Source organism: Pricia antarctica (genome assembly GCF_900101815.1).
GTDB lineage: Bacteria > Bacteroidota > Bacteroidia > Flavobacteriales > Flavobacteriaceae > Pricia > Pricia antarctica.
The window spans coordinates 288,357-346,027 of record NZ_FNAO01000004.1; the positions used below are offsets into that span (position 1 = coordinate 288,357).

59 protein-coding genes (2 of these 59 cut by a window edge) are annotated in these 57,671 nt (G+C 41.5%); 31 read left to right on the forward strand and 28 right to left on the reverse strand.

The genetic code is table 11. The annotated features are described in order from the left end of the window. Positions 1-133, forward strand: partial view of a YaiO family outer membrane beta-barrel protein gene (locus tag BLT07_RS08865; RefSeq protein ID WP_091867841.1) — the 3' portion only. It extends 1,103 nt beyond the left edge of the window; only the last 133 of its 1,236 coding nucleotides appear in the window; its start codon lies off the left edge, out of view; the stop codon is at positions 131-133. Positions 134-666: 533 nt separating this feature from the next. Here BLT07_RS08865 and tssD read toward each other — a convergent pair. Both tssD and BLT07_RS08875 read right to left on the reverse strand, forming a co-directional pair. After that, positions 667-1,056, reverse strand: coding sequence for a type VI secretion system tube protein TssD (tssD, locus tag BLT07_RS08870; protein ID WP_091867843.1), 390 nt, complete (start codon positions 1,054-1,056; stop codon positions 667-669). 269 nt (positions 1,057-1,325) lie between these two features. Beyond that, positions 1,326-2,189, reverse strand: coding sequence for a sigma-70 family RNA polymerase sigma factor (locus tag BLT07_RS08875; RefSeq protein ID WP_091867845.1), 864 nt, complete (start codon positions 2,187-2,189; stop codon positions 1,326-1,328). A 163-nt stretch (positions 2,190-2,352) separates the two neighbouring features. Between BLT07_RS08875 and BLT07_RS08880 the strand changes: the two genes are divergently transcribed. Beyond that, positions 2,353-2,862 (forward strand): DUF6155 family protein, encoded by a 510-nt coding sequence (locus BLT07_RS08880; RefSeq protein ID WP_091867847.1) that lies wholly within the window; start codon positions 2,353-2,355, stop codon positions 2,860-2,862. 52 nt (positions 2,863-2,914) lie between these two features. Next, the gene (locus BLT07_RS08885) at positions 2,915-3,844 is read left to right on the forward strand and encodes a 2-hydroxyacid dehydrogenase (RefSeq protein ID WP_091867849.1); all 930 of its coding nucleotides are present in this window, start codon (positions 2,915-2,917) and stop codon (positions 3,842-3,844) included. Positions 3,845-3,851: 7 nt separating this feature from the next. On the opposite strand, the gene BLT07_RS08890 is transcribed toward BLT07_RS08885, so the two are convergent. After that, complete coding sequence (locus tag BLT07_RS08890; protein WP_091867851.1) at positions 3,852-4,703, reverse strand: bifunctional helix-turn-helix domain-containing protein/methylated-DNA--[protein]-cysteine S-methyltransferase; 852 nt, start codon at positions 4,701-4,703, stop codon at positions 3,852-3,854. A 286-nt stretch (positions 4,704-4,989) separates the two neighbouring features. On the opposite strand from BLT07_RS08890, the gene BLT07_RS08895 reads away from it, so the two are divergent. The 3 genes from BLT07_RS08895 to BLT07_RS08905 all read left to right on the forward strand — a co-directional run bounded on the left by BLT07_RS08895 (position 4,990) and on the right by BLT07_RS08905 (position 9,166). After that, positions 4,990-6,498, forward strand: a complete 1,509-nt coding sequence (locus tag BLT07_RS08895) for a DEAD/DEAH box helicase (RefSeq protein WP_091867853.1) — start codon at positions 4,990-4,992, stop codon at positions 6,496-6,498. A gap of 215 nt (positions 6,499-6,713) precedes the next feature. Continuing rightward, positions 6,714-7,781 carry a chorismate synthase gene (gene aroC / locus BLT07_RS08900; protein ID WP_091867855.1) on the forward strand — a complete coding sequence of 356 codons (1,068 nt, stop codon included), beginning with the start codon at positions 6,714-6,716 and terminating at the stop codon, positions 7,779-7,781. Positions 7,782-7,840: 59 nt separating this feature from the next. Further along, the gene (locus BLT07_RS08905; protein WP_091867857.1) at positions 7,841-9,166 is read left to right on the forward strand and encodes a dicarboxylate/amino acid:cation symporter; all 1,326 of its coding nucleotides are present in this window, start codon (positions 7,841-7,843) and stop codon (positions 9,164-9,166) included. A 54-nt stretch (positions 9,167-9,220) separates the two neighbouring features. On the opposite strand, the gene BLT07_RS08910 is transcribed toward BLT07_RS08905, so the two are convergent. Further along, entirely contained in the window at positions 9,221-9,658 is a 438-nt protein-coding gene (locus BLT07_RS08910; RefSeq protein ID WP_091867859.1) for a thiol-disulfide oxidoreductase DCC family protein, read from the reverse strand. A 5-nt stretch (positions 9,659-9,663) separates the two neighbouring features. Next, entirely contained in the window at positions 9,664-11,844 is a 2,181-nt protein-coding gene (locus BLT07_RS08915; protein ID WP_091867861.1) for an endonuclease MutS2, read from the reverse strand. A 322-nt stretch (positions 11,845-12,166) separates the two neighbouring features. On the opposite strand from BLT07_RS08915, the gene BLT07_RS08920 reads away from it, so the two are divergent. After that, positions 12,167-12,832: a uracil-DNA glycosylase gene (locus tag BLT07_RS08920; protein ID WP_091867863.1), complete on the forward strand. Its 666-nt coding sequence runs from the start codon at positions 12,167-12,169 to the stop codon at positions 12,830-12,832. Between the two features lie 3 nt (positions 12,833-12,835). Here the strand turns inward: BLT07_RS08920 and BLT07_RS08925 are convergent, their stop codons facing one another. The 5 genes from BLT07_RS08925 to BLT07_RS08945 form a co-directional block, all read right to left on the reverse strand. Further along, positions 12,836-13,681, reverse strand: a complete 846-nt coding sequence (locus BLT07_RS08925) for a substrate-binding domain-containing protein (RefSeq protein WP_091867865.1) — start codon at positions 13,679-13,681, stop codon at positions 12,836-12,838. A gap of 55 nt (positions 13,682-13,736) precedes the next feature. Beyond that, complete coding sequence (locus BLT07_RS08930; protein ID WP_091867867.1) at positions 13,737-14,606, reverse strand: nucleoside phosphorylase; 870 nt, start codon at positions 14,604-14,606, stop codon at positions 13,737-13,739. Position 14,607: 1 nt separating this feature from the next. Beyond that, complete coding sequence (locus tag BLT07_RS08935) at positions 14,608-15,540, reverse strand: DUF1835 domain-containing protein (protein WP_091867868.1); 933 nt, start codon at positions 15,538-15,540, stop codon at positions 14,608-14,610. Between the two features lie 117 nt (positions 15,541-15,657). Next, positions 15,658-15,987 carry a translation initiation factor gene (locus tag BLT07_RS08940; protein ID WP_091867870.1) on the reverse strand — a complete coding sequence of 110 codons (330 nt, stop codon included), beginning with the start codon at positions 15,985-15,987 and terminating at the stop codon, positions 15,658-15,660. A 104-nt stretch (positions 15,988-16,091) separates the two neighbouring features. Continuing rightward, positions 16,092-17,042: an isopenicillin N synthase family dioxygenase gene (locus tag BLT07_RS08945; RefSeq protein ID WP_091867872.1), complete on the reverse strand. Its 951-nt coding sequence runs from the start codon at positions 17,040-17,042 to the stop codon at positions 16,092-16,094. 281 nt (positions 17,043-17,323) lie between these two features. On the opposite strand from BLT07_RS08945, the gene BLT07_RS08950 reads away from it, so the two are divergent. The 11 genes from BLT07_RS08950 (at position 17,324) to BLT07_RS09000 (ending at position 28,792) form a co-directional block, all read left to right on the forward strand. Continuing rightward, entirely contained in the window at positions 17,324-19,315 is a 1,992-nt protein-coding gene (locus BLT07_RS08950; RefSeq protein ID WP_245726482.1) for an alpha-ketoacid dehydrogenase subunit alpha/beta, read from the forward strand. Positions 19,316-19,483: 168 nt separating this feature from the next. Next, positions 19,484-19,960 (forward strand): lipocalin-like domain-containing protein, encoded by a 477-nt coding sequence (locus tag BLT07_RS08955; RefSeq protein ID WP_091867874.1) that lies wholly within the window; start codon positions 19,484-19,486, stop codon positions 19,958-19,960. Positions 19,961-19,993: 33 nt separating this feature from the next. Next, complete coding sequence (locus BLT07_RS08960) at positions 19,994-20,689, forward strand: YiaD family glycine zipper/OmpA-like lipoprotein (protein ID WP_091867876.1); 696 nt, start codon at positions 19,994-19,996, stop codon at positions 20,687-20,689. A gap of 106 nt (positions 20,690-20,795) precedes the next feature. After that, positions 20,796-21,920, forward strand: coding sequence for an NAD(P)/FAD-dependent oxidoreductase (locus BLT07_RS08965; RefSeq protein ID WP_091867877.1), 1,125 nt, complete (start codon positions 20,796-20,798; stop codon positions 21,918-21,920). Then, a complete protein-coding gene (locus tag BLT07_RS08970) occupies positions 21,920-22,648 on the forward strand; it encodes a methyltransferase domain-containing protein (RefSeq protein WP_091867879.1) in 729 nt (242 codons plus the stop codon). Before BLT07_RS08965 ends, BLT07_RS08970 begins: the two co-directional genes overlap by 1 nt. Next, the gene (locus BLT07_RS08975) at positions 22,641-23,696 is read left to right on the forward strand and encodes a type III polyketide synthase (protein ID WP_091867881.1); all 1,056 of its coding nucleotides are present in this window, start codon (positions 22,641-22,643) and stop codon (positions 23,694-23,696) included. Before BLT07_RS08970 ends, BLT07_RS08975 begins: the two co-directional genes overlap by 8 nt. 47 nt (positions 23,697-23,743) lie before the next feature. Further along, entirely contained in the window at positions 23,744-24,535 is a 792-nt protein-coding gene (locus BLT07_RS08980; RefSeq protein WP_091867883.1) for an enoyl-ACP reductase FabI, read from the forward strand. 92 nt (positions 24,536-24,627) lie between these two features. Next, on the forward strand, positions 24,628-25,080 hold the full coding sequence (locus tag BLT07_RS08985) for a 3-hydroxyacyl-ACP dehydratase FabZ family protein (protein ID WP_091867885.1): 453 nt from the start codon (positions 24,628-24,630) through the stop codon (positions 25,078-25,080). After that, positions 25,073-26,347: a beta-ketoacyl-[acyl-carrier-protein] synthase family protein gene (locus BLT07_RS08990; RefSeq protein ID WP_091867887.1), complete on the forward strand. Its 1,275-nt coding sequence runs from the start codon at positions 25,073-25,075 to the stop codon at positions 26,345-26,347. Before BLT07_RS08985 ends, BLT07_RS08990 begins: the two co-directional genes overlap by 8 nt. 110 nt (positions 26,348-26,457) lie before the next feature. Beyond that, positions 26,458-26,706 (forward strand): acyl carrier protein, encoded by a 249-nt coding sequence (locus tag BLT07_RS08995; protein ID WP_091867889.1) that lies wholly within the window; start codon positions 26,458-26,460, stop codon positions 26,704-26,706. 118 nt (positions 26,707-26,824) lie between these two features. Continuing rightward, positions 26,825-28,792: an aconitate hydratase gene (locus BLT07_RS09000; RefSeq protein WP_091867891.1), complete on the forward strand. Its 1,968-nt coding sequence runs from the start codon at positions 26,825-26,827 to the stop codon at positions 28,790-28,792. A 79-nt stretch (positions 28,793-28,871) separates the two neighbouring features. On the opposite strand, the gene BLT07_RS09005 is transcribed toward BLT07_RS09000, so the two are convergent. Together BLT07_RS09005 and BLT07_RS09010 are read right to left on the reverse strand one after the other, a co-directional pair. Then, entirely contained in the window at positions 28,872-29,768 is an 897-nt protein-coding gene (locus BLT07_RS09005) for a mechanosensitive ion channel family protein (RefSeq protein WP_091867893.1), read from the reverse strand. A gap of 103 nt (positions 29,769-29,871) precedes the next feature. Further along, a complete protein-coding gene (locus BLT07_RS09010) occupies positions 29,872-30,828 on the reverse strand; it encodes a TerC family protein (RefSeq protein WP_091867895.1) in 957 nt (318 codons plus the stop codon). A gap of 256 nt (positions 30,829-31,084) precedes the next feature. Here BLT07_RS09010 and BLT07_RS09015 point away from each other — a divergent pair, with 256 nt between their 5' ends. The 3 genes from BLT07_RS09015 (at position 31,085) to BLT07_RS09025 (ending at position 32,885) form a co-directional block, all read left to right on the forward strand. After that, positions 31,085-31,723, forward strand: coding sequence for a nitroreductase family protein (locus tag BLT07_RS09015; RefSeq protein WP_245726483.1), 639 nt, complete (start codon positions 31,085-31,087; stop codon positions 31,721-31,723). 71 nt (positions 31,724-31,794) lie between these two features. Then, complete coding sequence (locus BLT07_RS09020; protein WP_091867897.1) at positions 31,795-32,427, forward strand: NADPH-dependent F420 reductase; 633 nt, start codon at positions 31,795-31,797, stop codon at positions 32,425-32,427. Between the two features lie 116 nt (positions 32,428-32,543). Continuing rightward, positions 32,544-32,885, forward strand: coding sequence for a hypothetical protein (locus tag BLT07_RS09025; protein WP_139205125.1), 342 nt, complete (start codon positions 32,544-32,546; stop codon positions 32,883-32,885). A gap of 105 nt (positions 32,886-32,990) precedes the next feature. Here BLT07_RS09025 and hpf read toward each other — a convergent pair whose 3' ends face one another. Continuing rightward, the gene (hpf, locus tag BLT07_RS09030; RefSeq protein WP_091867900.1) at positions 32,991-33,293 is read right to left on the reverse strand and encodes a ribosome hibernation-promoting factor, HPF/YfiA family; all 303 of its coding nucleotides are present in this window, start codon (positions 33,291-33,293) and stop codon (positions 32,991-32,993) included. Between the two features lie 275 nt (positions 33,294-33,568). Between hpf and BLT07_RS09035 the strand changes: the two genes are divergently transcribed. Together BLT07_RS09035 and BLT07_RS09040 are read left to right on the forward strand one after the other, a co-directional pair. Next, complete coding sequence (locus BLT07_RS09035) at positions 33,569-33,934, forward strand: hypothetical protein (protein ID WP_091867901.1); 366 nt, start codon at positions 33,569-33,571, stop codon at positions 33,932-33,934. Between the two features lie 421 nt (positions 33,935-34,355). Continuing rightward, positions 34,356-34,667, forward strand: coding sequence for a hypothetical protein (locus tag BLT07_RS09040; protein ID WP_139205126.1), 312 nt, complete (start codon positions 34,356-34,358; stop codon positions 34,665-34,667). Positions 34,668-34,856: 189 nt separating this feature from the next. Here BLT07_RS09040 and BLT07_RS09045 read toward each other — a convergent pair whose 3' ends face one another. The 5 genes from BLT07_RS09045 to BLT07_RS09065 all read right to left on the reverse strand — a co-directional run bounded on the left by BLT07_RS09045 (position 34,857) and on the right by BLT07_RS09065 (position 41,740). Further along, positions 34,857-36,404, reverse strand: coding sequence for a response regulator receiver domain (locus BLT07_RS09045; protein ID WP_091867904.1), 1,548 nt, complete (start codon positions 36,402-36,404; stop codon positions 34,857-34,859). A 1-nt stretch (position 36,405) separates the two neighbouring features. Then, a complete protein-coding gene (locus tag BLT07_RS09050; protein WP_091867906.1) occupies positions 36,406-39,306 on the reverse strand; it encodes an ATP-binding protein in 2,901 nt (966 codons plus the stop codon). Further along, a complete protein-coding gene (locus BLT07_RS09055; protein WP_091867908.1) occupies positions 39,296-40,354 on the reverse strand; it encodes a DNA cytosine methyltransferase in 1,059 nt (352 codons plus the stop codon). Before BLT07_RS09055 ends, BLT07_RS09050 begins: the two co-directional genes overlap by 11 nt. An 842-nt stretch (positions 40,355-41,196) precedes the next feature. Further along, complete coding sequence (locus BLT07_RS09060) at positions 41,197-41,496, reverse strand: type II toxin-antitoxin system RelE/ParE family toxin (protein WP_091867910.1); 300 nt, start codon at positions 41,494-41,496, stop codon at positions 41,197-41,199. Further along, the gene (locus BLT07_RS09065; RefSeq protein WP_091867912.1) at positions 41,483-41,740 is read right to left on the reverse strand and encodes a type II toxin-antitoxin system ParD family antitoxin; all 258 of its coding nucleotides are present in this window, start codon (positions 41,738-41,740) and stop codon (positions 41,483-41,485) included. The genes BLT07_RS09060 and BLT07_RS09065 overlap by 14 nt, the downstream gene beginning before the upstream one ends. A 599-nt stretch (positions 41,741-42,339) precedes the next feature. On the opposite strand from BLT07_RS09065, the gene BLT07_RS20720 reads away from it, so the two are divergent. The 6 genes from BLT07_RS20720 (at position 42,340) to BLT07_RS09090 (ending at position 45,301) form a co-directional block, all read left to right on the forward strand. Continuing rightward, positions 42,340-42,504, forward strand: a complete 165-nt coding sequence (locus BLT07_RS20720; RefSeq protein ID WP_139205127.1) for a Lacal_2735 family protein — start codon at positions 42,340-42,342, stop codon at positions 42,502-42,504. A gap of 1 nt (position 42,505) precedes the next feature. Continuing rightward, a complete protein-coding gene (locus tag BLT07_RS09070; RefSeq protein ID WP_091867914.1) occupies positions 42,506-42,910 on the forward strand; it encodes a DUF2452 domain-containing protein in 405 nt (134 codons plus the stop codon). A gap of 140 nt (positions 42,911-43,050) precedes the next feature. Next, entirely contained in the window at positions 43,051-43,644 is a 594-nt protein-coding gene (locus BLT07_RS09075) for a TetR/AcrR family transcriptional regulator (RefSeq protein ID WP_091867916.1), read from the forward strand. 1 nt (position 43,645) lies between these two features. Then, entirely contained in the window at positions 43,646-44,311 is a 666-nt protein-coding gene (locus tag BLT07_RS09080) for an NAD(P)H-binding protein (protein WP_091867918.1), read from the forward strand. A gap of 44 nt (positions 44,312-44,355) precedes the next feature. After that, positions 44,356-44,535, forward strand: coding sequence for a nitroreductase family protein (locus tag BLT07_RS09085; RefSeq protein ID WP_175455288.1), 180 nt, complete (start codon positions 44,356-44,358; stop codon positions 44,533-44,535). A 91-nt stretch (positions 44,536-44,626) separates the two neighbouring features. Then, a complete protein-coding gene (locus tag BLT07_RS09090) occupies positions 44,627-45,301 on the forward strand; it encodes a type 1 glutamine amidotransferase domain-containing protein (RefSeq protein ID WP_091867920.1) in 675 nt (224 codons plus the stop codon). Positions 45,302-45,414: 113 nt separating this feature from the next. Here BLT07_RS09090 and BLT07_RS09095 read toward each other — a convergent pair whose 3' ends face one another. The 9 genes from BLT07_RS09095 to BLT07_RS09135 form a co-directional block, all read right to left on the reverse strand. Further along, complete coding sequence (locus BLT07_RS09095) at positions 45,415-46,656, reverse strand: porin (RefSeq protein WP_091867922.1); 1,242 nt, start codon at positions 46,654-46,656, stop codon at positions 45,415-45,417. A gap of 170 nt (positions 46,657-46,826) precedes the next feature. Continuing rightward, positions 46,827-47,786 (reverse strand): NAD-dependent epimerase/dehydratase family protein, encoded by a 960-nt coding sequence (locus BLT07_RS09100; protein WP_091867924.1) that lies wholly within the window; start codon positions 47,784-47,786, stop codon positions 46,827-46,829. A 45-nt stretch (positions 47,787-47,831) separates the two neighbouring features. Beyond that, on the reverse strand, positions 47,832-49,388 hold the full coding sequence (locus BLT07_RS09105) for an SDR family NAD(P)-dependent oxidoreductase (RefSeq protein ID WP_091867925.1): 1,557 nt from the start codon (positions 49,386-49,388) through the stop codon (positions 47,832-47,834). Between the two features lie 33 nt (positions 49,389-49,421). Beyond that, positions 49,422-50,753, reverse strand: coding sequence for a DEAD/DEAH box helicase (locus BLT07_RS09110; protein ID WP_091867927.1), 1,332 nt, complete (start codon positions 50,751-50,753; stop codon positions 49,422-49,424). A gap of 74 nt (positions 50,754-50,827) precedes the next feature. Continuing rightward, positions 50,828-51,280 carry a KTSC domain-containing protein gene (locus BLT07_RS09115; protein WP_091867929.1) on the reverse strand — a complete coding sequence of 151 codons (453 nt, stop codon included), beginning with the start codon at positions 51,278-51,280 and terminating at the stop codon, positions 50,828-50,830. Between the two features lie 150 nt (positions 51,281-51,430). Further along, the gene (locus BLT07_RS09120) at positions 51,431-51,622 is read right to left on the reverse strand and encodes a cold-shock protein (RefSeq protein ID WP_091868252.1); all 192 of its coding nucleotides are present in this window, start codon (positions 51,620-51,622) and stop codon (positions 51,431-51,433) included. Positions 51,623-51,786: 164 nt separating this feature from the next. Next, on the reverse strand, positions 51,787-53,175 hold the full coding sequence (locus BLT07_RS09125; RefSeq protein ID WP_091867931.1) for an FAD-binding oxidoreductase: 1,389 nt from the start codon (positions 53,173-53,175) through the stop codon (positions 51,787-51,789). A 5-nt stretch (positions 53,176-53,180) separates the two neighbouring features. Further along, on the reverse strand, positions 53,181-53,948 hold the full coding sequence (mddA, locus tag BLT07_RS09130; protein WP_091867933.1) for a methanethiol S-methyltransferase: 768 nt from the start codon (positions 53,946-53,948) through the stop codon (positions 53,181-53,183). Positions 53,949-54,059: 111 nt separating this feature from the next. Next, a complete protein-coding gene (locus BLT07_RS09135) occupies positions 54,060-55,148 on the reverse strand; it encodes a nickel-binding protein (protein WP_091867935.1) in 1,089 nt (362 codons plus the stop codon). A gap of 236 nt (positions 55,149-55,384) precedes the next feature. On the opposite strand from BLT07_RS09135, the gene BLT07_RS09140 reads away from it, so the two are divergent. Beyond that, complete coding sequence (locus BLT07_RS09140) at positions 55,385-55,624, forward strand: hypothetical protein (RefSeq protein ID WP_091867937.1); 240 nt, start codon at positions 55,385-55,387, stop codon at positions 55,622-55,624. A 19-nt stretch (positions 55,625-55,643) separates the two neighbouring features. Here BLT07_RS09140 and BLT07_RS09145 read toward each other — a convergent pair whose 3' ends face one another. Next, the gene (locus tag BLT07_RS09145; RefSeq protein WP_175455289.1) at positions 55,644-57,044 is read right to left on the reverse strand and encodes a transglutaminase-like domain-containing protein; all 1,401 of its coding nucleotides are present in this window, start codon (positions 57,042-57,044) and stop codon (positions 55,644-55,646) included. A gap of 193 nt (positions 57,045-57,237) precedes the next feature. On the opposite strand from BLT07_RS09145, the gene BLT07_RS09150 reads away from it, so the two are divergent. Then, positions 57,238-57,671, forward strand: the 5' portion of a protein-coding gene (locus BLT07_RS09150; protein WP_091867939.1) for a sigma-70 family RNA polymerase sigma factor. Its footprint extends 427 nt past the window's final position; 434 of the gene's 861 nt are visible here — the first part of the coding sequence; the start codon lies at positions 57,238-57,240; its stop codon lies off the right edge, out of view.

The window sequence follows — 57,671 nt, forward strand, 5'->3', positions numbered from 1 at the left end:
CCAGTTTACCGGCAAGGTAAGTCCCAATACTTACAACGTGAACCTAGGGGTCACTCGCCAAGAACTGGTCTTCGATTCCGGAAGCTTTGCCTGGTCCGTTTCCGCAGGGCTTACGTATCAAGTGAAGTTCTGATACTATAAATTTCTTCATTAAAATTTCCTGACAATTCAACACCTTACAGGATTAACAACGTTTACAACAAAATTTTAAGGTTACACCACAATTAATTGTAATCATTGGGAGTATTGAATAAGTTTACTTCATCAAATAAATACAGCGACCCAAATCGCTCCCAAAATCGAAAATTAATCCAACAACTTAACCTACGTATTTATGCTTTACGACACTTACGGAGAAGAGTACCTAGCCTTCTTACAAGACCTCAACGAAATCTTAAGTCTCAACGAATTGGTGGAGTTGGATTACATGTAGTACTGGAAACGGTGCAGAGTCCCAAACCCAAATCCCCAATTTTTAAAACCTACTGTTATGGCAAATCAAAATCCTGATAATGCAGATTATCTACACTTTATCGCAACCCTGAACGATATACTTTCTAGGGAAGAAATCGGAAAATTAAATTATTCTTAGTGTTTTAGTGTTTTAGTGTTTACTTGTTTTCAGTGAATCAGTTGTTTAAAAGGAGGCCTTGATGGCCTCCTTTTTTATGCCCCCCAATGATTATCAAAAGTCATATCCCCAATCTTTAAGCTCTTGGCGGAAATTACGATACGTTGCTGTAGCGGCGAATCATCTATGGCGTCAAATTCCACTTCAAGGTTTACACAATACGCCTTTTCAAAGATGACCTCTTGCAATCTCGACATGGCGTCACGTTTGTAGAAGACGATACTACCGTTCTTGGTCTGGTCGGGAGAGGACATCCAGTGGAGCAGGTCATAGCTGCCATCGGCTTCTATGGTGACCCTAATCCGGCCGCCGATAGGTCTGGCGGATGGTTTGCCAGTGCCGTCCATGGGCTGTTCGAAATTGTACAGGCAATGTAATATATTATATTGTTTTCCGTCTAGGAGAAGTTTGGCTAAAAATGACATAATAAAAGGGAGTTAAGGGGTTAAAAATGGTAAGGGTTTATGGGACAACTATTAAAATAATTTTTTAACTTTTGGATAGCTTCGACGTGTAGCATTTCAGTAGGAAACGCTTATCCAGACATATAACGTTTTAGGATAGCATTTCATATAAAAAGGGAGACCATTTTCATGGACTCCCTTTTTAAATTTCCAATTATATGAAGCATAATCCGCCGATATTCGCAACGGTTGGCCATCAAAAGTGATTAGCGTGCTGTTAACTCGGCGTGTTATCCAAGATAGGTCTTCAGTAGTTTACTTCTTGAATTATGACGTAGTTTCCTGATGGCCTTTTCACGAATCTGTCGTACCCTCTCGCGTGTCAGGTCAAAAGTTTGTCCGATTTCCGCAAGGGTCATTGACTGTTGGTCGCCAATACCATAATAAAGCTTTACTACATCGGCTTCCCTTGGGGATAAGGTCTCCAGAGCACGGTTGATTTCCGTGTTAAGGGACTGCTGCATCAACAATTTATCAGGCCTTGGTGATTCTCCCGAACGCAAAACGTCGTAAAGGTTGGAATCTTCTCCTTCGCGCAGCGGCGCATCCATCGATACGTGGCGTCCGGAGTTTTTGATGGACTGCTTCACCTCGCTCACGGTCATTTCCAATTCCTTGGCAATTTCCTCTGCGGATGGCGGACGTTCGTGTGCCTGCTCCAAATAGGAAAAGGTTTTTTTGATTTTATTGATCGAACCGATTTTGTTCAACGGAAGCCTAACGACACGGGATTGTTCCGCAAGTGCCTGAAGAATGGACTGACGGATCCACCAGACCGCATACGAGATAAACTTAAATCCGCGCGTTTCGTCGAAGCGCTTGGCTGCTTTTACCAATCCCAAATTGCCCTCGTTGATCAAATCGGGAAGTTTCAGACCTTGGTTTTGGTACTGTTTGGCCACAGAAACCACAAAACGTAAGTTTGCAGTAGTCAATTTTTCAAGGGCGAGCTGATCCCCTGCACGAATTCGCTGTGCCAATTCTACCTCCTCGGAGGCATTAATCAGATCGATTTTACTGATATCCTGCAAGTACTTGTCCAACGATTTTGATTCCCGGTTTGTTACCTGCTTGATAATCTTTAGTTGCCTCATATGTACATTTTGGATTTAGGAGTTCTACAAGAGAGTAGTATACAGCTTAATTCTGTCTTTTCCAAAAAGATGTAGGTATTGTTATACAATATTTATGAGAAGTTTAAGGACTTTTGGATAAAACACCCCAAATTTCGATACATTGCAATCCCCAAACCAATACATGAGCAAGCGCGAACTTAAGAAGTACCTCTCTGAATTAAAGAAGGATGCCGTTGAAGAGCAGCTGCTCGATCTCTACAGTCGGTTTCCCGTGGTAAAGGAGTATTATGATTTTATCTTTAATCCCAAAGAGGATAAGCTGTTACAAGAGGCAAAAACCAAAATATCGAACGAATATTTTCCCGTAAAACGTAGAAAGCCAAAAGCGCGGCGTTCCGTGGCTCAGAAGTATATCAAATATTTTATCAAGTTGGGCGTCGAACCCCATATTATTGCCGATGTCATGGTATTCAATCTTGAGATCGCCCAGGCCTTCGCCAAGGATAGAAATGTGCCGGATGCCTTTTTTAAAAGTATGTTGAATTCCTTTGAACAAGCGGTACAGTATGTTGCCCTTAACGGACTTTTGTTCGATTTCAAAGAAAGGATTTTAAGCATTTATCAAGAAACGCAGGACCAGGATTGGTTGTTCGGGGAAGGTTTTTCGAGGGTGTTGGATAGTATTGATTGAGATTCAACTAATTTTAACCGATGAATAATAGTTTCGGACTTTAACAGAAAAAATGGCATTAGTAGTTATAAGACAGGATGGTAAAATAGATTTTTGGAAAGAAGCCCTAATGGCGGAATCTCCCGAATTGCAGGTGTATGGCTATTTGGAAGACCATCCAAAGGATAACATAGAGATGGCCTTGGTCTGGAAACATCCCCAAGGAAGCTTGGCCAACTATCCCAATTTAAAATTGATCGCTTCGAACGGGGCAGGGGTGGACTTCATCTTCAAAGATCCCGATGTGCCCGAAGGCATTCCCATTACGCGTATTGTTGATACGAAGTTGGCCGAAGATATGTCCGAACACGTGTTGGCGGTCATTTTAAGCCATCTCAAAAATTTGGATACCTACAAACTACAGCAGACGCAAGGCATCTGGAAGCCAAGAAATTACTATCGCATCTCCGATTTTACCGTGGGTATCATGGGCCTGGGAGAGCTGGGCCGGGTTTTAGCCAAAGATTTGGTTCGGTTCGGGTTTAAGGTGCAGGGCTGGGCGAACTCCCATAAATCCATCGAAAATGTAAAAACCTTTGCCGGAGATAAAGAACTATCCGGATTTTTGTCATCCTCCGAAATACTGGTCTGTCTTTTGCCCTTGACGAATAAAACGACCGGTATTTTAAACATATCCCTTTTTGAACAATTACCAAAAAATGCGTTTGTCATCAACGTAGCCCGTGGAGGTCATCTTGTGGATGATGATCTGATTTCAATGCTGGATAGCGGACATCTTTCCGGTGCAGGACTCGATGTTTATCATCAAGAACCCCTGCCGGCAACGCATCCATTTTGGCAGCACGAAAAAATACACATGACACCGCACTACGCAAGTGTTTCGGACCCGAAATTCGTAGTGCCACAAATTTTGGAAAATTATAGGCGCATGAAGGCCGGTAAACCTTTAATTAACAAGATTTCTAGGGACAAGGGATACTAAAATATGGCTAACCATTTGGAGCGCTAACTTTTGCGGCTTCCCAACCAATTATCGCCGTTTTTCGGGTCGATCCCCACATATAGCCACCAAAAACTCCAGTGGATTGTATAACCCTGTGACATGGAATCAGAAAGGCGATGGGATTACTTCCGATAGCGGTTCCGACGGCCCTTGCGGCTTTTGGTTTTTGAATGGCTTTCGCGATATTCCCGTACGTTGCTAAGTTCCCGGTGGGAACTTTTAAAAGGGCTTCCCAAACTTTTAACTGAAATTCCGTTCCCTTTAGGTGCAATTTTATCGTATTGATATTGCTCCAATCTTCAGTGTAGATTTGTAAGGCATTTTGTTGAAAACCGTCCGTTTGCTCAATGTAAACGGCTTTTGGAAAGCGTTTTTCCAATTCTTGGAAGGCAAGCTTTGCATCATCGTAAAAGCCCATATAACAGATACCTTTGTAGGTGGATGCAACTAAAATAGTGCCGAACGGACTTTGTGAAAAGCTATAGTTAATGCTTAGGGTATCTCCTTTATTTTTGAATTCCCCAGGGGTCATGCCCTCGATTTTTACGAATAGGTCATGCAATCTTCCTGTACCCGAAAGTCCTGTTTGGTACGCCGTTTCAAATAATGTGGATTGAGAGTTGCTCAAGATTTGTTTAGCATGCTGAACGCTAATGTATTGCAAGAATTTTTTAGGGCTGACGCCTGCCCAATCCGTAAAAAGCCGCTGAAAATGATACGGACTTAAATGTACTTTTTCGGCAATTTCTTCAAGGGTCGGTTGTGCTGTAAAATTTTGTTGAATGTATTCGATAGCTTCCGCTATCCGCCTGTAATTATGGTAATCATGCTCGTTCATAACCTCCAATTTTATTACAACAAAAGTAATGTTCATCCCGCTTCCCTAAAACCCGAAACTTGCGAACATGCTATATTTTTCAAAACAAAGCCATCCAAAGAAAATCGACTCGTTTTTACCGACAACACCCATCCCTACAAATCCTAAATTCCCCTAAACCTAAATTCCCCGTTCCATATTCCAACCAATAAATTTCGCCCGAACGCAAATTTGCTTTAGTTTTGCAAAATTGAACTTGTGCCAAAGCGTTTAAAATTATGCTGACGTACTAAATTTAACGACCTACTTGAAAGTACAGAAAGACACCATCGAAAAGACCCTATACGATTATCAAGAAGAGGATCTGAACACCATTTTCGACCACCTGAAAGAGACCTCGAACGGCAATCTTCTCTACCAGTTGCCTACCGGTGGTGGCAAGACAGTGGTTTTCTCGGAAATTGCCAGACGCTACATCGCAAAGACGGGTAAAAAAGTCGTGGTTCTGACACATCGTATCGAACTAAGCCAACAAACCTCGAAAATGCTCAACGGCTTCGGGGTCAAGAACAAAATCATCAACAGCGAGGTGAAAGAGTTTACGGACCAGGACAACTATATGTGTTTCGTCGCGATGGTCGAGACGCTGAACAATCGCCTACAGGAAGAAAAAATAGAAATCAATGATATCGGACTGGTCATCATCGATGAGGCACACTACAACTCTTTCCGTAAGCTGTTCAAGTTCTTTAAAGACTCCACTATTCTCGGTGTCACGGCGACCCCATTGAGCTCGAATATCAAGCTTCCGATGAAGGACAATTACCAAAAGTTAATTGTTGGGGAATCTATCGAAGCCTTGATCAACAAGAACTTCTTGGCCAAGGCCAATGTCTATAGATATGACGTTGGGCTGCAAAGTCTAAAGTTGGGTATCAGTGGGGATTATACCGTAAAATCTTCCGAAGAGCTTTATGGAAACCACAGCATGCTGGGTAAATTGCTGGCCGCCTACAGAGAGATTGCGGAAGGTACAAAGACCCTGATTTTCAATAATGGTATCAACACTTCGAGATATGTTTACGAAACGTTTAAAAAGGCCGGCTATAACATTCGCCATCTCGACAATAAAAACAACGCTACCGAACGCAAGGAAATTTTAAAGTGGTTTTCGGAAACGCCCGATGCCATTTTGACCTCGGTAAGTATTTTAACCACCGGCTTTGACGAACCCACGGTTGAGACTATCATGCTGAATCGTGCGACTCGGTCATTGACCCTTTATTTTCAGATGATTGGTCGTGGTTCACGAATTTTGCCCGAAAAGGAGGACTTTAATGTGGTTGATCTCGGTAACAACGTAGCCCGCTTCGGTATGTGGCACGCACCTATCGATTGGCAGGAAATCTTCCATTTTCCGGATTTTTATTTGGATAATATCAAAAACGACGAAGACATTGAGCGTGAATTCGTCTATGAGATGCCGGCCGAGCTTCGTAAGAAATTCAAAAAATCGAACAACATCGAATTTGACATCAAAGCGGAATACAAGAAAGTCTTTGCACAGGGCCTGAGGTCTAAACTGGTTCTGGAACGCAGTATCGAACAACACGCTGAAATCTGTGTGGAAAATTCAGAGGATGTTTTTGACGCCCGTATCCTTGCCAAAGAACTCAAGGAAGAAATCGCTTTTCGTGTGCGTCAGTACTCTTATTGCATTATGAACAATACCAAGAACTATAAGGAATGGCTCGAAGAGGATTATGAACGCAAATTGCGCTCGAGTATTTCAAGGCGCTTTGCGGCAAAGATGTAATTGACTAAGCAGGTTGCGGTAGGTGATGTTTAAAGTGTCTTCGTGTATAATGGAGCGTAAGGTTTACCCCTGCCGTGGAAAGGTTCTAGTTTCAAGGGGCTTGGAATTCAACTTTGAACAATTAAGAGCCAGTGATTAATATCTAGCTTGCCTGCAGTCTAGCATTTTCTTGTTCTATAGGGCAGTCATAAACTTTAACTTTTAACCCAAATAACATGGCGGGAAATACCTTTGGAAACCTTTTTAAACTGACCACGTTCGGCGAATCGCACGGGGTGGCCATCGGTGGTGTTTTAGATGGATGCCCCTCTGGCATTGAAATTGACCTAGCGGCCATTCAGAACGAAATGGACCGTCGAAAACCGGGACAATCCGCTATTGTGACTCAGCGGAAGGAGCCCGATACAGTGGAATTCTATTCCGGAATTTTCGAGGGAAAAACAACAGGTACGCCCATCGGTTTCGCCATTCATAACACGAATCAAAAATCCCATGATTATTCCCATATTAAGGATTCGTACCGGCCCTCGCATGCCGATTATGTGTACGACCAAAAATACGGGTTTCGGGATTATCGTGGGGGTGGCCGTAGTTCTGCTCGCGAAACGGCAAGTAGGGTAGTAGCGGGAGCAATCGCCAAGCAGTTTCTCTCCCAAATAAAAATTAATGCTTTTGTTTCCCAAGTCGGAAAATTGAAAATGGATATTCCCTATGAACAACTGGATTTCGCCTTGACCGAATCCAATCCCGTCCGCTGTCCCCATCCTGAAACAGCGGCGAAAATGGAGGAATATATTAAGGAAGTGCGCAAAGAAGGGGATACCGTAGGAGGCATAGTCACTTGTGTGGCACAGAATGTACCCATCGGTCTGGGAGAACCGGTCTTTGATAAATTGCATGCAGAACTGGGCAAGGCCATGTTATCCATCAATGCCGTCAAAGGTTTTGAGTACGGTAGCGGGTTCGAAGGGGTTCGGATGAAGGGCAGCGAACACAACGACCAGTTCAATCAAGATGGAAGTACCAAAACCAACTATAGTGGTGGTATACAGGGCGGTATCAGCAATGGTATGGATATCTACTTCAATGTAGCCTTCAAGCCGGTGGCGACGGTAATCCAACCCTATGAAACCATTGATAAAGAAGGTAAAAAAGTAACCACGAAAGGCAAAGGCCGGCATGATCCCTGCGTAGTGCCGCGGGCCGTGCCGATTGTTGAAGCGATGACAGCATTGGTTTTGGCGGATTATATGTTACTGAACCGCAGCGTAAAGTTTGAATGAACCGATCTTATCCGTTTCTTTTTAAAAAACAGTATCTTTCAATCCTAAACTAACTTTTTATGCGCAAACTTGAATTGCACTGGCAGATTCTCATCGGAATGGTCGGAGGTATCCTTTTTGGATTCGGAATGACCTATGTGGATTGGGGCAGGGATTTTGTACAGGATTGGATCAACCCGCTCGGAACGATTTTTGTCAAGCTTTTGAAACTGATTGCGATTCCCCTCATTTTAGCATCTTTGGTCAAGGGTATTTCCGATTTAAAGGATATTTCCAAATTCCGTAATATTGGCTTGCGTACTATCGTTATTTATATCTGTACGACGGTAATTGCCATAACAATCGGCTTGCTGTTGGTAAACGCGATAAAACCCGGCAGCGGAATTTCAGAAGACACCATTGCGAGACTTACCGAAACCTATTCCCAAGATAGGGGCGTGACCGATAAATTGGAGGAAGCCTCAAAACAAATAGAAAGTGGACCCCTACAATTTTTGGAGGATATGGTGCCAGACAACGCCTTTGCAGCCCTTGGCGACAACAGTTTGATGCTTCAGGTCATTTTCTTTACTATCTTTTTAGGAATTTCAATGTTGCTTATCGGTGAGGAAAAGTCCAAGCCCCTGAAGGATTTCTTTGACGCCCTGAATGAGGTTGTCCTGAAAATGGTCGATCTGATCATGCTTACGGCGCCGGTAGCCGTGTTCGCGTTATTGGCCAACGTAGTGGTTTCATCCGGAGACCCCGACCTTTTACTCGCCCTTTTAAAATATTCCGGGGTAGTCATCCTCGGGCTTGTATTGATGATTGCCTTTTATAGTTTGGTCGTGGGCACTTTTAGCCGTTATAATCCGCTGACTTTTTTAAGTAAAATGGCTCCCGCACAGCTTTTGGCCTTTTCTACAAGCTCTAGTGCCGCTACCTTGCCGGTCACCATGGAAAGAGTGGAAGAGCATATCGGTGTTGATAAACAAATTTCAAGCTTTGTTCTCCCTGTAGGTGCCACCATTAATATGGACGGGACCAGTCTCTATCAAGCCGTCGCCGCCGTTTTTATTGCCGAGGCCCTTAAATTCGATTTGACCTTTGCCGACCAGCTGACCATCGTATTGACGGCTCTTTTGGCCTCGATAGGATCCGCCGCAGTGCCCGGCGCTGGTATGGTTATGTTAGTTATTGTTTTGGAATCAATTGGATTCCCACCGGATAAACTGGCTATAGGCCTTGCATTGATTTTCGCGGTCGACCGACCTTTAGATATGCTGAGAACAGTTGTCAATGTAACTGGCGACGCTACGGTAGCGATGATGGTGGCGAAATCAACGGGGTCAGTCATCAAACCCAAAGTCAAGAACTGGGACGATAATTTGGAGGAAGTGAAATAACTTTTGTTTACACGCTAGTCCAAAACCTAACAGGCTAGTCCAAAAATTAAAAGGCTAATCCAAAAATTTTGCCTTCAACTCCGCCGTAGGTATCATACACGCTTCTCTTTTTCCATACCAGTTATAGCGATTGCGGGCAATAAAATCGTATACGATATTTCGCAATCCGCTGGGAATCAAATATAATATACTAGAAATCGTTCGATAGCCTCTTAGTTGCTTCCCGATTTGTAGTGCTGCGTCCGATTTATCGTAATACGCCACTCCCGGTTCGATCAGTAGTATGGAATCGACTTTTTCTGTATCGATGTTCCGTTCTGCAATCAGTTTTTTGCCGATATCACTTTGTAAGGCCGCGTAGAGGAATGTGTCCTCTTTATCGTGCTTGATCATAAACTGTATGGCACCATTACAAAGGTTGCAAACACCGTCGAAGAGAACTAACTTCTTATTCAATTCTATAGATGGACTATTTTCTGATTTTGAAACCATAATGCTTAACGCTTAACTTTTTTTCGTTCTACCAACTCCAACTGCTCCAGCCCCACATGGGTCGTGAACTGTCCGTAGTTGACGATGGCTTTTTTCTTTTCAAGGGAATCGATACTTCCTACGGCTTTACCGTCTTGCATACGAACCCGGTCACCGATTTTAAAAATAGGCAGTGGCTTGTTCTTTTCCTTAATAATCGCCATTTTCTGTTCTACTTTCTTTTTCTCCCGAATGTCTTTGACCTTGTTCCGAGCCTCTTGGGCCACTTCGGCCTGTTTCGCCCGTTCGGCCTTGGCTGCAACAGCGGATTTTTTCTTTCGTTTGCTATTTTCGGTCTCGACAATTTGTAAAAGTTCGGATATCAAGGGACGTTTTTTATTTCCCTGAAAATATTTTGCCGCAGCCTTTTCCACCTTGTTTCCCAAAAGAATCATCCGCTGGTCATGATCATACAGCTCTTGGTAATTCTCAAGTTTGGTTTTGATTTTGGCATTGAGTTTTTCGAGTTTTTGGGCTGCTTCCCTGGCTTTGGATTCCTCTTCCTGTAAGCGCGAACCGGTTTGTGCCATTTTGCTACGTTCCTTTTGCAATTTAGCGATTGTGGCATCGAAACGCACCTTGCCCCGCTCAATTTTCTTTTTGGCCTTGTTGATCAGGTTAAAGGGAATGCCGTTTTTCTGCGCTACTTCAAAAGTGAACGAACTACCGGCCTCGCCCAGGACCAGTTGAAAGGTCGGCTCTAAGGTCGCTCCATCGAAAAGCATGTTGGCATTCGTGGTATGGGGCAGTTCGTCGGCCAGGGCTTTGAGGTTGGCGTAATGCGTGGTTATAATGCCAAAGGCTCCCCGTTCGTAGAAAACCTCCAAGAAGGCTTCCGCAAGGGCACCACCGAGCTCGGGGTCACTGCCGGTGCCGAACTCGTCGATTAAAAATAGGGTTTCGGCATCGCACTTCCTCAAAAAACGGTTCATGTTCTTGAGCCGGTAACTGTAAGTGCTCAAGTGGTTTTCGATGGATTGGTTGTCACCTATATCCGTCAATATCCTATTAAAAAGACATGCGGAACTCCTTTCATGAACGGGAATTAGCAGTCCCGATTGAAGCATTACTTGAAGCAGGCCGATCGTCTTCAATGTGATACTTTTGCCGCCGGCATTAGGTCCGGAAATTACAATAATTCGATTTTCAGACTCCAGCTCAATGGTCTGTGGATAGGTTTTTTCGCCCTTTCGTTTATTGTTCAAATAAAGTAGGGGATGATACGCATCTCGAAGAAAAAGCCGTTTTTCGGAATTGATTTCCGGTAACAACGCATGGGTATCCGAAGCGTACTTCGCCTTTGCTGCGGTAATGTCGATATGCGCCAGAAAATCTTGATACTCGGAGAGTAGGGGGGCGAACGGACGTATGCGATGGGTCAGGGTGTTGAGAATACGCCGTACTTCTTCCTTCTCGTCAAATTCCAGGTTGTTCAGTTCCCGACTGTATCTCAAGGTGGCCTCAGGTTCTATATAGACGATGCTTCCCGTTTTTGAGGTACCCATAGTCGTACCCTTGACTTTCTTTCGATACATGGCCTTTACGGCCAGCACACGTCGGTTCTCAACCACCGATTCCCGAATATCATCCAAATAATCCGAGCCGTTATACGTGTTCAGGGCGGATGCGAAACTTTGCGCGATTTTTACCTTTATTTGGTTCATTTCGCGGCGGATCGCCAGCAGCTTTTCCGAAGCATTATCTTTTACCTCGCCGAATTTATCAATAACCGCATCGATCTCATTGGGTATATCTGTATTGGCCTCTATAGTTTCCGAGGCTTCAAAAAGTAATGGATAATATTCCTTGAATTTTTTAAAGAATTTTGTATGAATTACTACCGTGGTACAAATGTTTCCGATTCTTCGGAAACCCGGCACCTCTAAAGTAGTATTCTCAATACGCAGTAGCTTTAATTCGCTGTTTATGGGGTCAAAACCGTGATTGGGAATCCGGTTTTCGTTAGTAAACGAAGATAGATATTCCGAGGTCTGGCCCAATACCTGAAGCAGCATTTCTGGATTGGAAATCGGTTGTATATCCAAAGCTTGCGCCTTGCCCAGTTCTGTATTGCAGCGGGTGGAAACTTGTTGTAAGACCTTGGGAAATTCAAGGTCTTGGAGCGTTTTTTGCGGAATTTTAACCATAGATTTAAAATCGATCGTAAAGGTAGGTAATCTTAGCTATCGCTTGCAACTAGGCTGCAGACGGAATGAGAAAATCAAGGAATAAGATCCTATCTATTTTTTTACCAACCCGAATAAAGCTATAGTTTTGTTATAGAACTCATTTAGACTTTTTATTTTACCTGCGAATATCACATTTTGAGGCCATATTTACTCATTTTTGAAAACCGTAGCCCTGCTATGCTGTTAAAAAATGACTTCATCTGACCTCAAAAGCTGATATTCTCGGTTCCAAACAACACCTCTAAATGAGTTCTTATACCGAATATCCAAAATTGAAAAAATGCCCGTAAACATTGAAGAAAGTTGGAAACAACAGCTCAACCAGGAATTCGAGCTACCGTATTTTGCACATTTGACCGAATTCATCAAAAAGGAATACGCCGAACATACCTGCTACCCTAAAGGCGGAGCTATTTTTGCGGCTTTTGAACATAGTTCCTTCAATAAAACAAAAGTGGTCATTATCGGACAAGATCCGTATCACGGCCCCAATCAGGCAAACGGACTCTGTTTTTCTGTAAAAGAAGGCATACCCCATCCGCCTTCGCTAATGAACATTTTCAAGGAAATTGAAACGGATTTAGGGAAGCCGTACCCAAAGAGTGGGAATCTGGAGCGTTGGGCGGAGCAAGGTGTACTGCTGTTAAACGCCACTTTGACGGTGCGCGCGCAGCAGGCGGGTAGTCATCAGAATAAGGGATGGGAAACTTTCACCGATGCCGTAATCCGAAAATTATCCAATAACAGAGAGGAGGTCATTTTCTTGCTTTGGGGTGGATTTGCCAAAAAGAAAGCGGCTCTAATAGACCCTAGCAAACATCATATATTGACTTCGGGCCATCCCTCGCCCTTGAGTGCGAATAGGGGCTACTGGTTCGGAAACAAACATTTTAGCCAAACGAACGAAATGTTGCAGAAAATTGGTGAGAAATCGATAGCTTGGTAGTGTTTATTTTAAAATTTTATCCAAGGGTAAAGTGGTGTCGATCAACTTTAGATCACTCAATGTGCGCTGTACGTTTTCAATAGCGCCTGTAGGCACTTGCTCTTGACTCCACTCCGTTAGCGATAGCCATTCCCGAATATCCTCCAATTGTTGTTCGTAGCGATTGGCCAGTGTTCTATCGATACTCGGAATCTGCTTGAACTCTGCTGTATAGGTATTAATGGTTTCCAGAATATGGTTCAATGTGCCGGGGCTTTTTTGGATGAAATCATCCGTCGCCGCAACCACAAAACAGGGCCATGGAGTCGGGCAATCCCCCAATCTTCGGAATTTGCCTTTATCGACAAAAGGTTTAGTGGTAAAATGTTCCCACATAAAATAATCCGCAGTGCCATCGGTAAGGGCTTGCACTGCACCTTCTATGTTGTCGATGACCTCAAACTGTAGTCTATTGGGTTCCCATCCCTCCTTTTGGGCATTCACATAAGCCATAAGATGGCTTCCGCTGCCGAAGCGGCTGATAGCGATTTTCGTATTTTTAAGGTCGGATAGGCTTTGGTATTTGCTTTTAGCGCCCACATGAAGGCCCCAAAGTAGGGGAGAAGCAATGTATTCCTGCACAATTTTAACGGGATTTCCGTTTACGATACTCTTTATAATCCCCTCGGTCAGGATGATGGCCAAATCGGTTTCCCCATTTTCCAGCATTTGACACATTTTGCCTGTGCCCTCAGGTACTTCCGTCCATTGTAGGTCAATGCCCCTATCTTCAAAGCCACCTTCTTCGATGGCCATGTGCCAAGGGAGGTTAAAATGCTCTGGAACACCTGCTATCTTTACTTTTTTCATGAATGGAATTTTATTCTTTTAGTTTAAATTGTTTGTGATTTTCTTTTCATTGCTATCATCCACAAATTTTTTCAAGACAATGACGAATCAAGGCCTGGGTAGCCTTTTTCGGATGTTTGGAAAACTCCCCCGTCGCCCGATTGGCCAAAATACAGTTCATGGAAACGGCACGATGCCCTAGAAGTTTTGAAAGTCCGTATATACCCGAAGTTTCCATTTCAAGATTGGTAATCTGCCTCCCGTCGTATTGAAAGGAGCCCAGTTTTTCAATGAAACTATCTCCTTCGATATCCAATCGCAACCTTCGACCCTGTGGTCCATAAAACCCGGTACTGGTTACGGTTACGCCTAATCGTATACGATTTGATAAAAGTAGTTTCGCTAAGGTATCGTCATAGGCGACAACGTAAGGTGCCGCTTTTTGTTCTGACCAGCCGCAATGTTTCACAAATGCTTTGGCCATTTTAGGTTTCTGTACCCAACTACTATCATAAAAATGCAGGAGCCCGTCAAGACCTATGGCGTATTCGGTCATTAGAAAAGTGTCAACGGGAATATCGGCTTGGATGGCTCCTGAGGTTCCAATTCGGATAATATCGAGAGATTTTTTCCTAGCATGTACCCTCCGGCTTTCGAAATCAATGTTGACAAGGGCATCAAGCTCATTGAGCACGATATCGATATTGTCCGTTCCTATTCCGGTAGAAATAACGGTCAGCCGCTTTCCGTTGAGCAAGCCGGTATGTGTATGGAATTCACGTTTGCCTTTTTTGAGTTCTATGGTATCGAAAAACGAAGAGACTTCAGCGACCCGATCGGGATCGCCAACGGTAATGATATGATTCGCGATATCCTCCGGCAATAGATTCAAATGATAGATGCTACCATCGGGATTGAGAATAAGTTCGGATGGGGGCAAGGTCATTCTATAATTTCAAGATCCTACTGGATTCTGTATTGAAGAGAAAATTGTATTTAAGGGCGCCGCCCAAGTAGACGTCATTGTCTTGAAGACAAGAATAATAACTTGTTTTATTTTCTAGAATTTCTGCACCCTTTTTGGTAAGACGAACGGGTTTAAATGAGGAAAACAATGGTTTTAACCTGACAAGTGCCCTTTCATATTGGATATCCCCAAAACCTAGAATCGCCTCTTTCTTATGTATTTCGGACATAAATACTTTTCGATTGGCAGGTTTCTGCTCCGCCGCCAGCCTTAAAATGTTGTTTTCCATGTCATTGAGACCGTTCTTGATACTGGGAAAACGATGTAAATGGGCCTGAATCGCTCCGGACAAATAATCAAACTGGAATTCGGAGTAATCCGAAAGATTTTCCAAACGGATGGGGTTATCGCTGCAATAGAGTTGCCATACATAATCTGCATACTCGATATCATCTTGCGTCAGTTCTATCTTATGTGCATAATGACTCAACAATTGCTCATCGCTAAGATCGTGGAGGCTATACATTTTATCCGATTCATCTAGCTTACCCGTAGAAACCAAAGAAATGTGCGCATATTTTCGATGGGTCTTGAGCCAACTGAGTACAGCGATCATATTGATCTGACAAAACAGATCATAATCGAACCAAAGCACGATTTCATCCTGCTGTTTGTGATTGCAAAGGGAACGATACTCCTTCAAAGTTTTTTCGATAAACCAGGATTTGGAGACTTTGTAGTTTTTATTAAGAAATTCGAAGCGGGTTTTCCAAAAAGACTCGCTACCTACGCTGTTAAGTGTTTTGCCCTCGCAAAGCATCTCGCGCCACGTGATAATATCCCCTTTAAGAGATAAGGATTGTAATTTTTCCGTAAAATGGTCTCCGTTAGTAATGTGCAAAAGGGAACTCATGCGGCTTGTTCTTTAGGTTCTCGAACATTAAAAGTAACATTAAATCAAGCCAAACAAAAATAATCTATGAAAATTGTCTTTTGTTTGTGAAAATTTACTTAAGACACTCCCTATTATCTAGCCTCCAACGCGCTTCACGGAAAATCCTTTTTCTTTTAAAATTTCCATGATACGGTCCCTATAATCCCCTTGAATGATGATTTTTTCGTTTTTAAACGACCCTCCCACGCCGAGTTCGGTCTTGAGTTCCTTGGCCAATTTTTTAAAATCACTTTGGGCTCCCGTATAGCCATCTAAGATGGTGATCGGCTTTCCCTTTCGCTTTTCATATTTACAAAGAATCGGGTCGTCTTGTAGCCAGATATCTTCTTTAGTGTCGGGTTTAGTGATTTCTTCCGGAATTTTGTGGTCGGGGAAGAGGTCTTTAAGTTGGTCTTTTAAATCCATACTAAGGTATAAGCGTTTTTAGGAGAATACATTTTCAACCATCATGATATCGGTAAACAAAACATCAATGGCATTTAATGATTACCGTTTTGTCAAAGTACTCCTTACTTTTTCACTAGCCCCAATTCCACCAGACGTTCGTTCAGATAAGCCCCTGCGGTAATATCCTCAAATTGCTTGGGATGTTTATCATCCACACAATTCTCCAGGCAATCCAACGGCATCTCGCTTATGGGATGCATGAAAAAGGGAATGGAATACCGCGAAGTGCCCCACATTTCTTTAGGGGGATTGATAACTTTGTGGATGGTCGATTTCAGTTTGTTGTTCGTCAGCCGTGAAAGCATATCGCCCACATTGATCATCAATTGATCGGGGCCGGCTATGGCATCGACCCATTCGTCCTTATGATTTTTCACTTGCAAGCCGCGACCTTGGGCCCCCATTAACAAAGTAATTAAATTGATATCGCCATGCGCGGCGGCCCGTTCCGCGTTTTTTGGCTCCTCGGTAATGGGCGGATAGTGGATGGGGCGTAAAATAGAATTCCCATTCTTGATGTACGCGTCAAAATAGTTTTCTTCCAAACCAAGGTGTAAGGCAAGCGCCCGTAAGATGTACTTTGCCGTCTTTTCCAACATCTTGAACGTCTCTTTTCCTACGGTATTGAATTCTGGAAGTTCTGTGACAATCACATTATCGGGATATTCCGTTTCCAATAGCGGATTGTTCTCGACATACTGTCCGAAGTGCCAGAATTCTTTCAAATCGCCCTCTTTTCTGCCTTTAGCGTGTTCTTTTCCAAAGGAAGTATACCCGCGTTGTCCGCCGATACCCTCAATTTCGTATTTGTCCTTCGTGTCTTGGTCCAAAGCAAAAAATTCCTTGATTTCCAGATAAAGTCTCTCCACCAATTCTTTGGATAGGAAGTGTCCGCTTAAGGCGACGAAACCAATATCCTCAAAGGCTCCTCCGATCTCTCGTATGAATTTTTGCTTTTTGCTGGGGTCGTCGGAAACGAAATCCTGTAAATCTACGCTGGGTATCGCACTCATGGCTATGCTTTTGAAGTTTGCCCAAAGTTAAGAAAAAGGGAGGCGAATCGCACAAAGTTCATAAAGGGTATTTTTGATTAAGCGCATATTTAGAAACCATGATCTAATTCTTGATATGCTTTTTCTTACTTTTATCCAACGAAAAAAAATAACCGCTATTCGCAAATCGCTTTGAGCTTTACGCCTTTTTTTGCTTAAGGCGTTTAGCGCAAAGCGAACAGCAAATCAAAATTAAAGACTTTGTCTAATGGGGAGGGATTTTCCTCCTGAATGACAAATTGATGGAGTACCAACGAATGGAGTACCAACGAAAAGATATCGACAACAATACTCTGCTAAACCTCTATAAGCGGATGCTCAAACCCCGTATGATCGAGGAAAAAATGCTGATTTTATTACGGCAGGGCAAGATTTCGAAATGGTTCAGCGGTATCGGGCAGGAGGCTATTTCGGTTGGAGTGACCAGTGCAATGACAGCGGAAGAATATATTTTGCCCATGCACCGAAATCTTGGCGTTTTTACGACTAGGGAAATCCCACTTCATCGCCTTTTTTCCCAATGGCAGGGTAAAGCGGGGGGATTTACCAAAGGCCGTGACCGTAGTTTCCATTTCGGGACGCAGGAGTATAAAATTGTGGGCATGATTTCACACTTAGGTCCGCAATTGGGGGTCGCGGATGGTATTGCGCTTGCCGATGTGCTACAAAATAGGGAACGTATCACGGCCGTATTTACGGGCGAAGGCGGTACTAGCGAAGGCGATTTTCACGAAGCCTTGAATATCGCATCGGTGTGGCAACTACCCGTCCTATTTTGTATTGAAAATAATGGTTATGGACTCTCGACTCCCACAAGTGAGCAATACAATTGTGAAAATCTGGCGGACAGGGGTATAGGGTATGGAATGGAATCGTATACGATTGATGGGAACAATATTTTGGACGTTTATAGCAAGGTGGGCGAGCTCGGCCAACGTATGCGAAAAAAGCCCGGGCCCGTATTGTTGGAATTCAAAACGTTTCGGATGCGGGGCCATGAAGAGGCAAGCGGTACCAAATACGTGCCCGACGCCCTTATGGAAGAATGGGGCACAATGGACCCCATCGCCAACTACGAATCCTTTTTAAAGGAGGAAGGACTTTTGGACAACATCAAAATAGACCTCCAAAAAGCGGAAATCGAATCGGAAATCAACGAGCACCTACAATTTGCCTTTGGAGAACATGAGGTAGATTTTGTCGAAAGTGATGAATTAAGTGATGTATATAAAGCGTTTGCCTATACCGAGGCTAGGTCGAATAATGCAGGAGAAAAGATACGTTTAGTGGATGCTGTTTCCCAGGGCCTGAGACAATCCATGGAGCAACATGACAACTTGGTCATTATGGGACAGGATATCGCGGGTTACGGCGGCGTCTTTAAGGTTACTGAAGGTTTTGTGGATGCCTTCGGTACGTCACGCGTCCGAAATACCCCGATTTGTGAATCCGGTATTGTTGCGGCTGCGATGGGACTCTCCATTAACGGTATGAAGGCGGTGGTCGAGATGCAGTTTGCCGATTTTGCGAGCAGTGGTTTCAATCCGATTGTCAACTACCTGGCCAAATCACACTACCGTTGGGGCGAAAAGGCCGATGTAGTCATTCGCATGCCCTGTGGGGGCGATGTTGGGGCCGGTCCGTTTCATTCCCAGACCAATGAGGCCTGGTTTACAAAGACACCTGGGCTGAAAGTAGCCTATCCCGCGTTTCCTTTTGACGCGAAGGGACTTTTGGCCACGGCGATCAACGACCCCAATCCCGTGCTTTTTTTCGAGCACAAAGGGTTGTACCGAAGTGTTTATCAGGAGGTTCCAACGGGCTATTATACCCTTCCCTTTGGAAAGGCAGCGCTGTTAAAAGAAGGCCATGAAATTACTATCGTGTCCTACGGCGCAGGCGTCCATTGGGCATTGGAAATTCTAGGGAACCATCCTGAAATCAAAGCGGATCTTATTGATCTAAGAACCTTGATGCCTTTGGATATGACATCCATATATACATCCATCGAAAAAACGGGGAAACTGATTATCCTACAGGAAGACAGTCTTTTCGGAGGTATATCCAGCGATATATCCGCCTTGGTCATGGAAAACCGTTTCGAGTATCTGGATGGACCCATAAAACGTGTGGGCAGTTTGGAAATGCCCATCCCGTTCTCAAAAAGGCTGGAAAACGGGTATCTACCCAAGGAAAGGTTCGTCGTGGCTTTAAAGGAATTATTGGCGTATTAAGTCTGGATAAACGTATAACTACCTTGCATTCGAGCCAATTTCTTATCGCTTTACAGCAATCGGGCATCCCTTAAAAAACGACATTTGCAATGCTATACGCTTAATTAATTAAAGCGATTTTTGTACGGCTCGGAAAAGACATTGAAATAACCTCTTAATTTTTAAAGTATGATAAAATCTAGTGTATTACCCATTATAGTCAGTTTGCTCCTGTTTTCCTGCTCAACGACCAAACAAGTCCGCGATGACCGCAAAACGGTCGACGGTACTTGGACGCTCAATGATGTCGGATATGAAAATAATGAGGGGGATTTTAAGGCCAAACTTTTTGATGATGCCTCCGCAGTCTGTTTTGAAGGTAGCACATGGTTTTTCAGGAACAACAACAGCACAGGTAGATATACGATTCAGCCCGGAAGTCTGTGCTCGGGCGGTGAACGCAATATTCGATGGTCCATTATCGAAAGTCAGGGGGGTGGCCAACAGTTACAGTTCAAATATATTGACGAAAAGAAGAATGATATCAACGGAAGAATCGGATATCGTTTGGATGTAGTATCTATTAGTCCTTCTCAAATGACCTTGAAATCGGATGTCACCGTTGACGGGAGTCCCGTATCGGTAGTTTATAAATTTAATAGGTAGGGGTAAATAATCAATAATCTAAAATTCATCGGAATGAAACATATTATAACAAAATCAGTATATATCGTCATGGTGCTTTCCATGATCATCGGTTGTAAGACCGTTCAGAACGCAAACAACAAACAAAAAGGAGCCGTGGTAGGAGCCGGTAGTGGTGCAGCCATCGGTGGTGTCATCGGTAACAACGTAGGCGACGGCAATAACACGGTATTAGGTGCCATTTTAGGTGCTGCCATTGGCGGCGTGGCAGGAGGCTTTATTGGAGATCGCATGGATCGCCAGGCGGAGCGTATCGAAGAAGAGATTCCAGGAGCCGAGGTGACACGGGTCGGCGAAGGTATCAACGTTACCTTTACCGAAGATCAAGGCGTATATTTCGATACCAGTAAATCGGATGTGAAAGGTACTTCTGCGACCACCTTGAATAGTATGGCCGATATTTTAAAAGAATATCCAAAAACCAATGTTTTGGTAGAAGGGCATACCGATAGTGCCGGTCCGGATGATTATAATATGAACCTTTCAAAACAACGCGCCACGTCGGTAACGGAATATTTGGTTACTCAAGGTATTGACAAGAGTAGATTGACCACAAAGTGGTACGGAGAGAACCAACCCGTCGGAGATAACACGACCAAGGAAGGCAAAGCAAAAAACCGCCGGGTCGAATTGGCCATTGTAGCGAGTGAGGCCCTTAAGAAAGAAGCGAAGCAGCAAGTGAAAGGATAAAATTGCCGCTAAATCTTCAGTATGCCCTGCAGGATAATATTGTTGAATTCAGAAGTCCCGATCAAAATGGTCGGGATTTCCATTTTAATAACATACCTTTCAATACATGCGGCACTATGATGTTATTGTGGTAGGTGGGGGATTGGCTGGGTTGACTTCCGCAATCGATTTATCCCAAAAAGGACATCGGGTCTTGGTCTTCGAAAAACAGCAGTATCCACATCACAAGGTTTGCGGCGAATATGTATCCAACGAGGTGGTACCGTATTTACGTGAATTGGGAATTTTTCTGGAGGCGAACGATGCGATACCTATTACCCATTTGAAATTGAGTACCATACAGGGAAAACGTATAGAAACCAAACTTCCCATGGGCGGAATGGGCATTAGCCGACATGCCTTTGACCATTTGCTATATAAACGTGCGGTGGTTACGGGTGCTGATTTTCAATTTCAAAATGTGATTTCCATTCAATTTAATAGCTCTGGTTTTGAAGTGGTTACGGATTTAAACGAAAAATTTACTTCAACCTTGGTTATCGGTGCTTACGGAAAACGCAATGGACTCGATAAAGCTTTACATAGGGATTTCGCCAGAAAAAAATCTCCATGGCTAGCGGTAAAGGCGCATTATGTCTATGATGATTTTCCTAAACATTGGGTGGCCCTGCATAATTTTGAAGGGGGATATGGCGGGTTGTCAAAAACTGAAACAGGCGCAGTTAATTTCTGCTATTTGGCCTCGTATGCCAGTTTTCAGAAAGAAAAGAATATCGATAGTTTTAATGACAACGTCGTGGCGCGGAATCCTTTTCTAAAAACGTTTTTAAGAGAGGCAACTCCTCTTTTTGACGAGCCCTTGAGTATTGCGCAAATCTCTTTCCATCCCAAAAAAGCGATCGAAAACCATATACTCATGTGCGGCGATACCGCGGGCCTGATACATCCGCTTTGCGGAAATGGTATGGCGATGGCGATACATAGCGCTAAAATCGCAGCGGAATTGATAGCTGATTTTTTGAAGAAGAATAACCAACAGCGCGCGCAGCTCGAAAATGACTACCAAATGCAATGGAACCGGCATTTTAAACGACGGCTATGGATGGGAAGACGCTTACAGTCCCTTTTATTGAATCCTAGCATGTCCGCTATCGCGCTATCCGCTATGATTACCCAACCCCGGCTATTGCAAAAATTAATCAAGGGCACACACGGTAAACCGATACGATAATGACCAATTTTTCAAAAAGAAATAGAGATCCGGAACTGATGGACGACTGCGGTGTAGATGGAAATACGCTCAAAAAGGTTTTATATGATATAGACCGTACGAATACCCTATTGGGAGGTAATCGCATAACAATGAAGGGTGTAGAACGGTTGATACGGGAACATGACCAAATATCGTATACGATTTTGGATATGGGGTGTGGGAACGGCAGCATGCTTCGCGAGATCGTAAAATTAGGGCGCCGTTTGGGTGTAACTATGGAAGCCATTGGTATCGACCTTAGTCAAAAAGGTTTGGATATCGCCAGAGCCGCATCCTCAGATTTTCCGGAGATACGTTATCTGAAACAGGACATATTGGCGTTGGCTCCCGAAGATTTAAAATGCGATATCTTGCTCTGTACCCTGACTATGCACCATTTCTACGATGAAAATATCCCCATTTTTCTGAATCAGTTCACGAAATTGGCCTCTATCGGTATCGTAATCAACGATTTGCAAAGAAGTCCACTTGCATACCATCTTTTTAAGGGCTTTAGTGCTATTTTTATACGGACAAAAATCGCGAAACACGACGGATTGATATCCATACGGAGTGGCTTTACCAAAACAGAATTGGAAGGTTTTGCCAAAGACCTGACCTCGGTAAAACATGAGATACAATGGAAGTGGGCTTTTCGGTATCTATGGGTCATGCGGACCCAACGAACAAACGGAATATATGAATGATGTACGAATAACGACGGTGGCAAAGCAGCTTCCGGAGTTTTGTAGAAATACCGAGGATATCGTACCACTAGTGGAACTGTGGCTTACCGGACAAGAACAGCGTTTTCGTCGCAAGGTCGTCAAGATTTTCGAAGGCGCGGCGGTCGATAAGCGATATAGCATCATGGATCCGGCAGCGGTGTTTACGGCCACCTCTTTTGAGCAAAAGAACGATATTTACGTCCGCGAGGTAAAGATATTGGGGAAAAAGGTGTTGGAAAAGGCTTTGAAAAAGGCAGAATGGTCTTCCGATTCCTTAGATTACATCATAACCGTTAGTTGTACCGGGATCATGATTCCCTCGCTGGATGCCTATTTGATCAATGATTTAGGACTTCGACAGGATGTCATTCGCCTGCCGGTGACAGAAATGGGATGTGCGGCGGGTGTATCCGGCCTAATCTATGCCGAGAACTTTTTGAGGGCAAACCCTAATAAACGTGCCGCTGTGGTGGCGGTAGAGAGTCCTACTGCGACTTTTCAGCTCGATGATTATTCCATGGCGAATATGGTAAGTGCCGCTATTTTTGGCGACGGGGCGGCCTGTGTCTTGTTATCCTCCGAAAAAGAGGCAGGCGGACCCAAAATAGTAGGAGGGGAGATGTACCATTTCCCGGATGCCACCCATATGATGGGTTTCGACCTGACCAACCACGGCCTACAGATGATTTTAGATATTCGAGTGCCTGAAACTATTGCCGAGCATTTTCCGGATATCGTACATCCGTTTCTGAAAAAGTATGGCACTTCGATAGAGGCGGTCGAGCATTTGGTCTTTCATCCCGGTGGTCGTAAAATCGTGCAGACCGTTGAGGAACTGTTCGGGAAATTGGGGAAAAACATTGATGACACCCGTGAGGTTCTGCGGGAATATGGTAATATGAGTAGTGCTACTGTTTTATATGTGCTGGAACGCTTTCTTGAAAAGGATATAAAAAAGGGCGAGCAGGGGCTGATATTAAGTTTTGGTCCGGGGTTTTCGGCGCAAAGGGTGTTGTTGGAATGGTGAGAACGAATTCAAAATTCAGATTTCAGAACTATAATGAGTAAGGTTTTATGGCTAAGGAGGTAAAAAAAGGATGGGCTTTAGTTCTTGGCGGTAGCAGCGGATTGGGGTTGGCCACGGCCAAAAAGCTGGCCCGGCATGGTTTTGATATACTCATTGTGCATCGGGATAGAAAATCTGATTTAGAGGAGATTACATCCCAATTTGAAGAAATTACTTCAACGGGAGTAAAGCTTCAAACCTTTAATGTGGATGCAGCTAATTCCGAAAAAAGGGTAAGTACAATAGCGGAAATCCAATCGCTTTTAGGGGAAGGGCAGCAAATCAAAGTCCTGATACACAGCATTGCCAAGGGAAACCTTAAACCGATGTTCTCTAAAACAGATACTACCTTAGACCATCAAGATTTTCAGGTAACCCTAACTGCCATGGCATTAAGTCTCTATGACTGGACCAAAGATTTGGTGAATAGAGGATTGTTCAGGGACGATGCCCGCATCATTTCCTTTACCAGCGAGGGCAGTTACAAAGCCTGGCCGGGCTATGCTGCGGTTTCCGCTGCAAAGGCCAGCTTGGAGGCTTTGACCCGAAATATCGCCCTAGAATTTGCGCCACTCGGTATCAAAGCAAATTGTATTCAGGCGGGAGCGACGGAGACCCGTGCCTTTCAGATGATTCCCGGTCATGAAAAAATCAGGGAAGATGCCCTACAGCGAAATCCCCATAACCGCTTGACCACTCCCGAAGATGTCGCTAATGCCGTGTACCTGCTCACTACTGACGAAGCAAGTTGGATTACGGGTACGGTCATTAAAGTCGATGGCGGCGAGAGTCTGAGGTGAGGTGCTGGATACTCGGTGCTGGACGCTCGGTGTTTAAAAAATTTAGTGCACATTAGTGTAATTGGAGTCCTTAGATCTTCTTGATTTTTCTTATGACTAAAAACAAACTCATACAAAAACTCCCTTATAAAACTCCCTTTCTATTCGTTGAAGAACTACTTGAAATTAATGAGAATGGGGCCAAAGGAACCTACACTTTCTCAAAAAACTTAGATTTCTATAAGGGCCATTTTAAGGATAACCCAGTTACCCCAGGCGTTATCCTCACCGAATGTTGTGCGCAGATCGGCCTAGTCTGTTTGGGGATTTATCTATTGGAAAATGACGGCAGCGCAACTACGGAAAACATCCAAATCGGCATGAGCAGTTCAACTATGGAATTTTTATTACCCGTTTATCCAGAAGAGAAAGTAACAGTCACATCCAAAAAACTATATTTCAGGTTCCATAAACTCAAATGTGCGGTGAAAATGTACAACTCCCAAGGAAAATTGGTCTGTAAGGGCGAAATTGCGGGAATGATAAAATCCGGAGCAAATGGCTGAGCGTGTAGTGATAACTGGATTGGGCGTCTGCGCACCGAACGGCATCGGATTGGACGCCTTTGGCGAAGCCATGGCCAGTGGAAAAAGCGGTATTCGTTTTATTTCGGAATTAAAACAATTGGAATTTGGCTGCCAAATCGCTGGGGAACCGCTGCTTACCGATAACCGAATCAACCGATACTTCACGCCCTTACAACTTCGTGGCTTGAACGCGACGGGTATTATTTACGGTGTATTGGCCGGAACGGATGCTTGGAACGATGCAGGTCTACCGAAAGCGGACGCGGAAACCCCGGATTGGGATAGCGGCATTCTCTTCGGGACCGGCACGCTTGGTGTAGCCAAATTTAGGGAAGCGATTCATTTGATCGATAACAAAGAAGTAAGGCGTTTGGGCAGTACGACAGTAATCCAGACCATGGCGAGCGGTATCAGCGCTTATTTGGGCGGTATATTAGGATGTGGAAATCAGGTGACCACGAATTCTTCCGCTTGTACCACGGGAACCGAAGGTATTTTAATGGGGTACGAGCGTATCGCCTCAGGTAAAGCCAAGCGAATGCTTGTCGGTAGCTGTAGTGATAGTGGTCCCTATGTTTGGGCGGGCTTTGACGCCATGCGCATTCTTCCAAGAAACTACAATGAAAATCCCGAAAACGCCAGCCGGCCTATGAGCGCCACCGCAGCGGGATTCGTTCCGGGGAGCGGGGCAGGGGCACTGGTTCTTGAATCCTTGGAAAGTGCCCAAGAAAGAGGGGGGAAAATCTATGCCGAGGTTTTGGGCGGCGCAGTCAACAGTGGCGGTCAACGCGGAAACGGTTCGATGACCGCTCCCAATAGCGAAGCGGTGCAACGCTGTATCATAGAAGCCGTTCGAAATTCAGGAATTAAAAATTCCGACATCGATACCATAAACGGCCATTTGACCGCGACCGCCAAAGATGCCCTTGAAATCGAAAACTGGTCACGGGCTTTGGACCGATCGGGCCCTAATTTCCCGTATATAAATTCCTTCAAGGGGCTGTTCGGACATTGCCTGGCCGCCGCAGGGAGCATTGAATGTGTGGCTTCGGTACTGCAATTCGAGAAAAACCAGATTTTTGGAAATGTCAATGTTGAGGATTTGCATCCAGAAATCGAGGAACAAGTCGATAGGATCAAAATTCCGCTAAAAACTATAGATTACACTCCCAAAATACTCGCAAAGGCCAGTTTTGGCTTTGGCGATGTCAACGCTTGTGTTATTTTTAAGCGGTTTATTGACTGAGAAAAAGATACTACGTTATGAGAATTAATACCACATGAATTAACTACAACAAATAGACTAAAAGGGTTGGAAGCAGCATCTATCAAAGCCATTAACCATTAAGCAATTACATGACCAAAGACGAACGCTATAAAAAACTAAAGGATATCATCAAAATCTATCTTCCCGAAGATGTTTCGGTGGCCAATATTTCCATGGAGAGCCATTTTATCAACGAATTGAACATCAATTCCGCCAATCTAGTCGATATTATATTGGATGTCGAAGATGAATTCGACATCATGCTCGAAAACGAGGATATGGAACGGATGCAAACGGTTCAGGATGCCCTACAGATAATCGAGGGAAAATTGGATTAATCCTTTTTTAATGGACAATGCCATTTATTCTATCAATTTAATTCGTGATACCGTCGCTCAAAACGCATTAAATGCCCTACTTTAAGAACAATTTATTCATCTAGTAGAGAACAGCGATATGAAACCCATGAACGTCACACAGAAATTAATCAGCTTACATCTCATCGAAGGAGAAATGAAACCCGGTTCTGAAATCGGCCTTAAAATCGATCAGGCGCTTTTACAGGATGCCACCGGAACCTTGGTACAGTTGGAATTGGAGGCTATGGGTCTCGATAGGGCGAAGACCGAAGTTGCCGTTCAGTATGTGGATCATAATCTATTGCAAACGGATTTTAAGAATGCCGACGACCATTTATTCCTGCATTCCGCCGCCCAAAAATTCGGATTGTGGTTTAGTAGACCGGGAAACGGGGTCAGTCATCCCTTGCATATGGAGCGCTTCGGAATCCCCGGTAAAACACTGGTCGGTTCCGACAGCCATAGTTGTGCCGCGGGCTCGTTGGGTATGCTGGCTATTGGTACCGGAGGGTTGGATGTGGCCGCTGCTATTGCCGGACAGCCATATTACGTGAAAATGCCCCAAGTGATGGGCGTCAAACTGACCGGAAATCTTCCCGATTGGGTGAGTGCCAAAGACGTTATTCTCGAAATGCTTCATCGTCATGGTGTTAAGGGCGGTGTAGGTAAAATTATTGAATATTATGGGGACGGTCTAGACCATCTGAGCGCCATGGATCGCCACGTTATCGCCAATATGGGCGCAGAACTGGGAGCTACGACCACCGTTTTTCCCAGTGACCAAGAAACCAAACGTTTTTTAAAATCCCAAGAACGGGAAGCCGACTGGCAGGAAATCAAAGCAGATGCAGGGGCGACCTATGATCTGGAGGACGAAATCGTTCTCGATGACTTGGTACCGTTGATAGCCTTACCTACAAGTCCCGGTAACGTGGTGCCCGTTCGCGAAGTGGAAGGCAAACCGATCAGCCAAGTAGTCATCGGCTCTAGCGCAAATCCCGGACTCCGTGACTTCTGGATGGCCGGTGCCATAGTCAAAGGGAAGGCGGTACACGAGGAAGTATCCTTCGATGTCAATCCTACCTCCCGACAAATTATCCAGAATATGATCGACAATAAGACATTCGGAAATCTGATTACGGCGGGGGCGCGCTTTCATCAATCCGGTTGCATGGGCTGTATAGGCATGGGTCAGGCACCTGCCAGCAATACGATCAGCCTTCGTACTATGCCACGGAACTTCCCGGATCGTTCGGGTACAAAAGACGATCAAGTGCATTTGTGCAGTCCCGAAACCGCTGCTGCATCGGCATTGACCGGAAAGATTACAGATCCAAGAGACCTCGAAAAATTGTACGATATGGAATATCCGAAGTACGAGGCACCCGATGTGGAAATTATCAATAGGGATATGTTGGTAGCGCCTCCGAAAAATACTACGGCTATTGAATTGAAAAAGGGTCCAAATATCAAATCCCTTCCGGAAATGGAGGGACTTAAATCCGAATACGAGGTACCGGTACTGTTAAAAATGGGGGATAATATTTCAACCGATGAGATTATGAAGGCCGGTGCCGAAGTACTGCCTTTTCGCAGTAACATCCCTAAAATCAGTGAATATTCCTATATAGTAATTGATGACACTTTTTATAAACGGGCCTTGGAAGCCAAAGAAACCTACGGCGGGCATGTCGTCATTGCGGGCGAGAACTATGCTCAGGGCAGTAGTAGGGAACACGCCGCCATTGCGCCCAAATATTTGGGACAAGTTGCGGTCATTGCCAAAGATTATGCCCGCATTGCCTGGCAGAACCTCGTGAATTTCGGTATACTTCCCTTGGAATTTGAAAACGGGGAGGATCTTAAAAGAATAGAGCAAGGCGCCATCGTCTCGTTCAAAAACCTAAAGACCGATGTGGCGGAAAGAAATCCAATTACCGTACAGGTTAAAAATAAGGACGAAAAATTCAAAATCACGGTACGCCATAGTCTGAGCGAACGACAGATCAATCTGCTGATGAAAGGCGGAATTATCAATGATTTTAAGGACAAATTGGCCTCCTAGCGATTTTACGAATTCCTATTTTGAGTGATTTCAAAGCAATTGAAGGAAGCCGTATCTTTTGCGATGCGTTAGTTCCAAATTACGCTTTCTTTTTCTCTGGTTGTAACCGCACCGGAAACCCCGTTTCGCCACCATAGAGTTTAATTTCAGTAATATCGGCGGGCATGTAATATCCGGCATCCTCTAATGCTTCCTTGACATTTTTGACCACGTTGCCCTTTGTGATGAGAGCCATCCGCCTGAAATCTTTAGTGTCCACCCAAAAGAAAACCTTTAGGTTTACAGTGCTGGTCGCAAGTTCATCCTCAATCACAAAATTCTCGTGTTCTTCATCCTCTATAACATTGGGTTCCTTGCGCAGGGCTTCCAAAACAGTCTTTTTTGCACCTTCGATATTGTCCTCATAGGCAATTCCGATTATAAAATCCCATCGGAAAAAACCATCCTCTGTGTAATTGGTGACGGGCGTAGTCAGTACGTCGCTATTGGGAATGTAGACATCCCTGCCGTCGAATGTTTTTAATTTGGTATAGCGGAATTCCAAGGCCTTTACCTTTCCGAAGTTATCCCCGATCATTACGGTATCGTTCACATCGAAGGGCCGGCTAAAAGCCAAGATGATACCAGCAATAAAATTCTCCCCAATATCTTTAAAAGCAAATCCGAGCACCACGGCACTGGCTCCGGCAGCTGTCAAAATACCTGCTGCAATCCCTCCAAGACCGGCGGCTTTCAGGGCGAGCATGATGGCGATTATGATAAAAGTGTATTTGATGGCCTTTCCCAAAAACCGGCTCATCAAGGCATCTTCGGTCTTTGCGGACAAGCGTTTTCTGGCAAATTGGCCCAACCAAGAACCGATGAATAATCCCAAAATAACGATGAGCAGTCCCATGCCGATACCGGGAAGCTGTTCGATAAATCGTTCATAAAATGAGGTCAGGGATTCGGTAATCGTGATGTCGTTGTCTTGCATGGTCCGTATTTTGATAAAAATAAATAATCGGAAGGTTACCACTAAATTATAGTGGAAAATATCCCTAAAGCATTTAAAATGGGCCTGATTTGAAAATCAGATACTAATCGGTCGGTTCTTCATCATTTTTGTCCGAAATCAGCATAGACGAGACAATACCTGCAGTCAACGACACGGCTATGACCGTCAGTGAAACCCATTCGGGAAGCTCGATTTGATGGGAAAACAGCATTTTTAGGCCGACAAAGGCCAGAATAACCACAAGGCTATAATTGATATAGCGGAATTTTTGCAACATCCTCGAAATTAAAAAATACATGGACCGGAGGCCTAAAATTGCCAAAATATTCGAACTGAAGACAATAAAAGGGTCAGCGGTAATGGCCAGAATGGCAGGAATACTGTCTAAAGCAAAAAGCACATCGGTAAGTTCGATAACAATCAAGGCTACAAATAGGGGAGTCGCCGCGATTACCCCCATCCGTTTGATGAAAAAGTCATGTCCGTGCCTTTCTGTAGTGATGGGGATTATTTTTTTCAACTGTTTGAATAGCCATGAATTTTTAGGGTCGCTCTCGTGGTCGTCCGACTTCAGCATTCTAAAGGCGGTAATAAGAAGAAATACGCCGAAGACGTAGATAATCCACTCGAACTTGTTGATCAATGCGACTCCGAAGAGAATCATCAATCCCCTAAAAATAATAGCTCCCAAAATACCCCAAAACAGAACGCGGTGCTGGTACAGGGGGGGAATTTGGAAAGAAGAAAAAATAACGGCGATGACAAAAACGTTATCGATACTTAGGGAAAGCTCAATCAAATATCCGGTCACATATTTGAGTACGGCAGTGTTAGGGGTGATTCCTGTAGGATTTTCAATCAGGCCCTCGGAAAAAAGCCAATAAATGACCCCGCTAAATGCAAGTGCCACGGTAACCCAAAGGGCTGTCCATATGCCCGCTTCCTTACTTTTTATGACATGATCGTTTTTATTGAACACCCCAAGATCAAGTGCCAAAAAGACGATAACGACTGCTATAAAGCCTATCCAAACAAACATAACCCAAAATTTGCAGCAGCGAATATAGGCATTTTCAGGATTTCATTGAATAGAATCTCGATTGCTTTGACACCTATGGAAATTATTTGTAACGCTTCCGCAAATACCCCTGCAGCATTGTGGGCAAAGAATATTCTGGAAATAAAAAATCATTAAATTAACCTATTCGGATGCCATCAAAAAATAGTCTTGTAGCGTCAAGGATTACCTATGCGAAATCCTATTTTTAAAACCTAACAACAAAATACGGAATCAAATGAAGGATATTGAACACATGAATGAAAAGCGTCAGTTGGCGCTGGATAAGATAGCGGATGCGGATTATGAAATTTATGCCTTGTTAAAACAACGGTATAGTCCGCGTGTTTTTGACGATACCGAAGTATCCGATTCTGACTTAAACCGATTGTTCGAAGCCGTACGTTGGTCCGCCAGCTCCTCGAACTTGCAGCCATGGCGTTTTATCTATGCCCGAAAAGGTACCGACAGTTTCGATAGAATGGTGGGTTGTCTAAGCGACTTCAATACATCATGGGCATCGGAAGCCCCTGTATTACTTTTCACCGCTTACAAGGAAAAAATGGATAATGGAAAGGAAAATTTCCATGCCCTCCATGATTTAGGTTTAAGTCTGGGCAGTATGACCGTTCAGGCACAGTATATGAGTATTGCCTTACATCATATGGCCGGGGTAGATTGGAAAAAAGCGCAAGAGGAATTTGATATTCCCGAGGGATACCATATTTCGACTGCCATAGCCCTTGGTTATTATGGAGGAGTTTTGGATGACCTTTCAGAGAAGCTTCAAAAACAAGAGACTGCTAAACGAGAGCGTATTCCCCAAAGTGAATTTGCTTTTAAGGATGGATGGAAGAATGCCAAGGAAAAATCTTGATTCATCCACAAGGTGATTAGATAACTGCTGACATTAAATAATCGATAAATTAAAGAATAAAACAATAAATCATGAAAATAGGAATAATAGGAAGTGGAAATATAGGAGGAACATTAGGAAAGCATTGGGCCAAAGCTGGGCACGAAATACTATTCAGTTCCCGACATCCCGATGAACTTAAAGATTTAGTTCGGGAGAGCGGGGGAGATGCCAAGGCTGTTTCGGTCACGGATGCTTTTGAGGCAAATGCGGATGTATATCTTTTGGCGATACCCTTTAAAGATATCGACACAACTGCAGAATTGTACGCAGGGGAGTATGGGGGCAAGGTGATAATCGATGCCACGAATCCATATCCGGAACGTGATGGTGAAATGGCGCAGGAAGTCCGCGATGACAATCGCAACGCATCGGAATATACGGCGATGAAATTTTCGACCGCACTTACCGCCAAGGCATTCAATACAATACATGCCAAGGATTTGAAGACACGCGCTTTCGATACTCAAAACCCCGTTGCAATACCTTTTGCCGCCCAGGATTCAAAAAGTAGGTCGACCACCGAAAAACTGATAAAGGACATCGGATTCGTACCGATTTATGTTGGCGACTTAGGAGCTACCAATGCAATGGAAGTGGGTGAGAAGGTATATGGATTGTGTGAAGACCAGCAAAAACTTCGTTCGTTGCTGAACATTTCATAAACGCTTGAAATGAGCTGAATTTAAGACAAACGGAATTTTTAGTCCGCAGAAAAATTCAGAAATGGAGGATGCACATTCAGGGATTGAATATATTTACCATGGACAAATATATGGTAATGAAAAAATATACATCAATAATCACAGTTGGGTTAGCATTGTTCTGCATTTCGACCATTATATCGCAACAGCGGGCCATTGATATCGAGAGAAATTCACAATCCGGAAAAAAGTATACGTTGATAGCACGTTTTGAGCCGGAGTTAGCACTCAGCGCAAGTGAGCGAGAACATATGGAAGCCGAACGTTTTGCGGAAATCAAACTGAAAATGCAGCTGTTGGACACGATGGATATTTCGGACCGCAAACGCGATAAGCTGATTTCAGACTTGATTGAAAAATCTTTCAGGGCAAGGTCATTCCGCAATATGGCGAATAACCACTTTGAGGAAGAAAAGTAATAAATGAAAAGACCGCCCATTCGAGGCGGTCTTTTATTTTTAGTACTTTATTAAAGTAATCGGATAATTGTAATTGGCGAACATCGTGACGCATTAATTGCGACTTCAGTGCGATTTCATTTTCTCCTTGCGTTTTTTCAATTGCCGGTCCAGATCATTTACCGATTCCTTGATGGAAGCTTCAAAACTCTCATGGCTAGATTCGGCAAAAAGCCGTGGTCCCGGAGCACTTATGCGAATGTTACAAATCATCCCCGTTTCGTTGGAAGAGGTGTTTTCGGTCTTAAAGAAAACATCGGCACGTACCATAAAGTCGTATTTATCGACCAATTTATTGATTTTTTCTGTTGCCAATGCTTCTAAGCGCTTGCTGGCATTTACGTTGTCGTATTCAAAAATTATATCCATAATTTAAAAATAAGCTTTCCGGTAAGATTTCACGCATCTAAATAGAACTATTTTTGACTTAAAAAATAGAAACTTTTGGTTTATCAGCATACTATTTAGATATTTTGTTCATAACATATTTATAAAAAATCACACTTACTGTTAAAGTAAGAATAATCTAGCAGTAAAAAGTCAAACCAATGCGTATTTTGCTTAGCTTTGAGAGACCTATTTAGAAAATGAGAAATCCGACCTTTTATATGTACATATGACTAACAACCCTAAATCCGTATCTCATGAAAACAACAAAAGAACTTCTCCCTAGCCTATGTGAAACTGAAAAAAATGCCTTAGTCCTGCGTTTGGAACTTAACCAAAAAGATGTGAAACGACTCCGGGGCCAATTGAGTTCCTATCGTTGCGAACCCACTACATACAGCTTATTTGAACGGATTGAATTGCTGCGAAAGGGTTTGGACAATCTTAGTAAAACCAACACTGAAATTATAGCTTCATTAACAGAAAAAAAGAAACAGGTCGATAATTACGTTGAACGTGCAAAACAACAATTTTCTGAGTTCAACAATCTTCATAGCGGTATAGAAGAATACATTCAAGGAATGATAGGAGCGGGGAGCCATCAGGACCGTATTTCTATATAAAAAATTTCTAGAAATAGTCAAGAGCTGTTCTTGTTCGTTTCACAAGTAAAAAGCAAATTCCAAATTAAATTCGTTTCATTCAGAAGCTGCCCTCGTGGGTAATTGGTTACGTAATCCACGAACTGACCCAAATTATTTTGATGTACTGGACAAGCCTTATTTAAAATCTTTGTTTATGTTCACAAAAGGTACAAATATTCACCAACTATACAATCAGCGTACTATAGTGAGCATTATAAATCTTAGGCGTTTGAAATATTCTATTTGACATAATATAAATTATAGTACAGAATAAGACTCATCTAACTGACAATCAAAATCTTGTCTGTAAGCTATAATGATATTATGTAAAATATCCCTCGGGTTTTTAGTTTTTAGGGGAAATATCAACAGGGTCATCACCCTTTCTAATTTACGTTTGTTGAAACTTTCTACTCAAAAGAAAATATCTTCTTCACTTAGAAATTCAAGCCCCGCATACGAGAACCTTCGCAACGCTGTATCTATAATTAGCCGTTATGTAAAATTGCCGCTTGCCAAAATCGCTCGATTGCTTTTTAAAATCAAAAATGCTTATGGCATTTTTATTTTAAACACAATTTGCCAGCGCTTGCCAACGCCAAAAAAGCAAATCCTTTTAGATTTGTTGAAATACTGGATTTACGGTGAACTACCCGCCAGTAAATTTTTCACGACCATTTCGCCAGATTGCCGCAAGAGCTCAAAATTTTGAAATAAAATTTCTGAGCACATGCTACACTTCGTGTTCCAAACAAACCTTTCTTTTCTTTCTATTTGACATAATGTTAGGATATGAGAGTTTTGATGCGCACACAATTCTAACCGAAGTTATGTCCTAAAATTTTTAACGCTCCTTTCCCCTATAGTTTTATCAAAATTATCTTAGGCCATTTTATAAAATTCAACCTTTCACAAAATCGACACCAACACGAATTGGGTACGAAAATGAATGATTTGCAATTCTTTGGGTATAGGAAGTTTTTAACGTAAATTTATATTCCAACTCTAAGGTTAACAATTCATTTTCATTAATCAATTTCATCTCTATTTTGCCATTATTGTATTTTGACGAATGGACGTGAATTTGAAAAGGTTTTATATATTCTCCTTCATTTGCCCAAACTATACACGTTTCATGATTAATGAATGATTTAAACCCTGAATCTCCTTCTTTTATTTCCTTTTTGAAATTTGATACTTTCTTCCCTTTTACGAAATAAAAGTTGTTTTTTATTTTATCTGGGAATAAACAATCACAAAGCGCAGTAATACATAGATAATACTCATTTTTCGCACTATCAATTAATAAATCTCCAAAACCTAGGGTCGCTTTTTTAGTAAGTATGGAGCCATTATAAAAAGTATTTAATTTTGCTATCTCGCTATCCGAAGTCTTTGGTTTACTCTTGGTTATTTTATCTAAAAAGGATTTTTCCAGAGATTTGAAACTATTTTTTTGAATAGACAGCTTAATATTTTCATACATCACTGATTTAATAAAGTTAGGAAAATCATTGTCCAAATTACTCTCTTCTAATTGTTTACGATGATACATAAGGGTATCCAAAGTTGTTGATAACAAGTTCTCATCAATGAATGCTGCCTCATTCAAGAGAGAATTTTGCATGTCTAATCCTAAAATTTGTGAATAACAGCTTTTAGAGTTTTTAACTTGTTTTGATAACTTGGCTAAAATTTTTGTTGCGCTATTTTCCGTTTTTGGAATTATTGTAATGATTGTGTTATTTATTACAAGAGTTTTATTCGTATGGTCTATAACAGCCGGAACCGGATTTGTTTTAGAAGATTTATGAAAGCCTGATAATGCATGCTTGACTTGAACTAGTGCTTCTGCAAAACTCAAACCTGTGCTTTCCGTTATCGTCGTTGGAAGGTCCGTATCGATGTTTCCGAACTGGTTAAATAATCTCCCGTTATGTTTGACATCATAAGTTATTTCGGTGAAAGGTTGCGAACCAAAAGACTCTTCATATGCAGATAAATCTTCAATTATTTTATCGTAATATTCAATATTATAACCTGTAAAATAGCTTCTTATGTTATTTATTATATTGATGACTTTTGGCTCAGTTGTATAAATAGAACAAAAATGCAAATGTTGAGATTTGACAATTTCCGATAATATCTCAAGAGAGTACAACTCTCCTGAACTATCTCCATCCAAACGCCAATCCAATAGGACTAAATCCCTTCTTTTAAGTAAATACTCCTTTATACCGTCATCTTTTAAGTCATTCGGACTAAATTTATGTGTGGTTAAGGAAACACCTTTTTTCTTGAAATTTTTGTATAGACTTTTTGATAAACTTTCTTCTAAAACAGTTGATGATGATGTTTCTTGATATGATTCTAACCCCTTTTCATCAATGAAAATTACAGATTTAATAGAATCAGAAATAATTTCTTTGGTCTTTTGAAGTAATGTCATATCAAATTATTTTTCTTATCACGAAACAGGCACCATTTAATAAATTGTACTCTATTTTATTCGTCGCGTATAGGTCCAAATTGCTTTCATATAAACTTTGTTTTGAAAGATATAAGCCAATTCCTCGACCATTTGGTCTGTTCGAATAAAACATATCAAATATTTTTTCTAAGCGGTGTTCTTCAATCTTTAAACCTGAATTACAGATAAGAATTTCATCAGTATCTATTTTGTAATCCAATAAAATTTTTCGATTCTGTACATTACGCATCCAGTAGATTGCGTTGTTTATTATGTTAATAAAAACAGTATGAATAACAGGCTCTTTAATGTTGAAAATATACTTATCAAATTTTTCGGTTGAATTTAATTCTATGTTATAATCTTCTATTCGTCTATCGAAGAATCTCAATAGATAGTGGTAAATGTTGTCACCACTTATTTCTTTAGATATAACGCCGGCAACCCTGTATAATGGAGAAAGAAGCTCGTATTTGTTTTCTAATTGCTTGAAGTTTTGAGTCAAAAATTGAAATTGTTCTTCATCTGCAAAGAGATTGCCATTGGTCAATTTTTCTAATGATCCGTTTATTTTGGCATATAACTGGTTGAATTCATGATCGATAATTTCAACAGCAACGCCTAATTGAGCAGTTTCTCTGGTTTGCTCCCACTTGTATTTTATCGTTTCATACTCGGCCTTATATGCACCTTGAACTAATTCTTCATCAATATCAAAACTTAATTTACTTAGGTGTTCTACTAAAGGCGAGAGTTCCTTATTAATCTGTTCTCTGAGGAATTCAAATTTAGCTCCAAGTTTTTCTGATTGAATAAATACACTTTCTTTGGAATCTATAGCATTAACAATTTTTTCTTTTTCAAAATTTAATTCGTCCATAATTCTTCTTGAGCGAGAAGAAAAATCTTTAAGTAAATTATCAAATTGACCTTTTAATTTTGTTCGATTTTCAGTAATTGTCTTTTCAAGTATACCATTATATTTTTGATAGTTTTTGGTAAATTCCATCTTCAATTCTTTAACCTCCAGTCGGTCTTTTACCTTAGCCATTAACTGAGCACTATCATTTTTTATGGTAGCGTTAAACTTTAGCAATTTATTTTCGTAGTTATTTAAACGGTCTAATTGTGTATCTGTTGGTTTGTACCTTTTTGGTACTTTTGGGATTAAATTTTTGAATTCAATATCCAAGGTGTGAAGTTTGTCAAGCAAATATTCAATGTCCGAATACAAGATGTTTGACTCGACCGTTTTTTCCTCTAATTGTTCTAAAATAGATTTATATTCAATTTGATATGACTCAAATTTTTCTGGGTAGTTTTTTAAAGACCTAGTAAAAGCTTTCTTTTCTTCAATAGCTCTTTTATTGTCTTTCTTAATTGCTTGAGCTTGTTCATTCAATTCAGCTTTCTTCTCTAAAAAGATTGATTGCTTCGCTTTATCTGAAAAGTAAGTTTTTGCTAAATCCACAAACAAACTTTCTAAATCACTCTTAAAAGCTCGGTACTTAGAATTGTTTATTAGACCTTCCCTACTTGATTTATCTTTTAAATCACTATTTCTTTCTCTAGAGATGTCGATATACCCGAACATTCTTCTGTAGGAGAAAAAATAAGTCCCAATTCTTGTGTTTCTGCGCTCTTCTATATTTAAAAAATCTGCGTTTGGTCTTCCATATGGTAAAACTCGGAAATTATCTCTATAGATATAAAGTCCTCCATATTCCTTGACCTTCTGATTTATTTTTTTGTATGCTAAATCTTCTAATTTTGAATCTACTTCGTTTCCTTGTGAATATCCGATTTTCAAAGGGACTTTTCCGTAATAGTTTCGACTATCATTTCTCCTTGGGTTTAAATTGGCATAATCAATGACTTCATCATAGATTTTAATTTTTCCTTTAAATTCTCCTTTACCATCTAAATCTCCGTCAATTATTATATCTGCTAATTCATAATCTTCAGCAGTAAAAAAGTTACCCTGAGAAGTTAAAAAATCATATTCGAAATTTTCCTCTTTAAAAACAGGAATAGAAGTCCTTACAATTTTGCTATTTTTCTTAAAGTCATTTGTAAATCCAGATAAGCTAGAAATAACAAATTCCTTGTCGACAAGTCCATCTTCATCGCTATTTGTTAAGTCCACTATTTGATCAATCGGTTCAAAAACAACAAACTTGGTTCCATGATCATTTTCAATATCTAATAAATCGGCAAGTAATTTTTCAGAGAGAAAAGCAGGAATTTTGGCACTATCAACTGAATTTTTAATCATGGTTTTTAACCAAGACTGATTGTCTTCCCATATAAGATTACCATCTAAGTCATTTTCTTTTTCGAAATTTTCAAGAAAGGCTCTTTTTAAGTTTTCAAACTTTACAGGGAAGTCTGAATTATTTTCAATTTCCTCGATGGGTAAATCGACATCATCAAGAAAAAGATTATAATTTTCCAATAATCTCCAATCAAAAAATAAAGCCTGTAGTGTATGACCTTGTTTTTTTGAAAGCATTAACATAGGGTTTCCTAAAAAAGCTACGGACAGCCTTCCTATTCCCTTTTCCCCAGCTTTAATTCTAGGTTTTTTCCAAAGTGTTTCCTCACTTTCTTTATCTTCTAGTTTAGCTCTACTTTTGGAATCAGTACCAAGTACTAACCATTTTTCAAAAATATCGTTTCTTGACATTCCTTTTCCATCATCAGTTATGACAAACAAAGGATTATCGATGTCTCTGAAAGTATCTAAATATATTTCAGCTGTTAAGTTATCAGCGTAAGCGTCATAACCATTTTTCCATAATTCGGTAATGGCTGTTGGTAAATCTGCAATTTGACCTTTTCCAAGTAAATCTACTGCTCTTGCCTTGGTTCTAAACTGCATTTATATGATTTTTGATAATCGCTTTCCCTACTCTTTTAGCGTATTCAGGCGGTACTGCATTTCCAATAAGCCTTGAGATTCCGGCATGACTTGTGCCAAAAAACTTATAGGATTTTGGGAAAGATTGTAGAGTTGCACCTTCTCGTATTGACAAAGCTCTATTTTCCTCTGGATGAACAAATCTTCCACAGGAAACACTAAAAAATTTTGTAGTTATCGTTGGAGACGGTTTATCCCACCATAGTCTACCAAACGTATCCTTGAAAGAATTATCTCTTCCAATAAAACAATCTAATTGTAATTCCGGATCATTTGCAAAACTTAGACGATTACCCCCATTTTTTTTTACTTTCTTGATTCTTTTCAAAGTCAACTCACTTATACTGGGTACTGAATGATAAAATTTCGTACTGTCTTTATGCCCGGCTTTTATTTTCTTGAAACCATTTTCGCTTCCAAGAACATCTCGTACTGTAAGTTTTTTTCTGGCTTTAATAGGTTCTATTTCCTTTCCAGTAATCCTATTAGCAATCAAAGTAAATCTTTTTCTACTTTGGGGTACTCCGTAATCAGAAGTATCATGAACTTTGAAATGAACTTTATATTTTTTCTCTTTTAGCCAATTAATGAAAGCAGATAAACCACTTTCCTCTTTTTTTCTTAAAACACCGGGAACATTTTCAACGACGACATATCCGGGATTGAAATACCGAACGAATCTTTCAAATTCAATTAATAGATTTTTTGACTCCTTAGATTTTTTTTTATCCGTGTTTATAATACTCCAAAATTGGCATGGGCTGCATCCAATTAATAAAAGATTTTCATCATTTTGCGTAAGGTTAAGTTTTGATTGAAGTTCTTCTTCTTTTAAATCGAATACATTGGCTTTGATAAATTCAGCTCCTTTTATATTCGATTTGTATGTTTCTCTGCAGCTTTCTTCGTTATCGATACCTGCTAAAACCGTTATTCCAGCTTTTTGCATACCGTAGCTCATTCCCCCGCCGCCACAGAAAAAATCAACTGCCTTTATTTTTTTTGTCATAAAAAAGCACAATTTTAACAAAATTACGAAAATTAAATTTCGGTTGTTATTTTATTTGTAAGTGAAATTTTACTTTTCGTCTATGAGAATTTATGATAAACAAGCCCATTCCACACACATTACACTCCCCTCGTGCCTCGGGTCGCATAATAAGTGTTCCATTACCTTTTGAAAAGAAACTTTTTTGAAGAAAAATTTAAAGAAAACGTGGTGCCGAATACTTTGCTTTTCCAAAGCAAAGTTACATAACGCAAGACATTATAAAACAAATCATTTTATAATTTGACGTTATGTAAAATTGCTGTAAGTTATTAGTAATCTCCATGTATACCTAGTTTTTTGCTGGGTATGACCAAGTTAAATTTTTTACAACCTTCCCGGTAGACCGCCGCAACAGCTCAAAATTTTGTAAATAAAATTTCTGAGCACTTGCTTCCTCTTCGTGTTCCAAATAGACTTTTCTCTTCCGCTCTATTTGACGTAATGTCATAGAAACCTATTGTTTACCCAAAGTCCTCATAGGCCGGAAAAAACCATCGTCTCAAAAAATCAACGCAATTCAAGAACATTTTTATTATCATATTTTTTATACTGGCTCTTATTTGAAATTTCTCGCTTCAATTGAATGATTTCATTTGTTACTTGAATCATTATCCACATCTCAGGGTTGGTATTGAAAAAATACGAAAATTTTAAAGCCAAATTTGCATTTAACTTTCTAGTACCTTAACCTTCGAGTACTTTGGGCGAATCCTTTTTAATTAAAACATATGTTTCAAAAACGAAACATAATTTGACGTTATATCAAATAGCGATAAGATTTAAGTAATTTCCTCGTATTCCTAGCTTTCTTGCAGGTTACTCGTATAATCCATACGTTGACTTAATACTCTAATAACAAAAATTCCGTTTACCGTTTGTAAGTAAAATATGGTGTGCGCTTTATAGGAGAATCTTTTTAAGTCGGCAATAAATTCCGAGGCATCTCGACCTAGATTTAGGTTTTCGGCGAGTACCTCAAATGCTTCATGCATAGCATAAAAATACTTTTGAGCTTGAGTCAATCCGAATTTGTATATACCAAACTCATACATCGAGACCAAATCAATCTCGGCTTTACTGGATAGTTTATAAACGCCCATCTGCCCGCATACGTGCTTCGACTTCTTTCATGATTTCGGGTAAAGATTTATTACTAACACCGCTTTCGAGACCTTCAACTAGTTTTGTTTTTAGTGAGAGAAACCTAGCATTTTTGGCTTGGTCCAGCCGTACCAAATTTCGCAAATACTCACTATCATTTGTGAATTCCCCCGCTTCTATCTGAGCTTTTATCCACTTATCCTGCTGTTCGGTAAAAGTTACCGTTTTTCGAACTGTTGCCATAACAATGTTTAAATTATCATACTATTGGTGCAATATAGTAAATATTTTTTATAGTTCAACACTATGGCTACAATCCCATTTCACACACATTACACTCCCCTCCTATCGTCTGGTCGTATAATAAGTGTTCCATTACCTTTCAAAAAGAAACTTTTAGAAGAAAGTTTTAAAGGAAGTGAAGTGCCAAATACTATGCTTTTCCAAAGCAAAGTAACATAACGCAAGACATTCTAATACAGATAACATTTAATTAGCGGATAGCGCATTTCCGTGCTATATCGTCAGCAATTATGTCAAAGCTAAATTGCGGCTCGTAAGACAACTGTACGCTATAATTATATCATGTCAGATATTTCTCGTGTTCGTAGCTTTTATGGGAATTAGCAACGGGGTCATCAACCATTATAATTTTCGATTCTTAGAACTTTCCTCACAAATTAAAACATCTCTAAGCTTAGAAATTCACTGCCACTAACCTTACCAACAGAAAATCCATTTGCATTAGAGATGGATTTTTATGTTCATTAAAAAGTATGAAAAGTTAAACATTTTGTATCTTCGTTTTTTAATATTCGAAATACCACTTAAAACTTACTATTATGTTTGGATTGTTTAAAAAAAAATCAGAAAAAGACAAGTTGTACGAGCAATATCAAAAGCTAAGCAAAGAAGCACACAGTCTTTCTTCAACTAACCGAAAACTAAGTGATCAAAAGGTTTATGAAGCTGAAGAGATTATGAAAAAATTAGAGAAGTTGAAGTAAAATGGCCATAGAAAAGAAACCTGATCACATTGTTTATAATGCTGACAATCAAAAGTATGACGCCTACTTAAAACCATATGCAACAAATATTGGCGCTCCAGTTATTAAATCTACAGATAGTATTGCCTGGAAAAACAGAAGCGTTACCAAACTGAACCATAAAGTTCAAACCCGATTTAAAGAAATCAAAGAACAATATGAGCAGTTAATGCAGGAGTTTGAGGATAATAGACTACTATACGATGCGAAATTCACTTTTGAACCTATTATAGGTCAACACTATCATTTATATGTTAGTGAGAATGGTGAGAATTTTTTGTCCATTATCGCACCTGACGAATGTAGTTTCAGTTCACTGGGAAGTTTCTATTTAAACGCAGATCAAACCTGGGAAAAAGTAGTTTAAATAGTTCAACTAAAATAGCTTTTCAAAAAGACCAGGGGACTATGTTATGGATCGATACATAGTTGGGTCGTTGTAAACTTTTGTTAAAAAAAGAATGAACGTTCATTTTTTCATATCTTTGTACACTAATTATTGCAGCTATGGCGCCACTTCAAAAAAGCATAGATAAACGTAAAACCTTAATAAAGGCCACTATCGAGTTGGTGAACAATAATGGGTTTCACGCAACATCTATGAGTAAAATAGCTAAAATGGCCAAGGTTTCACCAGCTACTATTTACCTGTATTTCAAAAATAAGCAAGACTTGGTCAACCAAACCTATATCGAGGTCAAAAGCCTTTACACTGATTATGCCTTTAAGACCTATGATGCCAATGTGCCGGTAGAAGAGGGTTTTGAAACTATCTGGAAACGAATTGCCGATTTCAAACTCAAAGAGTGCGAAAATGCCATGTTTTTAGCACAGTGCGACAATACACCTATCATTGATGAACCGAGCAGACAGGCTGGTATTAAGCACTTACAGCCCCTACTCGACCTTTGGGAACGTGGAAAAAGAGAAGGCATTATAAAACCGATATCAGATTACCTCTTATATGCGTATGCGATTAACCCTTTATCATTTTTAATGATGGCTCAAAAACGTGGCGCATTTCAACTTGACGAAATACATATAGAGCAAGCCTATCAAGCGGCTTGGGACAGTATTAAAGTTATACCTAGTAAATCATAACATGAAAAAGACAGCTATAATTTTGGGTGCTACTGGTTTAACCGGTGGCATTATTTTGCAAAAATTGATTGGTGATGATCGGTACGGAAACATCAAATTGTTTTCGCGTTCTAAAATTGAAGGTTTGCCAAATAAGGTGGAACAGTTTATCGGGGATCTTTTAGAATTAGAACAATTCAAGGCCAATTTCATTGCTGATGAAATTTACTGTTGCATTGGTACTACCAAAGAGAAAACACCTGAAAAGACACTTTATAAAAAAATAGATTATGGTATTCCAGTAGCGGCCGCAAAACTTGCAAAAACCAATGGTGTCAATACATTTTTAGTGATTTCTGCAATAGGGGCGAATACGAATAGCACTACTTTCTATACGAAAACAAAAGGTGAAATGGAAAGGGATGTACTGCAACAAAACCTAAAGAACACCTTTATTTTAAGACCGTCCTTAATTGATGGCAATCGAAATGAAAATAGAACACTCGAAAAAATAGGATTGTATGTACTGAAGGTACTTCAGCCCTTATTTATGGGAAAATTAAAACAGTACAAAATCATTAAGGCCGAAACTATTGCACAGGCCATGATACACTTGGCAAATACATTAAATCATTCCGAAGTAATCATTTCTTCGGATCACATTACTACGTTAGGAAACAACAATTAAAACGGAAGCAGCTATGGAATGATTAGATAAATTGAATTGGCGCTATGCCGCAAAAGCAAGGTTTTAGTGCGGATAAAGTAGCTGCAATTTCAGGGCTTAGCGAAAAAGGCTTACGAAGCACCGTGTTATTGCCAGTAGGTTATCGACTTGAAGATGAAGATTGGTTGGTAAACTTGGTAAAGGTGAGAAAGCCAATGGACCATTTAGTTACCGTTGTTGACTAAGCACTCGGTAGTTCATACATTAATCAGTAAAATAGAAACCACTTCTGAAATCGTTTCGGAAACACTAATAGAATTTAAAAAATAAAAAATTATGAACGTATTATTCGTATTGACATCCCATGATAAATTAGGGGATACCGGGAAAAAAACAGGATTTTGGGTTGAAGAATTTGCAAACCCATATTACACTTTACTAGATAAAGGCGCACGCATAACCCTTGCAACGCCAAAAGGTGGCCCTGCACCAATAGATCCAAGTAGTGATTCGCCAGATGCCGCAACAGAGGCAACTAAGCGTTTTGATAAAGATGCGGAGGCACAAAAGCTCATTGCAAATACTAAGATACTAGCGGCTATGAATCCAGATGATTTTGATGCTGTATTTTATCCCGGTGGTCATGGTCCATTATGGGATTTGGCAACTGACACAGCCTCTATTGCGTTGATTGAAAAATTTAATCGTCAAAGCAAACCGGTAGCATTTGTATGTCACGCACCGGCCGCTTTAAAAAACGTTAAGGATACGAACGGGGAGCCATTGGTGAAAGGTAAAAATGTAACCGGATTTACAAATACCGAAGAGGCAGCCGTTGGCCTTAAAGATGTTGTTCCCTTTTTAGTGGAAGATATGCTAAAAGCTAATGGTGGAATCTATTCTAAAAAAGACGATTGGGCCGCTTATGCCATACAGGATGGAAATCTCATTACCGGTCAAAATCCAGCATCTTCGGAGTTGGTGGCCGAGAAATTAGTAGAAAACTTATAATAATAGGAGTTTTAAGCAATGTGAAGGCTTAACTGATTGAAAAAATTCTAAACTGACAAGTACAAAGCACCGCATACCAAAACCTTCACAACTTGTATTTATAATTTGCCGCCTTACAAAATTCGAAGCGGGGCGATAAAACCGAACCGAATTTCATTTTCGTTATAACTGCCTACGCCCAAATCTCTTATAGCCAGCGGGGAATACTCAAAGTAGCGCCCGATATAGGCTACGAACAAGCGGATATCGATATCCTTGAAAGGACGATAATATAAGGTGGGAATCCAACCGTAACTCGTTCGCAAGCGGTCTCGTCCGCTTGAAACACTTGCAATATTTTTACCGTAGGTAGTATTGGTCATTAGCGTAAGCAGACCGGTGAATTTGGGGTTAAATTTATATTCTGCCCTTAGCCAGTTTTCGACATAGGTTACCTCCTGCGCGATGAATTCTCCCCCGATGATATTGGTGGCAAGTCCCTTAGTATCTATTTCCTCGGAGCTATAGTCAAAATCGTACATTAATTTAAGTTTGTTATTTTCATATTTATGACCCAAGGTGATAAAAGAAATCCATTTGTCCTTTACCTCCTGGGCGAAACTTAAACTGTATCGGGTCTGTATTTTTCCATCAAAAAAGCTGCCCCGCCAATTTCCTACAAGTTCTACTGGCCAATCGGGTTCACGAACGTCGGGGGCCGTATCCTCTCCATATTTTTCCGAATATAGCACGGTACGGGAATTTAAAATTTGAAAGCCAACACTATGTTCTTGAGAAGCATTGAACGTCGTACCTATTCCGGTTACGTAAGCTAACGCATTGCTTTGGATATCGTTGTACCTAAGAACCTCCATAGCCTTAAAGGAATACTCGTACCCCCCGAAATAGGCACTTTGCCTTCCCAATTGTACTTGAAGCCTAGGGGTAGCCTGTATGGTGATATTGGCCAGTTCAATGTTGTTACCGAGTTGGTCCAGACTTTGTACCTCGCTGGTTTTGTTAAAACGGCTCCGGAAGTTTACGTGTACTTTTTCATGGATTTTGGCGGAAATTCCCAAAGCCGTAAATCCATTTTCAAATTGACGGCCTTGATAATCATTATCCCCGCCGCGTAAAGTGTAAGTTCTGAAGCTCATACGCAAATCGAGGGACATATTGATATTTTCCAAAAAGTCGATCTTTGATTTTTGAATCAAAGACGCATTGCTCAAACTATCACTAGTATTTTGGGAATGTTGTGCTTGAGCCGAGGTTTGAGCAATAAACAACGCCCCTACGATGAGATAAAAATGTACATAGGATGCCCCTCGTCCAAGAAAGAAATTAGTATATCGTCGATTTGCGATCCTATCCATTCTTTAAAAGTATCGAATCTTTTAGAAAATCCAATAAATTCAGAGGCATCTCGACCTAAGTTCTCATTTTCTGCCCGTACTTCAAATACACCATGTGTGTCAAGGAATTAATATATTTTGCGATGCCGAAATCATTGACAAACTCATTTTAAAAATTCCTAATGTCACTTTTAAAGCTCGATATTTCCCCAAGCTGCGTCGATCATTCGTTCCAATCCATATGCTGGCCGCCAACCAAGTAAAAATTTTGCTTTACTAGTATCGAGCCATGTGGAGTGGTATTTTGTTTCCATCTTTACCGATTTTATCTGGCGGGTTTTTAAGAGATACTCGGCAGCTTTGCCATAGTCGAATGGCTCGTCCATGGAAATATTGAAGGTTTGCTGTTTTGCCTCAATGTGATCTATGGCGATGATTATAGCGGCAACAAGGTCGTTTAGATGTACCATATTCCTTTGCATTGGGTAACCATTGGCATCAAGCATAAGGGGAATGCTATGCTGTTTTTGATATTGAAGTGCAGTTCGAGCCTTGATCATTTTGTACCACTCGGGTACACCAAACACCTGTGTCCCAAAGGAAAGGTGTCTTTTTAAATCGTCTCCCCGCATGATCCAAGGAGCGCGAAGACAGGTACCGTCAAGGTTATATTGCACGATATATTGTTGCAACATGGTTTCTTCAAGTACTTTTGACAAAGCATAACAACCGGGATAGGCTGTGTGGGCCTGCTGTTCATTGATCGGGTTTTTGTGTGGATAAAAATAATGTCCCACCGATGCATCACCACCGATTAATATAAAGCGTTTGAAACTACTGGATTCCTTACAACTTTCCAATAACCAGAATAATCCCTTTATGGCAACATCCATAATGGTTTCAGGATCTTCCTTGGTGGTTGCCAAGTGGATGACATGGGTGATATCCTTCATGGCCTTTTGTACGGTTGCCTTGTCGGATATTGAACCATGGATAACCTCCAGACGCTTATGGGGATTTACAGTGCGCTTATGGCAAAGAGCCCTAAGGGTGCCTTTTTGATTTGGGTCACCAAGAAAGCCGTCAATAAAGGCCTGTCCGACCTTTCCGGTGGCTCCGGTTACCAGAATCTTGTTTTTAAGGACGTCCATTTGTAGTTGATATCATTTGTCCGAAATTACAATGCTATTACACTACTACCAATCAATAGGCCTATAATCCTTTAAAAATTTACCACACCAATGTTTGCCGGTGTTTATACCATCAAATAAGGGGTCCATGACCCGTGCAGCCCCATCAACAATGTCTAAAGGAGGCTGAAAATCATGTAATTCCTCTTTTTTCTTGGCCAATGCTATGGGGTCTTCGTCAGTAACCCATCCGGTGTCTACCGCATTCATATATATGCCGTCTTTTGCCAATGCCTGTGCAGAGGTATGGGTTAGCATATTCAATGCGGCTTTGGCCATATTGGTATGTGGATGCCGACTTTCCTTAAAAAAGCGATGGAACTTCCCTTCCATGGCAGAGACATTGATGATATGTTTCTTGCCCGTGTTGCTTTTCTTCATGATTTCTGAAAGACGATTGCATAAAACAAACGGCGCCACGGCATTCACCAGTTGTACTTCTATCATTTCGGTGGTTTCGATCTCCCCAAGCTTTAGACGCCAACTGTTGGTCTTTCTTAAATCTACCTGTTGTAAATCTGCGTCTAATTTTCCTACGGGAAACACTTCTTCGGCAACCAGTGAATTATCGAAACTATAGGGGATTTGGGACAATCTTGCGGAAGCCCTTAAACCGATACCCGGTTCTGGCCCATGCCATGTAACGGGCATATTCTTATGGGACAAGGTTACCGATGTCAATCCTTTCAACTCGTCCAGGCAACCGATGTGATCTGCCAATACATCGCGAGCGTACTTTGGTAGGGATGCGAAGGGCCTTTCTTCGTTTTCCATCAAATGGGAATAAAAACCTGCCGGACGTCTAACGGTTTGGGCGGCATTATTGATCAAAATATCCAGCTGCTCATATTTTTGCTCGATATAATTACAGAAAATCTCTACACTGGGGATATGACGCAGATCGAGCCCGTGAATTTTTAGGCGATGTCCCCATTCCGTGAAATCGGCTTCTTTTGAATAACGCAATGCCGAATCTACCGGAAATCGGGTCGTTGCGATTACTGTTGCTCCGCCACGTAACAACATCAAGGTAATATGATATCCGATTTTTAACCGGGAGCCGGTGATAATTGCTACCTGACCTTTGACGTCCGCATTCTGAAAACGTTTGGCATAATTAAAATCCCCACACGCTTTACACATGGTATCGTAAAAATGATGTAGTTCTGTAAATTCGGTCTTGCACACATAGCAATTTCTGGGAGAGGCCAATGCTTGCCGTTCTTTATTTGCCAAATCGGAACCGCCCAAAAGTTTAGGTGCTACAAAGACATCGGCTTCACGAGCGCTGCGGATGCCCGTTTCTTTACGGGCTACCCTGTCCCTAGCCGCCATTTTGCGTTTGGCCGCTTTCTTCCCGTCTTTTTTTCGACGTGAAAACTCCTCCCTGCTGGGTCTCGAAAGCATTCCGGATGCTTTCAGTAAAGCGGTTCTTTTCTCTTTTGGAATATCGAATATCTGATCGGTATCCGTAACTAGCCGCTCTAAAATAAAGATGCATTTATCAATTTCTTCGGATGAAATTTTTTGGGATGTGTCTGTTTCCTTGGCTTCTCTGTGCATTTCTTTATCCGGATTATGTGTACCAAAAAAAAATCAACTCTTCATTATATGAATCCGCACCTTTTTCTTCTTCAACCGCGTATTGTTCAGTTTTTCGACCAAGACACTGGCAATGGATTGCGGTACCGCAACAAATGCGCAATCTTGCTTTAATTCGATAACCCCCAATTGGTCTTGGTTAATTCCACCTTGCTTAAAAAATAGGCCGGCGATATCGCCTTTTGAAATTTTATCTTTTCGGCCTCCTGAAAGAAATAGGGTTTCCCAATACTGATCCTCCGATAATGGCTTGTGCCCTGTTCGTTTAGCTACAACTAGGGGTTCTTCTTTCTCAATGAATTCGGGCAAACGCTCTTTTTCCCATCGTAGCACATAGGCCGTTCCTTTGGCATTGACGCGCGCCGTTCTGCCATTTCTATGGGTAAACTCCTCCACGGTTCTAGGAAGTTCATAATGAACGATATATTTAATTTCCGGAATGTCGATGCCTCTTGCGGCCAGATCGGTAGCGACGAGTATTTTACAGGTGCCGTTTCTGAACTTGATTAACGAACGTTCGCGGTCTCTTTGCTCCATACCCCCGGAAAAACAGGCGTGGTTTATACTATGAAGATCCAGATGGGCACTCACCTGCTCAATACTATCCTTATAATTACAAAATATGATTCCGGGTTCGCTACCAATATGTTGCAGTAATTCCACCAAAGTCTGTAACTTATTTTTATCCGGGGCAACCACGGTCTCAAGGGTCAATCTCGAGGCTTTTTTATCCTTTATATAATTTATAATCTTTGGAGCTTCCAAGCCAACAAAACGGGGAATTGCAACACCCTGGGTTGCCGAGGTCAGAATGCGTTTGCTCAAATGGGGCAACTGATGGATAATTTCGTTCATCTCAGTCTCGAAACCGGTTTCCAAAGATTTGTCGTACTCATCCAATATCAGTGTTTTAATGCTTGCTTTTGAGAAGCGTTCACCGCTAAAATGATCTGCAATTCTTCCCGGTGTTCCGATTAAAATAGCGGGCAAATGTTTTAATTCCAGTTTATCTTTGGATATAGGTCTGCCGCCGTACACCGCATTGACCTTAAATCCGGACCCCATATTGCGGACCACCTGTTCAATTTGTATGGCCAATTCCCGGGATGGTACTAAAATGAGGGCTTGTACTTCCATCAATTCGGCATCCAAAGAGTCAATAAGCGGCAAAAGAAAAGCTAAGGTCTTACCAGTGCCCGTTGGAGAAAGAAGAACGGTATTCACTGTTTTTCCGATGATGGCAATGGCCTCTTGCTGCATGGGGTTCAGTGCAGTTATGTTTAGTTTTTCTAAAATATTCTGTTGGTTCCGAATGCTATTCGCCATAGGGTGTATTGGTCTCAACTGTGGTTAAGAATGGGTATGGATTTCATTGGAATTGCTTGTCCGCTCCTCCCCTACTAGTAAACCTCTTGAAGCGTACGTTTTGATTTCCTGTAGGTATACTTTGGATAGATGCTGCGCTTGGCAAATCGATTTAATTTATTGGAATTGACCATCTTTCTAAATATGGGTTTTGTAACGCCAAAATACTCGTACGTAGTCCCATCTAAGAAAGTGATTTCCAGAACCAAACCCTTAAGATCGTAATCCGCTATTCCAAAATTTGTAATGGTTTCGGTATAGGCTTCCAAGTTTGCTGCCGTGGTTTCTGGGGCTATACTTACTAAAAAATGATATCCGTCAATAATAGTACGGCTTTGCCCTTCGGCTTCTTCCCGTTTGGCATCACTTTCCTGATACTTGTCCGGATGCCATTCCTTGATTAAATTACGGTAGGTTGTCTTGAGTGTTTTCAGATCGATTTCCTTTTCGACACCGAACAGCTTCTTATATTGATTTATTCGTTTCATACTATTTTTTGAAGGCGCAAAATTACCTCTTTATTTTGAACCCTTGGTAGAGAAGCGGGTTTATCTCGTAGCGATAAAATGTAAGGGATACCGGTCACAAAAAAACCCCATCGATATCGAAGGGGTTTTGCTAAACTTGAAGTGTATGTGTTAGATAACTTTTACGTTCACTGCATTTAATCCTTTGTTGCCTTCCTGTAGATCAAACTCAACTTCGTCGCCTTCGCGAATTTCGTCAACTAATCCAGAAACGTGTACAAAATGATCTTTTTCAACACCTTCTTCGGTGATAAATCCAAATCCTTTAGTGTCATTAAAAAACTTTACTGTTCCTTTACCCATGGTAATGTAATTAAATTTATAAAATGTATTGAAATGCAAAGATGGTACCATTTTTCTGACTTACAACCTATTAAATGGTTTCTTTTTCATTTTTTATATTCTTAGTTGTTGGTTTGGACAGAGGAATGCCGAGTACAAATGCTCCAAAAGCTTTGTTAAGTACGTTAGGTCCTAGGGACAATGTTTTGGTTTACCCTAAAGAAATTGTCCGGGTCATAGGCCGACTTAATCTCTGCCAATCGCGCATAGTTATGCTTATAACTGGCCTTTACCCGCGCTTCTCCCTCATTCATCATAAAATTGGAATAGGCTCCCCCGGCCGAATACGAATGTAATGCTTCGTAATAGGCCTTACTCCATTTGGTAATCTTATCGGCGGCGGCGGCATCGGGAGATACACCCAGATACACACCGGCATACTTGGCATCCCGATACGCCCAAGGGGTATCGGTAGCCCCTACCCTGCTTGCGGCACCACTGATAGGATAGAGGTGCATTTGGGACAAGGGTGTTGGAATATCGGATCCGAATTTTAAATGTTGTGCCCTTACTTCAGGCCCCAGTTCATTAAAAAAATCAGCACGCCAATACCATTGCAATCCGGTAGGGAAAAATCCATCGAATAGCTGCTGAATGGCCGGATACGGCATTTGGCCCACATGGGCGAAAAGTGGTTTTTTTGCCATAATGGGCGCAAAGGCTTCTTCCGCCTTTTCCATATCTCCTGTATAGCACCAAACAATCCCGCAAAAATTCTTATTGTGCAGGTGTTCTGGAAATGGCGATTCGGGAATAATCATTGTGGCGATGAACCCATTCAAATCTTCTGGGGCGTTATGGATAAAACCATCATACCATTCCATGATTTCTTCGATTTGTTCGATGGGCCATAAAGTTGGCCCTCCAAAAATAGTCGCAACGGGGTGTGCTTGAAAGGTAAAGGAGGTCACTACTCCAAAATTGCCGCCGCCGCCGCGAATGGCCCAAAATAAATCGGTATGCTTATCGGCATTTACCGTAACGAAAGAACCATCTGCCAAAACCATTTCGGCTTCCAGCAGATTGTCAATGGTCAGACCGAATTTGCGAGTCAAATATCCGACACCACCACCAAGGGTCAAACCGCCTACACCGGTCGTGGAAATCATACCAGACGGAACGGCCAAGTCAAATTCATGGGTGACTCGATCCACATCTACCCAAATGCTACCTCCGCCCACTTTAACGGTATTGTTCTTAGTGTTGACTTCTATATGCTTTATACCCGATAAATCGATGACCAATCCATCGTCGCACACGCCTAATCCCGCTCCGTTGTGACCTCCTCCCCTGACGGACACCAACAAATTATTGTTTCTTCCGAAGTTCACGGCCTTAACGACATCTGTAGCATCCGTACACATGGCAAACAGTTTCGGCCGTTTGTCGATCATCCCATTGTAAACCTTTCGGGTTTCATCGAAGTCGTCGTCCGATGGCAGTACCAAACGCCCAGTTAGTGTTTTTCCAAAGGCTATTAATTTTTCAGGCCCGATGTCTGTTTGTTTTTGCATGGTATTTATTTTGTTGGATTTGACAGTAAAGAAGCGTTCACTTTTTTCTTCGTAAATGGAATCAACATTGGAACTTCATTCTGATAGTCCAAATATTTTTCGCCCAGAGCTTTACGGAGGTCCTTTTCTTCTAAAAATTTCACCGCCACGAGTATATAAGCGGTGGTTACTGCCGCAAAGAGCAAGTGGCCGACGGTCATTGTGGGGGTCGCCCAAAATGCGATCAAAAAACCCAGCATTATCGGATGCCTTACTATTTTGTACAAAAAGTTGGTTTGGAATTTAGGAGCCTGCGTAATTTTATCTTTGAGGTTGTCAACAATCTGGGTCAAACCGAAAAGCTCAAAATGGCTGATCATAAACGTGGAAAGCAAAACAATGGCCCAGCCTATCCAGAATATAATTTGTAACACCAAGACAAGGGCGCTATTTTCAATATTCCAAACAACGGTGGTCATGGGTTGCCATTTCCAAAAAATCAACAATAGCAGCAAACTGGTCAATAGAATATAGGTGCTTCTTTCTGCCGCTTTCCCAATGATTTTCACCCACCATTCTTTAAATACCGGACGCGCCATGACACTATGCTGAACAGCAAAAAGACTTAACAGCCCTATATTGATTAAAAATGCAGTCGTAAACTCGATTTCCGTACCTGAATCTATCCCCTTAGGCACAAATAGATTGCCAATAAAACCAATGGCATAGAGAAAGGAAATCAGGAATACGATATATGCTAAGATTCCGTAAATGAGAACGATAATTTTTTTCATGACTTTTTGGATGTTAGATTATTTACTCCAAAACTAGACATGCTTTATTAAGAAATATTCTACATTTCAACCAAAGACTATAACTTTTCGTTCAGTGTGTAGTATCCTTTACTATAAGGGTTTATAATTTTTTCTGTACGCAGAAGGAGTAATATCGTACTTTTTCTGAAAACATTTGGTAAAGTAGGCCGCGCTGTTAAAACCGGTATCAAAAGCGATTTCCGAAATATTCCTATCGCTCCTTTGCACCAATTCAAGGGCTTTTTGTAATCGGAAGTCTTGCACCAAAACATTTATGGATTTATAGATTACAGTGGTCATTTTACGATACAACTGCGAAGTGCTTAAACCTAAATGGGCACAAAAATCCGCTACCCCCAAAGTTGGGTTGCGCCATTCCTTTTCAAGATGGTTCATCACGTCATTCAAAAAATGCGCATCGGAAAGCCGGATCGTACGTATAACGTTTTTGTCGATAGGATGGTTCAAGTTTTCGCTTTCATACAAGTCCTGTATCTCGGATGTTATTAAAATCCGATTTTTTGAAATGTCGCTTAAACGTTCAGCGGTGTTTATGGTTTCTTCAAACAAACCATGCTCTTTGGTCACCGGCAGCCCTGCACTCAACCCCATATGCGATTGCACGGTAATAGCTAACGATGTGTCCAACAATTCTTTGATGGCCAATGCCGAATGGATAGCCTTGGTGGTAGTATCGTATGAAATCAAAAGATCAGTTTCGGTTTGTTTGACAATTCGGCCCTCGTATAGATCGACTAAGGTACCGATTGTCTCGAGGGTCAATTTCGATAGGTTTGCAGGAGCATTTTGTAGGTTATGTTGTGTTATTTTCAAAACCATTAAAATCCGAAAAGCGGGATTGTTGACAATGTTTAACTCCCTTTTTTGAGATTTTTTTGGATCCTCGATACGACCTAAAAACGATTCTACGATAGTATCGTCCACCTCGATAATCGTATTGGGCACCTCGCCGTGGGCTTTGGCATGCATTTCTATGATGGCCTCTTTGTTCGGTGCCTCTACCAAACAAAAAGCCGTTTTTCTGCCGTCATCGTACCAATAGGTAATGCCCCTACAACAGTATTTGTGTTGTATTCTTAAATCTTCTTGATGTATTTCTGCCACAATTTCGGCGGTTACCTCCTCGGCCACGTCGTGACGGTCCATGTATATTGGCATTGGTTTTCGTTTTAACTATTTGGAAATAAGCAGCTTCGTGGGGAGGCTCAATAAATATAGGGAATAAAATTGGTTTTTACTTTATTCCGTGTTAGCCACCACAGCATTCTTTTAGAATCGACGATTTAAGTTTTGTATGAGTTTGATGGGGATTATGGAAAATGTGTTACCTTTATTTTTTGAGATTTAAATATCTTATTCACTACCATTTTTTAACTAACATAACATATAGTATTATGAGCCGATTGAAAGAAATTAAATATTTTACTTTGGTAATGCTTCTGTTTGGTTTTGTTGCAGCGGGATCATTGAGCGCTTGTAGAGATCAAAAAAAGGAAACTACCACTGAAGAGCAGGGAGAACATCCTACGGAAGAAGGGGCTACCGATGAAGAGCACCCTGCAGATAATGGGGCTACGGATGAGGAGCATCCTTCCGATGATGGCGCCGCAAAAGAGGAACATCCAAAGAATTAATATACGTTGGACACCGGCTTTAGCGAAGACTTATTAGCTTTTCGGAAGTTTCGCTTTCAGCCTTTGAAATTTCGCTTTCGGCTTTTCTTTGAAATGAGAAAAATGTTTTCGGAAATGCGGGCGTAACCCCTATTTCCATAACTGGGTATGCGAGGAAGTTGATGAGACCGGAATGTGGTCCGGGCTCGATTTTTAGATCTCGTCCACGGGTGAATTCGATACGATTTGCCGGATGCCGACCAAAATAATAAGTGGCCAGTGCCGTATATTTATTGGCTTCGCTAATATCAACGGGCCACCATTTGTCCTCTGCATAAAATTCCGCCCAACAGTGATAGCCATCGATGCCTCCTTCGTCGCGTTCCGATGGGATAGCAGCGCCTACGGCAAACCGCGCAGGTATTCCCGCTGATCTTGCCAGCGAAATGAAGAGCGAATGGAACTCAGTGCAATTACCCGTAAGCGCGTCGCATGCGTAAACAGCATCACCTGTGCCATATTTGCCCGCCTTGATGTACCGCATACTTTCTATCACATAATCATATAAAGCCCGTGCCTGCATGATGGTACTTTCGCTGTTCCTCTGCCCGATAATGGAATCTGCCAATACCTGAAACCGGTCTCCGACAGGCATTAGTAAACTGGGCTCCAGATATCTTGTAGGCGATGCATTTTCAGCATACGGCTTTTTTTCCTTTCTTTTAACGTCATAAACAAGTTCCACTTTTTCCCCGCTTTGTTCCGGGGAAAGTTCCATATACAATATCGTATTGCCATAGGTCTTTTCTTTGAGCATTTGATGTTCTACGGGTGCCTCTAAGGAGGTGAGTTCGACGGTCTGGAAGCGATCGCTTTGAGGAACTGGAATCCATATTTTTGCCGATTCAGCCATTTCTGGCAAGGTAACCTCATAACGAAACTCAAAGCTGTCTTCCCCTTCGATGACCCCCAGTAAATCAGATGACGCGCCCTCAATAGGCACTCTGTACCACGTCTTGTTCTCACGCCGTTTCCAGGTATAAAAAGGTTTACCGTTGAGCTTGTGGAGGGTCGTTTCCGTGACGGTCATGTTGCCCGGATCGCCTTCCAGGAAAAAATCCACATCGTATACGTCACCGCTTATATCGGCGAGGTCGACACAGGCAAAATGACGTCGAGGTCCTAGATTTGAAAGGTATTCCGTATGTACCCGTACCAATTTAAGGTGCAATTCCTTTTCGTCCGTATCCATGTTAAAATATCCGTCTCCTTCGGCTACCTTTTTGGCGATATTGGCTTTGATGCCCGCTTCAATATCGGCCGTAACTACTTTAGGAACGTTCCTGTTCGCGAAGTTGTTTTCTTCTTTCTGTTTAGTGCTTGAATTGCAGGCCATCATCATAGCGAGCATCAAGGCCAAAAGTATTCGTAGGTTCTTCATTTTTGCATACAATTAATAAGGGCATGAATTTACGACAATTCCACCGGTATTCAATTTGGAATACTTGGCGCGTGGTTTTTCATGACCCTTTTAGAGATTATTTTGAATGAAAACAGGAATTAACTGCTGTTTTATTAGGATTTCTCCCAAAAAGTAGTAAGTTATAGAAGGTAATATAAACTAAAACATATATATGAGGCAACTGAAAATCACGAAACAAGTTACAAACAGGGATACTAAATCATTAGAAAAATACTTTCAGGAAATATCAAAAATTGATTTGATTACTGCGGATGAAGAAGTAGAACTGGCCAGAAGAATACGTGAAGGAGATCAGATTGCCCTCAATAAATTAGTCAACGCCAATTTACGTTTCGTGGTTTCGGCCGCAAAACAATATCAAGGAAGCGGTCTACGGCTTTCAGATCTGATCAATGAAGGAAATATTGGATTGGTTAAAGCCGCCAAACGTTTTGATGAGACCCGTGGCTTTAAATTTATTTCTTATGCCGTGTGGTGGATTCGCCAGTCGATATTGCAGGCCATGTCGCAACAATCGCGAATGATTCGTTTGCCCTTGAACAAAATCGGGCTAATCAGTAAAATAAAAAAGGTTTACTCTTCTTT

Coding starts and splice junctions, on each gene's coding strand:
- mddA (WP_091867933.1), bottom strand. CDS start 53,948: ATGAAAAAAATTATCGTTCTCATTTACGGAATCTTAGCATATATCGTA.
- BLT07_RS08905 (WP_091867857.1), top strand. CDS start 7,841: ATGCGCAAACTTGAATTGCACTGGCAGATTCTCATCGGAATGGTCGGA.
- BLT07_RS09055 (WP_091867908.1), bottom strand. CDS start 40,354: ATGACAAAAAAAATAAAGGCAGTTGATTTTTTCTGTGGCGGCGGGGGA.
- BLT07_RS08960 (WP_091867876.1), top strand. CDS start 19,994: ATGAAACATATTATAACAAAATCAGTATATATCGTCATGGTGCTTTCC.
- BLT07_RS09010 (WP_091867895.1), bottom strand. CDS start 30,828: ATGTTTGTTTGGATAGGCTTTATAGCAGTCGTTATCGTCTTTTTGGCA.
- BLT07_RS09080 (WP_091867918.1), top strand. CDS start 43,646: ATGAAAAAGACAGCTATAATTTTGGGTGCTACTGGTTTAACCGGTGGC.
- BLT07_RS09050 (WP_091867906.1), bottom strand. CDS start 39,306: ATGCAGTTTAGAACCAAGGCAAGAGCAGTAGATTTACTTGGAAAAGGT.
- BLT07_RS09145 (WP_175455289.1), bottom strand. CDS start 57,044: ATGAAGAACCTACGAATACTTTTGGCCTTGATGCTCGCTATGATGATG.
- aroC (WP_091867855.1), top strand. CDS start 6,714: ATGGCGGGAAATACCTTTGGAAACCTTTTTAAACTGACCACGTTCGGC.
- BLT07_RS08915 (WP_091867861.1), bottom strand. CDS start 11,844: ATGGTTAAAATTCCGCAAAAAACGCTCCAAGACCTTGAATTTCCCAAG.
- BLT07_RS09125 (WP_091867931.1), bottom strand. CDS start 53,175: ATGCAAAAACAAACAGACATCGGGCCTGAAAAATTAATAGCCTTTGGA.
- BLT07_RS08955 (WP_091867874.1), top strand. CDS start 19,484: ATGATAAAATCTAGTGTATTACCCATTATAGTCAGTTTGCTCCTGTTT.
- BLT07_RS09115 (WP_091867929.1), bottom strand. CDS start 51,280: ATGAAACGAATAAATCAATATAAGAAGCTGTTCGGTGTCGAAAAGGAA.
- BLT07_RS08880 (WP_091867847.1), top strand. CDS start 2,353: ATGAGCAAGCGCGAACTTAAGAAGTACCTCTCTGAATTAAAGAAGGAT.
- BLT07_RS09070 (WP_091867914.1), top strand. CDS start 42,506: ATGGCCATAGAAAAGAAACCTGATCACATTGTTTATAATGCTGACAAT.
- BLT07_RS09025 (WP_139205125.1), top strand. CDS start 32,544: ATGAAAAAATATACATCAATAATCACAGTTGGGTTAGCATTGTTCTGC.
- BLT07_RS08965 (WP_091867877.1), top strand. CDS start 20,796: ATGCGGCACTATGATGTTATTGTGGTAGGTGGGGGATTGGCTGGGTTG.
- BLT07_RS09075 (WP_091867916.1), top strand. CDS start 43,051: ATGGCGCCACTTCAAAAAAGCATAGATAAACGTAAAACCTTAATAAAG.
- BLT07_RS08940 (WP_091867870.1), bottom strand. CDS start 15,987: ATGGATTTAAAAGACCAACTTAAAGACCTCTTCCCCGACCACAAAATT.
- BLT07_RS08990 (WP_091867887.1), top strand. CDS start 25,073: ATGGCTGAGCGTGTAGTGATAACTGGATTGGGCGTCTGCGCACCGAAC.
- BLT07_RS09060 (WP_091867910.1), bottom strand. CDS start 41,496: ATGGGCGTTTATAAACTATCCAGTAAAGCCGAGATTGATTTGGTCTCG.
- BLT07_RS09035 (WP_091867901.1), top strand. CDS start 33,569: ATGAAAACAACAAAAGAACTTCTCCCTAGCCTATGTGAAACTGAAAAA.
- BLT07_RS08980 (WP_091867883.1), top strand. CDS start 23,744: ATGGCTAAGGAGGTAAAAAAAGGATGGGCTTTAGTTCTTGGCGGTAGC.
- BLT07_RS20720 (WP_139205127.1), top strand. CDS start 42,340: ATGTTTGGATTGTTTAAAAAAAAATCAGAAAAAGACAAGTTGTACGAG.
- BLT07_RS09120 (WP_091868252.1), bottom strand. CDS start 51,622: ATGGGTAAAGGAACAGTAAAGTTTTTTAATGACACTAAAGGATTTGGA.
- BLT07_RS08985 (WP_091867885.1), top strand. CDS start 24,628: ATGACTAAAAACAAACTCATACAAAAACTCCCTTATAAAACTCCCTTT.
- hpf (WP_091867900.1), bottom strand. CDS start 33,293: ATGGATATAATTTTTGAATACGACAACGTAAATGCCAGCAAGCGCTTA.
- BLT07_RS09105 (WP_091867925.1), bottom strand. CDS start 49,388: ATGCACAGAGAAGCCAAGGAAACAGACACATCCCAAAAAATTTCATCC.
- BLT07_RS08930 (WP_091867867.1), bottom strand. CDS start 14,606: ATGACCTTGCCCCCATCCGAACTTATTCTCAATCCCGATGGTAGCATC.
- BLT07_RS08950 (WP_245726482.1), top strand. CDS start 17,324: ATGGAGTACCAACGAATGGAGTACCAACGAAAAGATATCGACAACAAT.
- BLT07_RS09045 (WP_091867904.1), bottom strand. CDS start 36,404: ATGACATTACTTCAAAAGACCAAAGAAATTATTTCTGATTCTATTAAA.
- BLT07_RS09065 (WP_091867912.1), bottom strand. CDS start 41,740: ATGGCAACAGTTCGAAAAACGGTAACTTTTACCGAACAGCAGGATAAG.
- BLT07_RS08885 (WP_091867849.1), top strand. CDS start 2,915: ATGGCATTAGTAGTTATAAGACAGGATGGTAAAATAGATTTTTGGAAA.
- BLT07_RS08970 (WP_091867879.1), top strand. CDS start 21,920: ATGACCAATTTTTCAAAAAGAAATAGAGATCCGGAACTGATGGACGAC.
- BLT07_RS09140 (WP_091867937.1), top strand. CDS start 55,385: ATGAGCCGATTGAAAGAAATTAAATATTTTACTTTGGTAATGCTTCTG.
- BLT07_RS08890 (WP_091867851.1), bottom strand. CDS start 4,703: ATGAACGAGCATGATTACCATAATTACAGGCGGATAGCGGAAGCTATC.
- BLT07_RS08935 (WP_091867868.1), bottom strand. CDS start 15,540: ATGAGTTCCCTTTTGCACATTACTAACGGAGACCATTTTACGGAAAAA.
- BLT07_RS08925 (WP_091867865.1), bottom strand. CDS start 13,681: ATGAAAAAAGTAAAGATAGCAGGTGTTCCAGAGCATTTTAACCTCCCT.
- BLT07_RS09085 (WP_175455288.1), top strand. CDS start 44,356: ATGCCGCAAAAGCAAGGTTTTAGTGCGGATAAAGTAGCTGCAATTTCA.
- BLT07_RS08910 (WP_091867859.1), bottom strand. CDS start 9,658: ATGGTTTCAAAATCAGAAAATAGTCCATCTATAGAATTGAATAAGAAG.
- BLT07_RS08995 (WP_091867889.1), top strand. CDS start 26,458: ATGACCAAAGACGAACGCTATAAAAAACTAAAGGATATCATCAAAATC.
- BLT07_RS09110 (WP_091867927.1), bottom strand. CDS start 50,753: ATGGCGAATAGCATTCGGAACCAACAGAATATTTTAGAAAAACTAAAC.
- BLT07_RS09020 (WP_091867897.1), top strand. CDS start 31,795: ATGAAAATAGGAATAATAGGAAGTGGAAATATAGGAGGAACATTAGGA.
- BLT07_RS09015 (WP_245726483.1), top strand. CDS start 31,085: ATGAAGGATATTGAACACATGAATGAAAAGCGTCAGTTGGCGCTGGAT.
- BLT07_RS08920 (WP_091867863.1), top strand. CDS start 12,167: ATGCCCGTAAACATTGAAGAAAGTTGGAAACAACAGCTCAACCAGGAA.
- BLT07_RS09005 (WP_091867893.1), bottom strand. CDS start 29,768: ATGCAAGACAACGACATCACGATTACCGAATCCCTGACCTCATTTTAT.
- BLT07_RS09000 (WP_091867891.1), top strand. CDS start 26,825: ATGAAACCCATGAACGTCACACAGAAATTAATCAGCTTACATCTCATC.
- BLT07_RS08875 (WP_091867845.1), bottom strand. CDS start 2,189: ATGAGGCAACTAAAGATTATCAAGCAGGTAACAAACCGGGAATCAAAA.
- tssD (WP_091867843.1), bottom strand. CDS start 1,056: ATGTCATTTTTAGCCAAACTTCTCCTAGACGGAAAACAATATAATATA.
- BLT07_RS09095 (WP_091867922.1), bottom strand. CDS start 46,656: ATGGATAGGATCGCAAATCGACGATATACTAATTTCTTTCTTGGACGA.
- BLT07_RS08975 (WP_091867881.1), top strand. CDS start 22,641: ATGAATGATGTACGAATAACGACGGTGGCAAAGCAGCTTCCGGAGTTT.
- BLT07_RS09135 (WP_091867935.1), bottom strand. CDS start 55,148: ATGCCAATATACATGGACCGTCACGACGTGGCCGAGGAGGTAACCGCC.
- BLT07_RS09100 (WP_091867924.1), bottom strand. CDS start 47,786: ATGGACGTCCTTAAAAACAAGATTCTGGTAACCGGAGCCACCGGAAAG.
- BLT07_RS08945 (WP_091867872.1), bottom strand. CDS start 17,042: ATGAGTGCGATACCCAGCGTAGATTTACAGGATTTCGTTTCCGACGAC.
- BLT07_RS09090 (WP_091867920.1), top strand. CDS start 44,627: ATGAACGTATTATTCGTATTGACATCCCATGATAAATTAGGGGATACC.